The organism is Rhodanobacter fulvus Jip2, assembly GCF_000264315.1.
GTDB lineage: Bacteria > Pseudomonadota > Gammaproteobacteria > Xanthomonadales > Rhodanobacteraceae > Rhodanobacter > Rhodanobacter fulvus.
On the sequence record NZ_AJXU01000005.1, the window covers coordinates 1 to 46,686 of the forward strand.

46 protein-coding genes, 1 pseudogene and 1 riboswitch are annotated in these 46,686 nt (G+C 65.5%); of the genes and pseudogenes, 17 read left to right on the forward strand and 30 right to left on the reverse strand.

Annotation, left to right across the window (positions count from 1 at the left end):
* Positions 1-47 precede the first annotated feature (47 nt).
* The gene (locus UU9_RS00810; protein WP_237710191.1) at positions 48-980 is read left to right on the forward strand and encodes a glycosyltransferase family 4 protein; all 933 of its coding nucleotides are present in this window, start codon (positions 48-50) and stop codon (positions 978-980) included.
* Here UU9_RS00810 and galE read toward each other — a convergent pair.
* The 7 genes from galE to UU9_RS00845 all read right to left on the reverse strand — a co-directional run bounded on the left by galE (position 974) and on the right by UU9_RS00845 (position 6,597).
* Positions 974-1,951 carry a UDP-glucose 4-epimerase GalE gene (galE, locus tag UU9_RS00815; RefSeq protein WP_007079803.1) on the reverse strand — a complete coding sequence of 326 codons (978 nt, stop codon included), beginning with the start codon at positions 1,949-1,951 and terminating at the stop codon, positions 974-976. The genes UU9_RS00810 and galE overlap by 7 nt on opposite strands.
* Complete coding sequence (locus UU9_RS00820) at positions 1,948-3,180, reverse strand: glycosyltransferase (RefSeq protein ID WP_040669884.1); 1,233 nt, start codon at positions 3,178-3,180, stop codon at positions 1,948-1,950. Before UU9_RS00820 ends, galE begins: the two co-directional genes overlap by 4 nt.
* A complete protein-coding gene (locus UU9_RS00825; RefSeq protein ID WP_007079805.1) occupies positions 3,173-4,027 on the reverse strand; it encodes a glycosyltransferase family 2 protein in 855 nt (284 codons plus the stop codon). The genes UU9_RS00820 and UU9_RS00825 overlap by 8 nt, the downstream gene beginning before the upstream one ends.
* A 191-nt stretch (positions 4,028-4,218) precedes the next feature.
* Positions 4,219-4,605 (reverse strand): type II toxin-antitoxin system VapC family toxin, encoded by a 387-nt coding sequence (locus tag UU9_RS00830; RefSeq protein ID WP_007079806.1) that lies wholly within the window; start codon positions 4,603-4,605, stop codon positions 4,219-4,221.
* Positions 4,602-4,829 (reverse strand): type II toxin-antitoxin system Phd/YefM family antitoxin, encoded by a 228-nt coding sequence (locus UU9_RS00835; protein WP_007079807.1) that lies wholly within the window; start codon positions 4,827-4,829, stop codon positions 4,602-4,604. The genes UU9_RS00830 and UU9_RS00835 overlap by 4 nt, the downstream gene beginning before the upstream one ends.
* 233 nt (positions 4,830-5,062) lie before the next feature.
* Positions 5,063-5,632, reverse strand: coding sequence for a response regulator (locus UU9_RS00840; RefSeq protein ID WP_007079808.1), 570 nt, complete (start codon positions 5,630-5,632; stop codon positions 5,063-5,065).
* Positions 5,633-5,703: 71 nt separating this feature from the next.
* Positions 5,704-6,597: an AEC family transporter gene (locus UU9_RS00845; protein ID WP_040669892.1), complete on the reverse strand. Its 894-nt coding sequence runs from the start codon at positions 6,595-6,597 to the stop codon at positions 5,704-5,706.
* A gap of 128 nt (positions 6,598-6,725) precedes the next feature.
* On the opposite strand from UU9_RS00845, the gene UU9_RS00850 reads away from it, so the two are divergent.
* The 4 genes from UU9_RS00850 to UU9_RS00865 all read left to right on the forward strand — a co-directional run bounded on the left by UU9_RS00850 (position 6,726) and on the right by UU9_RS00865 (position 11,609).
* Positions 6,726-7,856, forward strand: a complete 1,131-nt coding sequence (locus tag UU9_RS00850; RefSeq protein WP_007079810.1) for a phosphotransferase enzyme family protein — start codon at positions 6,726-6,728, stop codon at positions 7,854-7,856.
* Between the two features lie 130 nt (positions 7,857-7,986).
* Positions 7,987-8,083: riboswitch (TPP riboswitch) on the forward strand.
* A gap of 63 nt (positions 8,084-8,146) precedes the next feature.
* Entirely contained in the window at positions 8,147-10,315 is a 2,169-nt protein-coding gene (locus UU9_RS00855; RefSeq protein ID WP_040669886.1) for a TonB-dependent siderophore receptor, read from the forward strand.
* Complete coding sequence (pnuC, locus tag UU9_RS00860; protein WP_007079812.1) at positions 10,315-10,884, forward strand: nicotinamide riboside transporter PnuC; 570 nt, start codon at positions 10,315-10,317, stop codon at positions 10,882-10,884. The genes UU9_RS00855 and pnuC overlap by 1 nt, the downstream gene beginning before the upstream one ends.
* Positions 10,885-10,967: 83 nt before the next feature.
* Entirely contained in the window at positions 10,968-11,609 is a 642-nt protein-coding gene (locus UU9_RS00865) for a DUF4124 domain-containing protein (protein WP_007079813.1), read from the forward strand.
* A 134-nt stretch (positions 11,610-11,743) separates the two neighbouring features.
* Here UU9_RS00865 and UU9_RS00870 read toward each other — a convergent pair whose 3' ends face one another.
* The 11 genes from UU9_RS00870 to UU9_RS00920 form a co-directional block, all read right to left on the reverse strand.
* Complete coding sequence (locus tag UU9_RS00870) at positions 11,744-12,661, reverse strand: MurR/RpiR family transcriptional regulator (protein ID WP_156804143.1); 918 nt, start codon at positions 12,659-12,661, stop codon at positions 11,744-11,746.
* 10 nt (positions 12,662-12,671) lie between these two features.
* Complete coding sequence (locus UU9_RS00875; RefSeq protein WP_007079815.1) at positions 12,672-13,982, reverse strand: peptide MFS transporter; 1,311 nt, start codon at positions 13,980-13,982, stop codon at positions 12,672-12,674.
* A gap of 108 nt (positions 13,983-14,090) precedes the next feature.
* Positions 14,091-15,110 carry a dipeptide epimerase gene (locus UU9_RS00880; RefSeq protein WP_007079816.1) on the reverse strand — a complete coding sequence of 340 codons (1,020 nt, stop codon included), beginning with the start codon at positions 15,108-15,110 and terminating at the stop codon, positions 14,091-14,093.
* A 55-nt stretch (positions 15,111-15,165) separates the two neighbouring features.
* The gene (locus UU9_RS00885; RefSeq protein ID WP_007079817.1) at positions 15,166-17,184 is read right to left on the reverse strand and encodes a serine hydrolase domain-containing protein; all 2,019 of its coding nucleotides are present in this window, start codon (positions 17,182-17,184) and stop codon (positions 15,166-15,168) included.
* 37 nt (positions 17,185-17,221) lie between these two features.
* Complete coding sequence (locus UU9_RS00890; RefSeq protein WP_007079818.1) at positions 17,222-19,540, reverse strand: TonB-dependent receptor; 2,319 nt, start codon at positions 19,538-19,540, stop codon at positions 17,222-17,224.
* Positions 19,541-19,815: 275 nt separating this feature from the next.
* Positions 19,816-20,553, reverse strand: coding sequence for a glutathione S-transferase family protein (locus UU9_RS00895; RefSeq protein WP_007079819.1), 738 nt, complete (start codon positions 20,551-20,553; stop codon positions 19,816-19,818).
* 122 nt (positions 20,554-20,675) lie between these two features.
* Positions 20,676-20,960: a type II toxin-antitoxin system RelE family toxin gene (locus UU9_RS00900; RefSeq protein WP_007079820.1), complete on the reverse strand. Its 285-nt coding sequence runs from the start codon at positions 20,958-20,960 to the stop codon at positions 20,676-20,678.
* A complete protein-coding gene (locus UU9_RS00905) occupies positions 20,950-21,195 on the reverse strand; it encodes a type II toxin-antitoxin system prevent-host-death family antitoxin (RefSeq protein WP_007079821.1) in 246 nt (81 codons plus the stop codon). Before UU9_RS00905 ends, UU9_RS00900 begins: the two co-directional genes overlap by 11 nt.
* 445 nt (positions 21,196-21,640) lie before the next feature.
* Positions 21,641-23,512 (reverse strand): molecular chaperone HtpG, encoded by a 1,872-nt coding sequence (htpG, locus tag UU9_RS00910; protein WP_007079822.1) that lies wholly within the window; start codon positions 23,510-23,512, stop codon positions 21,641-21,643.
* A gap of 163 nt (positions 23,513-23,675) precedes the next feature.
* On the reverse strand, positions 23,676-24,569 hold the full coding sequence (htpX, locus tag UU9_RS00915) for a protease HtpX (protein WP_007079823.1): 894 nt from the start codon (positions 24,567-24,569) through the stop codon (positions 23,676-23,678).
* Positions 24,570-24,724: 155 nt separating this feature from the next.
* The gene (locus UU9_RS00920) at positions 24,725-24,943 is read right to left on the reverse strand and encodes a hypothetical protein (protein WP_040669901.1); all 219 of its coding nucleotides are present in this window, start codon (positions 24,941-24,943) and stop codon (positions 24,725-24,727) included.
* A 130-nt stretch (positions 24,944-25,073) separates the two neighbouring features.
* Here UU9_RS00920 and gluQRS point away from each other — a divergent pair, with 130 nt between their 5' ends.
* Entirely contained in the window at positions 25,074-25,949 is an 876-nt protein-coding gene (gluQRS, locus tag UU9_RS00925; protein ID WP_007079825.1) for a tRNA glutamyl-Q(34) synthetase GluQRS, read from the forward strand.
* Positions 25,950-26,044: 95 nt separating this feature from the next.
* Complete coding sequence (gene phbB / locus UU9_RS00930; protein ID WP_007079826.1) at positions 26,045-26,785, forward strand: acetoacetyl-CoA reductase; 741 nt, start codon at positions 26,045-26,047, stop codon at positions 26,783-26,785.
* A 403-nt stretch (positions 26,786-27,188) separates the two neighbouring features.
* Here phbB and UU9_RS00935 read toward each other — a convergent pair whose 3' ends face one another.
* Complete coding sequence (locus tag UU9_RS00935; RefSeq protein ID WP_007079827.1) at positions 27,189-27,989, reverse strand: tRNA threonylcarbamoyladenosine dehydratase; 801 nt, start codon at positions 27,987-27,989, stop codon at positions 27,189-27,191.
* A 150-nt stretch (positions 27,990-28,139) separates the two neighbouring features.
* On the opposite strand from UU9_RS00935, the gene UU9_RS00940 reads away from it, so the two are divergent.
* Positions 28,140-28,529, forward strand: coding sequence for a cytochrome c (locus UU9_RS00940; protein ID WP_007079828.1), 390 nt, complete (start codon positions 28,140-28,142; stop codon positions 28,527-28,529).
* Positions 28,530-28,645: 116 nt separating this feature from the next.
* Here UU9_RS00940 and UU9_RS00945 read toward each other — a convergent pair whose 3' ends face one another.
* From UU9_RS00945 to UU9_RS00955, 3 genes are all read right to left on the reverse strand, one after another.
* A complete protein-coding gene (locus UU9_RS00945; RefSeq protein WP_007079829.1) occupies positions 28,646-29,716 on the reverse strand; it encodes an NADH:flavin oxidoreductase/NADH oxidase in 1,071 nt (356 codons plus the stop codon).
* Between the two features lie 55 nt (positions 29,717-29,771).
* Positions 29,772-30,680 carry an alpha/beta hydrolase family protein gene (locus tag UU9_RS00950; RefSeq protein WP_040669888.1) on the reverse strand — a complete coding sequence of 303 codons (909 nt, stop codon included), beginning with the start codon at positions 30,678-30,680 and terminating at the stop codon, positions 29,772-29,774.
* Positions 30,681-30,809: 129 nt separating this feature from the next.
* Positions 30,810-31,019, reverse strand: coding sequence for a cold-shock protein (locus tag UU9_RS00955; RefSeq protein WP_007079831.1), 210 nt, complete (start codon positions 31,017-31,019; stop codon positions 30,810-30,812).
* 471 nt (positions 31,020-31,490) lie between these two features.
* Between UU9_RS00955 and UU9_RS00960 the strand changes: the two genes are divergently transcribed.
* Positions 31,491-31,988 carry a hypothetical protein gene (locus UU9_RS00960; RefSeq protein ID WP_040669890.1) on the forward strand — a complete coding sequence of 166 codons (498 nt, stop codon included), beginning with the start codon at positions 31,491-31,493 and terminating at the stop codon, positions 31,986-31,988.
* Between the two features lie 27 nt (positions 31,989-32,015).
* Here UU9_RS00960 and UU9_RS00965 read toward each other — a convergent pair whose 3' ends face one another.
* Complete coding sequence (locus tag UU9_RS00965) at positions 32,016-33,257, reverse strand: winged helix-turn-helix domain-containing protein (RefSeq protein ID WP_007079833.1); 1,242 nt, start codon at positions 33,255-33,257, stop codon at positions 32,016-32,018.
* Positions 33,258-33,443: 186 nt separating this feature from the next.
* Between UU9_RS00965 and UU9_RS00970 the strand changes: the two genes are divergently transcribed.
* Both UU9_RS00970 and UU9_RS00975 read left to right on the forward strand, forming a co-directional pair.
* Positions 33,444-33,923 (forward strand): hypothetical protein, encoded by a 480-nt coding sequence (locus UU9_RS00970; protein ID WP_007079834.1) that lies wholly within the window; start codon positions 33,444-33,446, stop codon positions 33,921-33,923.
* A gap of 148 nt (positions 33,924-34,071) precedes the next feature.
* On the forward strand, positions 34,072-35,166 hold the full coding sequence (locus UU9_RS00975; RefSeq protein WP_007079835.1) for a phospholipase A: 1,095 nt from the start codon (positions 34,072-34,074) through the stop codon (positions 35,164-35,166).
* Between the two features lie 109 nt (positions 35,167-35,275).
* On the opposite strand, the gene UU9_RS00980 is transcribed toward UU9_RS00975, so the two are convergent.
* On the reverse strand, positions 35,276-35,758 hold the full coding sequence (locus UU9_RS00980) for an FKBP-type peptidyl-prolyl cis-trans isomerase (protein ID WP_007079836.1): 483 nt from the start codon (positions 35,756-35,758) through the stop codon (positions 35,276-35,278).
* A gap of 149 nt (positions 35,759-35,907) precedes the next feature.
* Here UU9_RS00980 and dacB point away from each other — a divergent pair, with 149 nt between their 5' ends.
* Entirely contained in the window at positions 35,908-37,386 is a 1,479-nt protein-coding gene (gene dacB, locus UU9_RS00985; RefSeq protein WP_162098762.1) for a D-alanyl-D-alanine carboxypeptidase/D-alanyl-D-alanine endopeptidase, read from the forward strand.
* A 3-nt stretch (positions 37,387-37,389) separates the two neighbouring features.
* Here dacB and UU9_RS00990 read toward each other — a convergent pair whose 3' ends face one another.
* Positions 37,390-37,875, reverse strand: a complete 486-nt coding sequence (locus UU9_RS00990; protein ID WP_007079838.1) for a glutathione peroxidase — start codon at positions 37,873-37,875, stop codon at positions 37,390-37,392.
* Between the two features lie 387 nt (positions 37,876-38,262).
* On the opposite strand from UU9_RS00990, the gene UU9_RS00995 reads away from it, so the two are divergent.
* The 3 genes from UU9_RS00995 to UU9_RS01005 all read left to right on the forward strand — a co-directional run bounded on the left by UU9_RS00995 (position 38,263) and on the right by UU9_RS01005 (position 40,895).
* Positions 38,263-39,273 carry a methionine ABC transporter ATP-binding protein gene (locus tag UU9_RS00995; protein ID WP_007079839.1) on the forward strand — a complete coding sequence of 337 codons (1,011 nt, stop codon included), beginning with the start codon at positions 38,263-38,265 and terminating at the stop codon, positions 39,271-39,273.
* Positions 39,270-39,947 carry a methionine ABC transporter permease gene (locus UU9_RS01000; protein ID WP_007079840.1) on the forward strand — a complete coding sequence of 226 codons (678 nt, stop codon included), beginning with the start codon at positions 39,270-39,272 and terminating at the stop codon, positions 39,945-39,947. The genes UU9_RS00995 and UU9_RS01000 overlap by 4 nt, the downstream gene beginning before the upstream one ends.
* Positions 39,948-40,097: 150 nt before the next feature.
* Positions 40,098-40,895 carry a MetQ/NlpA family ABC transporter substrate-binding protein gene (locus UU9_RS01005; protein ID WP_007079841.1) on the forward strand — a complete coding sequence of 266 codons (798 nt, stop codon included), beginning with the start codon at positions 40,098-40,100 and terminating at the stop codon, positions 40,893-40,895.
* 147 nt (positions 40,896-41,042) lie between these two features.
* On the opposite strand, the gene pncB is transcribed toward UU9_RS01005, so the two are convergent.
* Positions 41,043-42,227: a nicotinate phosphoribosyltransferase gene (pncB, locus tag UU9_RS01010; RefSeq protein ID WP_007079842.1), complete on the reverse strand. Its 1,185-nt coding sequence runs from the start codon at positions 42,225-42,227 to the stop codon at positions 41,043-41,045.
* A gap of 391 nt (positions 42,228-42,618) precedes the next feature.
* Between pncB and UU9_RS01015 the strand changes: the two genes are divergently transcribed.
* On the forward strand, positions 42,619-43,389 hold the full coding sequence (locus UU9_RS01015; protein WP_007079843.1) for a c-type cytochrome: 771 nt from the start codon (positions 42,619-42,621) through the stop codon (positions 43,387-43,389).
* A gap of 20 nt (positions 43,390-43,409) precedes the next feature.
* Here the strand turns inward: UU9_RS01015 and UU9_RS01020 are convergent, their stop codons facing one another.
* From UU9_RS01020 to UU9_RS01035, 4 genes and pseudogenes are all read right to left on the reverse strand, one after another.
* Positions 43,410-43,838, reverse strand: a complete 429-nt coding sequence (locus tag UU9_RS01020; protein ID WP_007079844.1) for a hypothetical protein — start codon at positions 43,836-43,838, stop codon at positions 43,410-43,412.
* Between the two features lie 116 nt (positions 43,839-43,954).
* Positions 43,955-44,236, reverse strand: a complete 282-nt coding sequence (locus UU9_RS18300; protein WP_007079845.1) for a hypothetical protein — start codon at positions 44,234-44,236, stop codon at positions 43,955-43,957.
* 228 nt (positions 44,237-44,464) lie between these two features.
* Positions 44,465-44,857 (reverse strand): annotated as a pseudogene (locus UU9_RS18305) (histone H1-like repetitive region-containing protein); the annotation flags it as partial.
* 93 nt (positions 44,858-44,950) lie between these two features.
* The gene (locus tag UU9_RS01035; RefSeq protein ID WP_007079847.1) at positions 44,951-45,556 is read right to left on the reverse strand and encodes a rhomboid family intramembrane serine protease; all 606 of its coding nucleotides are present in this window, start codon (positions 45,554-45,556) and stop codon (positions 44,951-44,953) included.
* A gap of 156 nt (positions 45,557-45,712) precedes the next feature.
* On the opposite strand from UU9_RS01035, the gene UU9_RS01040 reads away from it, so the two are divergent.
* Entirely contained in the window at positions 45,713-46,651 is a 939-nt protein-coding gene (locus UU9_RS01040) for a PhzF family phenazine biosynthesis protein (protein ID WP_007079848.1), read from the forward strand.
* Positions 46,652-46,686 lie beyond the last annotated feature (35 nt).

The window sequence follows — 46,686 nt, forward strand, 5'->3', positions numbered from 1 at the left end:
CAAAATCGGGGGGACGTCGGGAGTCGCGCTCGTTGGGGCGGTTGTACTTGCCCGCGCTGGCCGGCTACCCGCGCCACCTGCTGAAACGCCTGCGCAACTATGCGCCCGACTTGCTGATCGGAGCATCCGACATTCCACATGTCGCCCTTGCACGATGGCTGTCGCTGCGCCTGAACGTGCCCTACGCCGTGGATCTTTACGACAATTTCGAAGGCTTTGGGCAGGCGCGCATACCCGGCATGGTGCCAGCGCTACGGCGTGCCGTACGTGGCGCGGCGTTGGTGACCACCACCAGCGAACCGCTGCGCGAACTGGTCGTTGAAGGCTACGGCGCGCAAGGCGAGATCATCGCCATGCCAAGTACGGTGGATCGATCCGTGTTCCGCCCGAAGGATCGATTGGCCTCCCGGCAGTCGCTGGGGTTGCCGGCAGATGCACGCTTGATCGGCACTGCCGGTGGTCTCTACCGCGACAAAGGCATCGGCACGCTTTACGAAGCGTGGAAGATCGTGGCGCAGCAGCGTCACGACGTGCACCTGGTGCTGGCCGGACCGGTGGATCCGGGGTTTCCGCCGCCAGCCGGCGATCGCATTCACCAACTTGGCATGCTGCCTCACGCCCGCACAGCAGAGTTGTTCAGCGCACTTGATGTGGGTGCCATCTGTATCCGCGACACGACATTTGGGCGCTATTGTTTTCCGCAGAAAGCGTACGAAATGCTGGCCTGCCGGCTGCCCGTTGCCGCCGCGGACGTTGGGGCCATGTCACATCTTCTGGCGGACATGCGTCCGTACCTGTACCGCGCGGACGATGCCTCTGACCTCGCTCGTGCGCTGCTGCTTCAACTCGACCGGCCGGTGGTTGCCGACGTACCCATAGACGATTGGACCCAGCTGATCGGCGCGCTCGAACCACACCTGCTTGCGCTCGGCGCGCGCGCCAGCGAGCTGACGCCCACGCTGAAGACCACGAATCAATAGCGCGGCGCGCGATGCCAGCGCCATGCCGTTTCAATGATGGCGGGCATGGCATCGAACGATGGCCGCCACCCCAACACGTCGGCGGCGCGCGAACTGTCGGCCACCAGCGTCGGCGGATCACCTGCCCGGCGCGGCTCAACAGCAAAGGGAATCGACTTGCCGGTAACCTGGCACGCGGCATCGATGACTTCCATCACGGAGTAGCCATGGCCGCTGCCGAGATTGAAGTGATGCGCGCCAGGGTGGGCATCGAGATAGCGCATGGCCAACAGATGCGCCGACGCCAGGTCGGCGACGTGCACGTAATCGCGCACGCAGGTGCCGTCTCGCGTTCCATAGTCATTGCCGAATATCCGCAAACCATTGCCCTCGCCCAGGGCGTTGCGGAGCACGTTGGGGATCAGATGGGTTTCCGGTGTGTGCGATTCGCCGATCTCGCCATCCGGGTCCGCGCCGGCGGCATTGAAGTAGCGCAGGGCAACGGAACGCAGCCCGTAGGCCTGCGCGGCATCCGCCAGCATGCGCTCGACCATCAGCTTGCTGGCGCCATAGGGATTGATCGGCGAGGTCGGATGCGATTCATCGAGGTAATCGGCCACCGGCAATCCATAGACGGCCGCGGTGGACGAAAAGACCAGGCGATCGACGCTCGCGTGGCGCATGGCTTCCAGCAGGTTCAACGTACCTGTGACGTTGTTTTCGTAATACGCATACGGATGGCGCACCGACTCGCCCACTTGCGACAAGGCGCAGAAGTGCATGACGGCATCGAACTGGTGCGTCGCGAACAACGTTGCGAGCGCTGCCTTGTCCAGCAGGTCGCCTTCGACCAGATCCCCCCACCGAACCGCCGCGCGGTGACCGGTGGAAAGGTTGTCGAATACCGTCACCTTGCAGTTCGCGCGCGCCAGGGCCTTTGCCATGTGCGCACCGATGTAGCCGGCACCACCGCAAACCAGCACGTGCGTCATGCGTGCGTCCCCTTCGATGGCATGCCGGAGGCGCAAGCGGCAAGCAGATCGACATAGCCATCTGCAATGACGCCCCAATCCACGCGACTGGCGGCGGCATCGCGGATGCGCTTCGCGTGCTCGATCGCCTGCTCTGGATCGTCCAGCGTTGCCAGGATGGCTGCCGCCAGGGCCTCCGCATTCCTTGCATCGACACAGACGTCGGTTGCCGCATCACCGAGGAGGTCATGAACACCGGCCACTTCGCCCACGACAACCGGACAACCGCAACCAATCGCCTCCATCAGCACCACCGGCAAGCCCTCTTGGTTGCCGGTGTCATCGCGAATGAAGGGGGCGACAAAAACGCTGGCACGACGATAAAGCTGCGGCAGCGCTGTCTGCGGCATGGCGCCGAGAAAATTCACACTGCTTTCGATGCCAAGCCGTAGGGCCTGGGCCCGCAACGACGGCTCTTCCGGCCCGAAACCCGCGATGTTCAGTCGAACAGATGGCCGGCGGGCGAGCACCCGAGGCATCGCATCGAGCAAATACGGCAGTCCCTTCTTGGGCACCAACCTGCCCACGAAAAGCAGTTCGTCGGTGGCGCGTTCCTCCCTTGCTCCGGGAACGAAGCGCCTGCACAGGTCGACACCCATGGGCAGCACCGCCAGTTCCGGCGATGTGAGACCGATGGCCATCGCCTCATCCCGCATGGCACTACTGACGACAGTCATGGCGGAGGACGAAGCGGCCACGCGTCGCTTCAGCGCATTGAGGACGCGCCCGCGCAAACCGAACAAGTCCCCGCCATGTGACGTCACCAGATAAGGAATGGCGAAGCGGCGCCTCAGGCGAAGCGCAACCAACCCTTGCGGGATCAGCCAATGCGCGTGAATGACGTCAATCCGCCGTTGTTTGAGCAGCCGCCTCGCCGCCGCGTATTGACCCAGTACGAACCCTGGTATCAGCAGCCATTTCCACGCATGACGCTGAAGGTTCGTGGCGATGCCGCCGTTGTTGACCAGGGTCTGCAGGCGACGGGGCGCATAGCGATAACGGATGACCTCGACCCCATCGAGCATGCCGTTGGGATCCGCACCCGGCGCGTCGGGCACCAGCGCGATGACATCCATCTTCGCGGTCAAACGACGCGACAGCTCGTGTACGAAACCCGGCTCCACATCATCGGCCCAGCGCGGATAGGTGGATGCCAACACCAGCACGACAGGCCTCACCGATTCACTCATCACGCCGATACGTCAACGCCGTGATCTGCTCGGAAATCAGCCCGATCAGGAACACGATCACCGCCGCACTCCACATCAGCGTGCTCATGTTGGTCAGCCGGTCATAAAGAAAAAAGGTGCGTGCGTAGTTGGCCAGGCCCAGCAGGAAAAACACGCCGCTGGCCGGCACGAACAACTTCAGCGGCGAGTACAGCGTGGCGATCTTGAAGATGATCAGCAGGAAGCGCACGCCGTCGTGCAGCGGGCGGATGTGGCTTTTGCCCACGCGTTGGGCGGCGGTGATCGGTACGTAGGCGACCGGGTAGGCGCTGCGGAAAAACGCCATGGTGCTGGTGGTGGGGTAGCTGAAGCCGTTGGGCAGCAGGTGGATGAACTCGCTGAATTTGTCGGCGCGCACGGCGCGGAAGCCGGAGGTGAGGTCGGCCACGTGATGGCCGGTCATGCGGCTAGCGAGCCAGTTGTACAAGGTGTTGGCCAGGCCGCGGCCGACGCCGGCCTGGCTGCCCCAGTTGCGCGCGCCGACCACCATGTCGTAGCCCTGCTGCAGTTTTCCCAGCAGGCGCGCCACATCGGCGGGATCGTGCTGGCCGTCGCCATCCATGAACACCAGGATGTCGCCGCTGGCCATGCGCGCGCCGCGCTTGATGGCTGCGCCGTTGCCCATGGAATACGGGGAGGAAAGGCATTGCACGCCGGCGTTGGCACACACATCGCGCGTGGTGTCGGTGCTGCCGTCGTCGACCACGATGATTTCGGCGTCGGGGTGCATGGCGCGCAAACGTGGCAACAACTCGGCCAGCGCAGGCGCCTCGTTTTTGGCGGGCAGGACGATGCTCAGGCGGTTCAAACAGATGCTCCCCCGGGTGAACGCAAATCATAGCGTGAAGATCAGGAGGTTGTTTGCGGTGGTCGGCACGCTTTGTTGCAGGAGCGACTTCAGTCGCGATGCTCTTCTGAATATCGAAAGACGAAACCAAGAGCATCGCGGCTGAAGCCGCTCCCACAGGGGCGCGCGCATGCTTGCACCCACCGCATGCGCTACCAAATCACCTCGATATCGAACTGCTCCATCGCAGGATCACAGCTGACCAGCGGCAGCTTTTCCCAATCGGATTGCGCGGCCAGCATGCGATCGAAAGGGTCTCGATGATCTGCCGGCCACATGCCGGCCTTGAGTGCGTGTTCGGTCGTGATGGAAAGCTGCATGGCGCCCAGGCCGTGCAAAGCGGCCGGGTAATCGGCAACCACCCGCTTCGCGCCGGGCAGCTTGCCGAGACGAGACTTGGTAGCGATCTCCCAGGCGGACGCAGCGCTGACCATGATCTCGGTGCTGTCATCCTCCAGCAAACCAAGCGCACGCGAGGAAAGCTGTCCCGGTTCCATCAACGCCCACAGAAAAGCATGCGTATCGAGCAGTATTCTCATTTGCCTTCCCAGGCAGCCAGTTCGCCATCCGGCAATGCGTCGAAAAAACTGCTGTCCACATGTCCCTTGATGAAACCCAACTTCCGCTTCGGCGTCTCCAGCGGCATCAACCGCGCGTACGGCTTACCTGCTTTGGAAAGCACAATCTCCTCTCCCGCGTGCGCCTTGTCCAAGAGCCGCGAGAGGTGGGTCTTGGCTTCATGCACATTGATAATTTCCGACATGGTGGCCTCCTTAGCTAAGTCCTGTGGCTAAGTCTACCATCTGTGGCGACCAGTCACGCCGGAAACAGATCAGTAGTTCCGTCGCAGCGACTTCGGTCGCGACGCGTGAAGGTGGGGAGGTTGCTGGAGGCTTTGTGGGAGCGACTTCAGTCGCGATGCCTTTGAGTCTTGAAATGCGAAATCAAGAGCATCGCGACTGAAGTCGCTCCCACAGGGAATGCGCAGATTACGGCCTAGCGGAACAAGTCATGCGGATCGGGCATGGCGATATCGGGAATCGCGTCGTGCTCGAGTTCCGTATCCGTGTGAGCGGGTGTCTCGTCGTGGCTGCGTTCGCGGATCACCAGCCGACCGGTCTTGGTGAGGTGCTGGATGCGGGCGAAAACCTCGCTGCGTCCGAACGGCTTTTTCATGAAGTCGTCGGCACCGAAGCGCTGCACGTAGAACTGCTCGGTGGCCTGCAGGTTGCCGCTGATCATCACGATGGGAATGGTCTGCGTGGCCGGGTCGCGGCGCAGCGCGCGCAGTACCGCAAAGCCGTTCATGCCGGGCAGCACGATGTCCAGGAAGATCAGGTCGGGTTGTTCGACCTGGGCCATTTCGAGGGCGGTCTCGCCGTCGGGAGCCTTGAACACCACGTGGCCTTCCTGGCTGAGCATCTTGCCCAGCACGGCGCGGATGGTGGATGAATCGTCCACGACCAACACGCGCGCGCCACGGGGCAAGTCGGCACGGGGCACCGCGCGGCGATCGGCAGGGGCACCTCTTCCCAGCAATCGCTTGATCCGCTCAAAACCCGCCATAGCAAACCTGCCTCCTTTTGGATAGTGCGTTCAGTCTCGGTGCATAAGTGCCCGTACGCAAGGCAAATGAATCACGTCGCCAACCAGAGGTTGGCCAATGGCACGGTCAACAAGGAAATCAGGATGCCCACACCGAGTACGGTATTGGCCAGTTCGGGGTCAAGCCCGTATTCGTCGGCGAGGATAGCCGCCGACACCATCGGCGCCATCGCCGCTTGCAACACGCCCACGGCCAGCACCAGTCCGCCGATACCCGTGGCGACGCCCAATGCCAGGCAAAGCAGCGGCGCCAGCAAGAGTTTCCAGCCCAGTCCCATGCTGGCCGCGAGCCATTGCCCCTGCGAGCCCCGCAGCTTGAACTGCATACCCACGGAAAAAAGCGCCAACGGTGTCATGGTGGCGCCGATCGGCGAAAACACACTATCGAGCAGCACCGGCCAGCCGCCGCACTGGCCGGCGATCGCACCCAGCACCAGCGCAATGAACGGGGGAAACAGCACCACCCGCCGCGCGATCAGCCGCGGGCTGGCAACGGCGCCGGCATAGATGGAAGTCACCACGATGCCGGCCGACGCCAGGATCATGAAGGTGCCCAGCTGGTCCGCGACGATCGCCAGCGACAGGCCTTCCTTGCCACGCAGCGCCTGCAGCAGCGGATAACCCATGAAGCCGGTGTTGCCCAAGCCACAGACCAGGATCAGCGCGCCGATGCGCTGCCGCGACCAGCCCAGCCTGGCACCCAGCACGCCGAACAGCAGCCACGCGCCGCCGAAGGTCAGCCACATCGACGCCACCAGGAACCACAGCTGTGGATTGAAGGTGACGCGCGGAATCAGCTCCAGCACCAGCGCCGGCAGCGCCACGTTGAGCACCCACCAGTTGAGCGACGCGACCATCCCGGCGGGCGGCCGCGCATAACGCGCCACCAACGTGCCCAGCACCAGGCACACGAACAACATCAACATCGCACTCATCAGCGGCGGCACATGGACGAAACAGCCGTCCATTAGACGCGATGCGGACGCGGCACGAAAGCGCGCCGTGGCGGCTTTCGGCCATAATCCTGCGCTTTCGTCCTGTCAAAACCGGATTGATGAACGACTCCACCCATCGCGCCCACGGCCTGGCCGGCGACAACACGCCGCCGGATTGGCCGGCGCTGACAACCGCCGAGGTTGAAACGCTGCTGGCCGGTTATCCGCAGGTCGGCCGGTTCGGCGCCATTCGCTGGCACAGCCCGCGTCCCCTGTCGGCCGCCTGTCTGGTGGAAACCGCGCGCGGCAATGTGTTCGTGAAGCGGCATCACCGCCGCGTGCGCTCGGTCGCCACACTGAGCGAGGAGCATCGCTTCATCGCGCACCTGCGCCACGCCGGCCTGCCGATTCCCGCGGTGTTGCGCGATGCACAGGCGCGTACGGCCGTGGCCATCGGCGACTGGGTTTACGAGGTGCATGAACAGGCGCAAGGCACCGACCTCTATCGCGAGGCGATCTCGTGGGAACCGCTGCCCGTCAGCGACCACGCGCTGGTGGCCGGGCGCACGCTGGCGACGCTGCACAACGCCGCCGAAGGCTATGCCGCGCCCCAGCGCGATACGCACATCCTGGTCGCACGCAGCGAGCTGATCCTTGCTGCCGACCCCATCGCTGCGCTGCAGGCGCAACTGCCATCACGGCCCGGTCTGGCCGGCTATCTTGCCGGGCGCAATTGGACGTCCGAACTCGGCGAGCTTCTGGCGCCATGGCATGCCACCGCGCAGCCGTTGCTGGCACGCCAGCCACAGCTGTGGACGCACGGCGACTGGCACGTTTCCAACCTGTGCTGGAGCGACAGCAGCGCGGGCGCGCACATCACCGACGTGCTGGATTTCGGCCTCGCGGCGGCCAACTTCGCGCTGTTCGATATCGCCACCGCCATCGAGCGCAATGCGATCGCGTGGCTGGCCCTGGACGACCATGCGGCGCATGCGGACATCGCCTGCGCGCTGGTCACCGGCTATCGACAGGTGCGGCCGCTGGATCGCGCGGACGTCCGTTTGTTGGCCGATCTGCTGCCGCTGGTGCATGTGGATTTCGCGCTCTCGGAGGTGGAGTACTTCCACGCCATCACGCAATCGCGCGCCAATGCCGACGTGGCCTACGACACGTTCTTGCGTGGACATGCCGCCTGGTTCGGCACTCGCGCGGGTCAATCACTGCTGCAAGCGATCCGCAGCTGCATGTAGGAGCGCACCCTGTGGGAGCGGCTTCAGCCGCGATGCTTTTGGCTCCGATCAAACAAGAGCATCGCGACTGAAGTCGCCCCCCCACAGCGCGCATGCAGCCGCCCCGCACCATTCCGTGCTTAAATACGCATTCTTGAAGCGGGGGTGCCTGGCGTTTGCCGGGCTGAGAGAGTCCCTTGGAACCTGATCCGGTTTGCACCGGCGTAGGGAGCTTGATACGGATCGATGCATCTTTCATGGATGGGTCGATCCGCCGTCGCTTCGTGTGTCCACCGAATCCGACGACGACGATGACTCTTTCCCGCACTCCCCTCCTGCTCGCCCTGCTGGCTTCCCTTGGCGTGGCGCACGCCGCCGACATCCAGAACGCGCAACCGCGCACCACCGATCTCTCGACCATCGACGTTAAGGCCGCGGCTGAACGCGACGCCGCGCCGGGCACCGGTCTGGACAGTTATGGCAACGCATCGCTGCACGACACGCCCGCCTCGGTCACCGTGGTCAGTCGCCAGCAGATCGACGACCGGCAGATCCGCACGCTGAGCGAACTGGCCCGCGAGGATGCTTCGCTGGGCGACAACTACGCGCCGGTCGGCTACTACCAGGACATCGCCATCCGCGGTTATCCGCTGGACCTGGCCACCGGTTTGCGCCTCAACAATCTCACCATCGCCGGCGAGCAGCCGGTGGCGCTGGAAGACAAGCAACAGGTGCAGATCCTGAAAGGCCTGGCCGGACTGGAAGCGGGCGTGATGGAGCCGGGCGGCGTGGTGAACTACGTCAGCAAGCGGCCGGACAATGTCCGCAACGTCACGCTGGGTGTTGACTCGCACGGCTCGCGTTACGGCGCGCTGGACGTGGGCGGCTGGCTGACGCCGGCCTTTGGAGTGCGCCTCAACGCGGCCTACGAAGACACCCATTCCTACGTGCAGCATGCCGATGGCCGGCGCAATTTCTACGCGGCGGCCATCGACTGGAACATCTCGCCCAAGGCCACGCTGCAGCTGGATGGCAACTACCAGACCAGCGCGCAGCGTTCCGTGTCCGGCTATCAATTGCTGGGCGGCAGCACCATCCCCGCCCACGCCAGCACCACGCGCATGCTGGGTTTCCAGCCGTGGCAGAAGCCGGTGGACATCCACGCCGCCAACAGCAGCGCGCGCTTCGCCTATGCGTTCAATGAGGACTGGCGCCTACGCCTTTCCGCCGGCCACAGCCGCAGCGTGATCGATGACAACGTGGCGTTTGCCTACGGTTGTTTCTACGCGGCCGATTGCGCCAGCGGCGCCACGCCGGGCAATTATTTCGCGTCGAACGGCGACTACGACATCTATGACTATCGCAGCCCCGACGACACCCGCGTGGACAACGAGGCGCGCGCGGTGCTGGAAGGCCGCTTCGACACCGGCGCGCTGAGCCACCAGATCAGCGTGGGCGCCAGCGCGTTCCAGCGCAGCATCGACCGCCGCCAGGACGTCTATGACTACGTGGGCACCGCGAACATCGCCGATGTGGACCCGCCGGTGTTCGCGCCCTCGCCCAACCAACCCGGCGCCTCGGCGCGACGGTTGACCAGTTGGCAACACTCGCTGTTCGCGCTGGACCGCATCCACCTGGGCGAGCACTGGCAGGTGATTGCCGGCGAGCGCTTCGTGCGCCTGCATGATCGCGCCTATGACAGCGACGGCGTGCCCGAGCGCAACACCCGCCTCAGCAAGGCGCTGCCGCAGGCGGCCGTGCTGTGGCAGCCGAGCGATCCGCTGACCGCGTACCTCAGCTACAGCGAAGGCCTTTCGCTGGGACAGGAGGCGCCGTACTGGACCAGCAACGACGGCAGCACGCTGGCGCCGCGGCTGTCGCGGCAGGTCGAGGCCGGGGTGAAATATCAGGTGAGCGAGGCGCTGAATCTCACCAGCGCGATCTACCGCATCCGCCAGCCGTATCAATTCGCCCGGCCGGATGACACCGAGGCTGGCTTTACCTTCGTGCAGCAGGGTGAAGAGGTGCACACCGGGCTGGAACTGGGCGCCAACGGCAAACTGGGAACCAACCTCAACCTCACCGCCAGCGCCAGCTTCATCCGCGCCCGTGCCGAAAACACCGGCGCCGCCGCCTATGAAGGCCATCAGGTGGTGAACGTGCCGCGCCTGCGCACGGCCATCCACGCCGATTACCGTTTGCCGTTCGCGCCCGCGCTGAGCGTGCTGGGCGGCTGGCGTTACGCGTCGTCCAACGTCGCTACACCGGACGGCCGTGAGCGCGTGCCCGCCTATCACGTATTCGACCTTGGCCTGCGTTACACCACGCAATGGCGCAGCCACTCGCTGGTCGCGCGGCTGGCCGTGGACAACGTTTTCAACCGGTTCTACTGGCGCGACACCGGCAGTTCCGGCGGTGACAGTTACCTGTTCCCCGGTGCGCTACGGTTGACGCGGCTGTCGGTGACGGTCGGCTTCTGATGAGCGGGATTGAGCTCATCGGCGCACTGGTAAGCGCCCTCGCCGTGTGGCTCACGGCGCGGCGGCGCCCCTGGTGCTGGCCGATCGGTCTGGTGTCGGTGCTGATCTATGCGTGGATCTTCGTCGACGCGAAGCTGTACTCCGACGCCCTGCTGCAGGGCGCATTCGCGGTGATGATCGTCTACGGCTGGGTGCGCTGGATGCAGCACCTGGACGATCAGGGCCGGGTGCAACTGGCGCCGCTGCCGTTCCGGCATGCGCTGCAACACGTCGGCGTCGGCGCGCTGGGCGCGCTGGCGCTGGGTTTCGCCATGCACCGCTGGACGGACGCCGCGCTGCCCTGGCTCGACGCGGCGCTGACCGCTTTCAGCCTGGTCGCCCAATGGTGGCAAGGCCGCCGACACATCGCCGCGTGGTGGCTGTGGATCACGGTCGATGTGTTGTACGTGGGCGAGTACGTATACAAATCGCTGCTGATCACGGCGGTGCTGTATGCGGCCTTCATTGTGCTGGCGGTGATCGGTCTGCGTGCGTGGCGTCGTTCGGCGGGCGAGGCGGTGCCGGCCTAGCTCACGGCGCCATCGCGACCGGATTGCATCGGTTCAGGCTGGCAACTTTTTCCTGACGCGTTTCGGTGCAGAATGCCGGAGCTATGAACACCTCGACCCTTGCCCGGTTTTCGCCCTGTCTGGCCCTGCTGTTGTGGGTGGCGGCGTCATCGCCGGCGCTGGCGCAGAACATCTACAAATGCAGCCATGGCGGGCAGGTCGAATACACCGACAAGCCCTGCCCCGGCAGCGGCGAGCTGGTGCATCGCGCGGACGACACCGAAATCATCGACCGCTACCTGCGACTGGGCCAGCTCGACGCGGCGAAAAGCTATGCCGACGCACGCCAGTTGCAGGCGCTCTACCAGCAGCGTCTGGAAGCGCATGTGCAATCGGAAAACGAGCGGGCCCAGCGCCAGGCCGACGAGGCTGCCGCCACTGCGCAACAGCGCGAACAACAGGCGCAGCAGCAAGCACTGATCGACGCGGAAGCCAACCGCCAGCACCTGTTGATCGAGAACGAAACGCTGCGCCAGCAGAACGCCCAGTACCAGGATGAACTGACCCAGCCGCCCGGCATCTATGCCTCTCCGTATTGGGGCACCTCACCGCGCTGGCCGCGCCGCCATGACGAGCATCGTGATCGCGACCACGATCGGGACCACGACGGGCGCCGTCCCATGGGGCCAAGGCCGCCGGCATTCCATCCCTGCGAAACCCTGGCCGGCGGGCGGCTGCGCTGCTGAGCGTTACCTCGGCTTTCCTGTGGGAGCGGCTTCAGCCGCGATGCTTTTAACGGGAATCGGGAATCGGGAATCGGGAATCGCAAAAGCATCGCGGCTGAAGCCGCTCCCACAGGTATTTCCCCACCATGGAAGTCCTACGACGGATCGGGCTTCTTCCTCCGCCGTGTGGCGGGCTTGGTCGGGACAGGCGGCTTGGTGTCGGCGCGTGTCGCCAGCGACGGGCCCACATAGCCGACGAACTTCTGCCGCAGTTGGGTGATGTCGCCGATGCGGCCCAGCACGTCACCCATCTCGCGCGTCATCGCGCTGATCAACAGGCTGAACAATGCGGTGAACGTGCCCAGGCTGTGCCACGCGCGTTCAGCGCGCAGCGGCACCATCAGCACGTTCGGGGTCAGCTGGCGCGCCCAGTAGCACTGCGTGTCGGTGATGATCACCAGCGGAATGCCGCGGGCCGCCACCTCGTCGGCCAGCAGCCGGAAGTGGCGCGAATAGCGCCGCACATCGATCAGCACCACGCAGCTTTGCGGCGTGGAATCCAGCAGCAGCTCGGTGTACGCGCCATCCGCGCCGGAGTCGAAGGTGACCCGCGGCCGCACGTGTTCCAGCAGGCTGGCGAAACCCAGGCCCAGAAAGCGCCCATGCTGGAAGCTGGCGATCGACACCTTGTCTGCCTCGATCAGCATCCTGACGATGGCTCGCCACTCCTCGGTGCGCGCCAACGCGTGCACGTCGGTGAGGCCGCGGATTTCCGCCTGCAGATTCTCGCTGACGAAATCCGCATCGCTCGATGGCGGCGGCACCTTGTACAGCTTCAGCCAGGGCGCATCGCCGCGCAGCTCCTCCTTCAGCTCGCCCAGCCCCGCATAGCCGAGATTGCGCAGGAAGCGTCCCACGGTCATGGCGCTCACGCCCACCCGCTTGCCCAGCGATGCGGCCGTCTCGAACGGAATGCCGCTGAGGTTGTTGAGCAGGTGGCTGGCGATCTTCTGCTCGGACGCAGTGAAGCTGTCCCAGCGGCTTTTCAGTTTCTTTTGCAGGTCTTTGGTCATCGCTTTTCGCTCATCGCGCCAGCACCACGGCCGCGGATGCATGGATTTCCACGTCGCCGATGCGGCGGCCCAGCATATACAGAAGTGATGCCGACAGCCCTGCCACCGCGGCGATCAGGGTAAAGAACCACGGGTGGCTGAGCTGGCTCCACAAAGTGCCCAGCGCGCCGGCCAGCAGGTTGCCGAAAAAGCCGGCGAAGAACCACGTGGCGATACTGGTGGCGCGAAAACCTTCCGGCGCCATGCGACCGAACAGCCCCAGCCCCACCGGCAGGATGTACAGCTCGCCCGTGGTCAGCAGCACGAAAAATGCGACCAGCCACAGCCAGCTGGCCCGCGTGCCATGCGCCTCGCACCAGGCCTCCACCGCGGCCAGCATCAGGAACGAGCAGCCCACCACGAAAGCGCCGAATGCCATCTTGGCCAGCCAGGGCGTTTCCACGCCGCGTCGTGCCAGGCGTGCCCAGCGCGCCACCAACAGCGGCGTAAAGGCGAACACCACCAGCGAGTTGATCGCCTGGAACCAGGTCATCGGAATGACCCAGTTGCCCAACTGGCGGTCGACGCCCTGATCGGCCCACAGCGCGATGGTGTTGCCGGTCTGCTCGTAGGCGCCGCGAAACACCACCACGATGGCGGCGATGCCGATCAGCAGCATGAAGCGATCGATCACCGCGCGATCCACCGGCGGCCGGGTGGCCACGCGCTCGCGGCGCGGGGGTTCGGGCGGCAGGTAGCGGCGACCGGCAAGATAGATCGCCACCGACAGCAGCATGCCCAGGCCGGCGGCGGCAAAGCCCCAATGCCAGCCATACCATTCGCCCAGCGAGCCGCACACCAGCGGCGCCATGAAGCCGCCCAGGTTGATGCCCACGTAATAGATGTTGTACGCGGTCTTGCTGCGCGGATCGCCGTCGCGATAGAGGCCTTCGATCTGGCTGGCCAGGCTGGGCAGGAACAGGCCGTTGCCCAGGGCGATGGTGGCCAGCGCCGGGTAGAACAGCGGCTCGGACGCCATCATGAAGTGACCCAGCGCCATGGTGATTCCGCCGATCACCACCGCGTTGCGTCGGCCCAGCCAGCGGTCGGCGATCATGCCGCCGAACACCGGGGTGAAATACACGAACGCCGCATACGCGCCGTACACCAGCGAGGCGTATTCCTGGTCCATGTCCAGATGCTTGGTCATGTAATAGACCAGCAACGCCCGCATGCCGAAGAAGGAGAACATCTCCCACATTTCGGTGAGAAACAGCACGCTCAGGCCGCGCGGATGGCCGAACCAGTTGCGCTCGGTGGATGGCGTCAGGTTATGGGGCACGGATCACTCCATTCACTCGTGGATTGTAGGAGCGCACCCTGTGCGCGAATGCTCTTCCGATTCCCGATTCCCGATTCCCGCAAGAGCATTCGCGCACAGGGTGCGCTCCTACAGTGTGAGCGGTCCGCCCCAGACTGCTTCGGGACACCACACGCTGCCGTCCTCGTACGTCACCGATGGGGTGTAATCGTCGATCAGGCTGATCGGGCCGTCCAGGTCCACCACGTCGCACAACTGGCCCACCACGAACGCCGGGGCCATCGCCAGCGACGAGCCGCCCATGTTGCCCACCATCAGGTCGAAGCCCAGCTTGCGCGCCCTGGCGGCAATCACCAGCGCCTCGGTGAGGCCGCCGCATTTGTCCAGCTTGATGTTGATGACGTCGACACGGCCCACCATTTTTTCCAGGTCGCTGCGATCCTGCACGCTTTCGTCGGCGGCAATGCGGATCGGTCGATCGAGGCCATCCAGCCACGCCTCGTTGCCGACCGGGAACGGCTGTTCGACCACGTCCACCCGCGCCTCGGCCAACGTGGGCAGCAGGCGCGCGAAGGACTCGCGGGTGAAACCCTGGTTCGCGTCGACCATCAGCCACACGTCCGGCCGCGCCTCGCGCACGGCGAGCACGCGCTCGGCGCTGCGGCCGTCGTCGGTGAGTTTCAGCTTGATCGCGCGGGCGGCGACATAGGCCTTGGCACCTGCGGCCATCGCTGCCGGCTCTTCCGCGCCCAGCGTGTAGGTGGTGCGCAGCGGTCTGGGTGCATCCAGCCCGGCCAGTTGCCACACGGGCTTGCCGCTGCGTTTGGCTTCGAGATCCCACAGGGCGCAATCGAGCGCGTTGCGCGCGCCGCCGGCGGGCAGCAGTTGCTGCAGCATCTGGCGATCGATGCCCGCCTCGATCTGCGCACGCATCGCCTCGATCTGCACCTGCATGGTGGCCGGCGTGTCGTGGCGGTAATAGACGCCCTGCGCTTCGCCGCGGCCGGTGCGGCCCTGCTCGTCAGTGAGCTCCACGATCAGCGCATCGAACGCGGTGAAGGTGTAGCCGGTGATGTGGAATGGCGCCTTGATCGCCCAGCTCTTTTGCGTGGCCTGCAGGCGCAACCGCCCGCACTCATGAACGTTCATGCGTGTATTCCCGGATAAAGCGCGGCGGCGAGGCTTCGCCGCCACGCGGGTGAAGTCAGTAGCGGACGTTGAAGCTGATCAACCCGAACACCACGATGAACCAGCTCAGGTAGATCGCCGCCAGCGCCAGCAGGGTTTCGCCGGCCAGCACCCAGCGGCCGCGGCGCGGCGCCATCCAGCTGCGCACCGCATGCACCACCACCGCCAGCGCGCCGAGCAGGGCCAGCACGCCCAGCACGTAGAGCAGGTACAGCCACGGCGTCATCGTGCCCTGCAGCAGCATGTCCTCACTGATGGTCGAGCTCACCAGCAGAGCGATCCAGCCGGCGATGTCGATGAACAGCGCCAGCAGGCCCAGCCGCGACAGCAAGCGCCAGCGGCGCTGCGCCGCGTTCAGCGCGATCGGGCGACCGTAGTGACGGCGTACCCAGCCACCGATGCCCCAGCTCAACAACGCCACGATCACCAGTAGGAACGACAGCCCGCCCCACAGGCTCACCGAGCTCATCGAGCGTGCAGCGGAGACGCGCTGGAACACGAACACGGGTGCCTCGACATCGGTGGCCCAGTACGCGATGTCGCCCTTGTCGTCGGTGACAAATTTCAGGTGCGCATCGCCATTGACCTCGCGCCAGGTCAGCGGCCCCACTTCGCGCCAGTGCAGCGGCTTGCCCGCGTAGTCGTTCCAGATCGAGACGACGATGGTGCCGTCGGGCTGCGGCACGACGCTGGTCTGGCCCAGCAGGTACAGGGGACGCAGCGCGCTGTCGTTGCGGCGGCTGGATTCGTACCAGCCGGCAACGCGCGCGGCATCCGTTTTCGCGCTGGCCACGGTGGCTTCCGCGGGTGCGTCATGGGGGAAGTAGCGGTCGAGGAAGGACTGGAATATCGCCTTGCGGATCACATGCGCGCCGCCCTCGCTGCCGGCGCTGTTGAATGACATGAAGATGCCCACGTTCGCATCCAGCATCAGGTGCAGATCGCTGTGGAACACGATGGTGTCGCCGCCGTGGCCGATGATGCGCTGGCCGTGGCTGTCCTCCTGGTAGAAGCCCAGGTCGAACCCCGGCAGGCCCGGCGCCGCGGTGTGCTGCGGGCTGTGCATCAACTCGGCCGTGGCCTGTTGCAGGATGCGCGTGTCACCGAAGCGACCGCCCTGCAACTGGGTGATCATGAACTTCGCCATGTCGGTGGCCGAGCTGCTCATCGCGCCGGCCGGGGCCGGATCCACCGGCTCGAACGCGCGCGGCTTGCCGTCGGACACGCTCTCGTAACCCTTTGCCATCAGCGGCGCCAGATCCGGCGGCAACGGCTGCGCAAAGCTGGAGTGCTGCATGCCCAGCGGATCGAAAATGTGGTGCTTGATGTAATCGGCGAACGGCTCGCCCGACACCCGCTGCACGATATAGCCGGCCAGGCCGCAGCCGTAGTTGGAATACGCCACGATCTGGCCCGGCGGATAGATCCGCGCGGGGATGTGGGTCTTCAGGTAGTTCTCCAGGTCCACCTCGTCGGTGGTCGCCGGCAGCAGGCCGCGGGCGGTGTCCTCGAAACCGGCGGTGTGGGTCATGATCTGGCGCAGCGTGATCGGCTTGCCGTCGCGCGCGGGGATCTTGAAGTCGAGGTACGTGTTGACGTCTGTATCCAGATCCAGCTTGCCCTGCTCCACCTGCTGCATCACCGCGGTCCAGGTGAACAGCTTGGAGGTTGACCCGGGGCGGAACAGCGTGGTTTCCGGTGATGGTGCCTTGCGCGTTTTCAGGTCGGCATAACCGTAACCGCGGGCGAACAGCAGCTTGCCGTCCTTCACCACGCTGATCACGCCACCGGCCACATCGCCGCGCTTGAGTGCGTAAGGCACCAGGCCGTCGAAGAAGGTGGTGAGGTCCGCTTCGGTCAATGCGTGGGTGGCATCACTTTCGGACGCGGTGGCGGCCGTGACCTTGGCCGGTGTTGGCAACACGGTCGAGCCGGCGGGCGCCGGAACTGCCGGCGATGGCGGCACCTGCGCGGTGGCCAGGCCGGTGCAGAGGCTGAGGGCCAACGCCACGGCGAGCTTCGCATAACGATTCATGGACACACTCCAGAAAGATGGCGATGAAGGGACATGCTCAGAAGCTGACGCTGGCCGACAGGCCGACGGTGCGCGGTGTCACGTAGACCACGCCGAACGGACTGCCGAGAGGATCGGTGGTTTCCGACGCCATCGAACTGATGCCGCGATCGTCGGTGAGGTTCTTGACGTAGGCCTTGAGGGTCCAGTTGGCGATGTTCACGCCCGCGCGCAGGTCGACGCCGTTGTAGCCGGGCGCGTCGAAGCGCGGGCCGGGCACAGCCTGGAAATCGGTCTTGCGTTCGCCCACATGGCTGTAGCTGCCGCCGACGAAACCCGACCACGCACCGGCGAGCGGAAAGTCGTAATCGATGCCGACATGGGCGTTCCATTTCGGCACCCACGGCAGAGCGTCGCCCTTGTAGCCGTACAGGCCCGGCGGCGTGTCGGCGGTCAGCTCCGCATCGGTCCAGGTAGCGTTGGCCGACAGCACCAGCCCGGGCGCTGCGGCGTATTGCCAACTGGCCTCCACGCCCTGGCTGCGGGCCTTGCCGCCGTTGCCCAGGAAGCTGAAACCGCCGGCGAAGGAGGTCAGCTGGATCTTGTCCCAGTCGATGTAGAAGGCGGCCACGTCGAACGTCATGCGCTTGTCGAGCATGGTCGACTTCAAGCCCAGCTCGTAGCTCACCAGCTTGTCCGGACCAAACGTCTCCGGTGCGCCAAGACCGGGTGGCACGCCCACGTTGGGGCCGCCCGGCCGATAGCCCGAGGCGATGCGCACGTAGGCCATCAGGTCGTCGCTGAACTTGAAGCTGGGGTTCAACAGGAAGGTGGTGGGGCTGTCCGAGCCCTTGATGGTGAAGTCGCTGTCGCCCACCAGGATGCCGGTGCCGCTCTGGTTGAACGTGGTCCTGTCATGCGTATAGCGGGCGCCCAGCAACAGGCTGAATTGCGACGTGGCGTGCCAGGTGATGTCGCCATAGCCGGCCCACTCGGTGAACGTCGCCGGCCCTACCGCGATGTGCCCCAGCGTGAAAGGCAGCGCGATCGGTTCGCCCGTGGTGGCGTCGAAACTCAGCACGTCCTGCTGGTTGGTGGTGTGCTCGCGGGTATAGAACACGCCGGCGCGCCACTCCAGCACCTGATCCGCGCGCGACTGCAGCCGCAACTCCTGGGTGAACTTGCCCAGGGTGACCGGACCGTTGATCGAATAGCCGCCGTTGTCCAGCCCGAGCGCGGGGTTGACGATCGGGCCATAGGCGACGGTCGCATCGGGGTTGGCCTGCCGATCCAGCGTGCTGTAGCTGCTCACCGAAACGAACTGGCTCCAGCCGAAATCCGCGTTGATGCTGGCGTCGTACAGGCGATAGCGCACGCCGAAATTGCCGGTGCCGGGCGCGCGGCTTTGCTTCAGGTCGCCGTAGAGCGGCTTCAGCGTCAGCGGATCCACGTCGACGCCGCCGTTGGCCAGCGCCTTGCCGTGGAGGTTCTGCGCCAGCGCCGACAGGCGCAGCGAGAAAGCCTCAGACGGCGTCCACATCAGTTGCGCACGGCCGCCGCGCACCTCGGCGTCGTTGACGTCCTTCTCGCCGGTGGCCACGTTGTCGATGTAACCCGGATCGTGGCGCGCGTACGCATTCACGCGCAGCGCCAGCGCATCCTTGATCAGCGGCACGTTGAACATGGCGTGCGAATCCATGCCGCCTTCGCCGCCCGACACGCTGCTGGCGCCCACCGAGAGGCGGCCGGCGACTGCCGTGCTGTCCGGCTTCACCGTGACGAATTTCAGCAGACCGCCCAACGTGTTCGAGCCGTAGAGCGTGCCCTGGGGGCCGCGCAGCACTTCGATGCGCTCCAGATCATCCGGGTCGATATCCGGCGTCAACACGCTGCCCGCGGAATAGACGGTGCTGGAGCCGTAGGGCGTGTCGTCGATGTACGTGCCCACGGTGGCGTTCGGCGTGTTGGCGCCCGAGGTGACGCCGCGCAGCGTGAGCTGGGTCTGGCCCGGTCCCTGCGATACGATGTTGAGGCCCGGCACCCGGCTGGCGTAATCGGAAAAACTCCGCGCGCTCTGGCGCTGGAGATCGCTGCCGGACACCGCCGACACCGCCATCGGTACATCCTGCAAGCGCTCGCTGCGCTTGTTGGCGGTGACCATCACCGTGCCCAGATTGGTCGTCGATGCGTCGCCTGAAGACGTGGGAGCCTGTTCGGCGGCCGGCGCCGTTTCGGGGTCTCCCTGCGCCGCGCCGGCGCCGGCCACGCCCGCTTCATTCCCCGCCAGCGGCTGTCCCCACGCTGCCACCGGCATCAAGAGCGCCAACGCCACGGCCATGCTGATACGCCGGCTGCGATACGGATGATGCAATTCCATGACGTACTCCCCGTGATGGTCGTTGAAGGACATCCACGGTGCAGTGTTATCTTCTTATCATTTGAAAGTCAATGATAGTTTTCTATCATTGCCATGCGCGAGGGATGTCGGCCGCCCGGTAGCGCCGCGAGTCATTCCCCGCGCGCCATGCCACCGTCCAGCCGTAAAGCCGTCCACTCGGAGATACCGCATGCGCGCGTCCACAGGGGCGGCGAAGGGCCACTTGAAGGTGATGACGCCGCCGCAGCCGTGCAATTGTCGGCTGGCGGCGAACGCTATCGGGCTCCGCGCCCGGGCCAGACGTGCGCCGGGTAATAGCGCTGCATCATCCGCGCGACGTATTCCCCCAGATTCGGATGGGCCGCAGCCGCCCGCTGCAGTGGCGTATCGAAGAAGGGCGTGAGTATGCCGGCCAGCACGCCCAGTGCGGTAGCGTCCACACCGCTGGCCGAGGCGCCCATGAAATACGGCTGCTCTCCCAGCAAGGCTGCCAGGGCATCGACCGAATGCACGCCGAGCGCCGCAATCCCTTCCGGGCTGTGCCGGCCGATACCTTGGGCGTGCAGTTCGGCGCGCTTTCCCGCCTGCATTTGCTCCCGTCTTTGCGCGCGCTGCGGCTCGGGCACGCTGTCGGCGAACCGGGCCGGCCCCTTGGCGAAATTCTCCGGATCGATCCAGCGGAACCAGACCATCGCGAAATAAAGGTGATCCTCGAGCAGGCGTTCGATCGCCCACGCCTGCGCCCGCTGGCGCGCATCCAGGCCCGCATCCAGATCGACCCCGTATTTGCGCTCGAGATGGGTGCGGATGAAGGTGGAATCGCTCACCACCTCACCGTGATCGTCGATAAAGGGCAACTTACCCAAAGGCGCCTGTGGCGGAATCATCGGCACCCGCTCGTACGCCAGCCCGGCCATTTTCAGCTGCACCTCGGTCTTGATCACGAAGGGGCTGGTGTCCGGCAACTCAAAGGCGGCACGGGTGACATGCAGGGTGATGCTGGAGTCGGACATGGCGATGCTCGGCAACGGAAGTTGCGTGGAGCGTGGCGCGACCCTGCTGACAACGGCATGTCAGCAAGCTCCCGGTCGCAGGATGCGTGGTGAACGTTTCCCTTTGCCAGTGAGCCGCTCAATCAGACGCGCTTGTCCGCCAACCGATAGACCAGCCCTTTGTCGCGCTTGCCCACCGCTATAACGGTGACGACAACCACCTGGTCGTTGACCTGATAAACGAGCCGGTAACCGGCGGTGCGCAACTTGATCTTGTAGCAGTCCGGTAGACCATGCAGGCGCGCCGCTGGCACATGCGGATTCTGCAGGCGCTCCCCGAGCTTGTTTTTCAGCTGGTCGCGAATGCCGGGAGAAATCTTGCGCCATTCCTTCAGCGCGGACGCCACGAACTCCAGGTCATAGCTCATCAAGCTTGACCTTGATGCGGCGTTCCGTGGCACGCAAGCGCACCAATTCGGCCAGTTCCAGATCCTCCAACCGATCCAGCAGACGCTTGTAGGTTTCCGCGGGCACCAGGTAGGCACTGGGCTTGTTATGCACCAGCACAGCCACCGATTCGCCATCGGCGGCTTCGATCACCGCGCTCGGATTGCGTTTCAGTTCGGTGATGCTGATGCTGGCGTCGGCAAGGATAGATTCCACATTCGTCTCCAAATATGGAGACAAATATGGCATGACCAATAGCTGGATTCAAGTCCTGCAATGCCGGCCGCCACCCGCAGGCATCCCTAGATCCGCGCGAGCGGATACAACCCTCGGGCGTGGGTCCTGGTAAGCAGTTGGGGGACGCCCGACGTTTCATGCCACAGCGCGGCGCATTCTTTGCAACGCATCAGAAAGCTGGGAACGTCCGGATTCGTCGCGATGCGCTCGAAGCGGTCGTAGGGCGCGTGGTAACCGGATTGGCAATCGGTACAGAGCATGGCTGCGCAAATTGAAGCTCGTCGGTCGACATCCGGCGGCAGGGAGAAAAGGGGCGAAGCAGTTCAGCCGAGCGCATCACCAGCGCGATTTACAACTTTGGCGCGGGGTCGAATCGAAGGAGCCCGCCAATGGCGGGCTCCTTGTCGAAGCGAATGATTTCGCCTTACCCCAGCAACACCCGGTTCATCCGCTGCACGAAGGCCGCCGGATCAGGTAGCTGGGCGCCGGCGGAAATTTCCGCCTGCTCCAGCAGCAGGGTGGCCAGGTCTTTCGCCTTGGCCTCATCGCTTTCCGTCTCGACCCGCTTGACCAGCGCGTGCGCCGGATTGATCTCCAGCGTCGGCTTGGATTCCGGCATGTCCTGTCCGGCTTCGCGCAACAGGCGGGCCAGGTGCGGGGCCATTTCGTAATCGCTCAAGGCCAGGCACGACGGTGAATCGGTGAGGCGGGCGGAAACCTTGACCTCGCCCACGCGATCGCCCAGCAGCTCCTTGAGCTTTTTCAGCAGCGGCTCGGCTTCCCTGGTGGCCTCTTCCTGCTTTTTCTTGTCGGCCTCGTCCAGCGGCACGTCGCCCTTGGCCGCGCTCTTCAGCTTCTTGCCTTCGTATTCGCTGAGGCTGCCGATCATCCACTCGTCGATGCGGTCGGACATCAGCAGCACTTCGATGCCCTTGGCCTTGAACGCTTCCAGCTGCGGGCTGCCGAACGCGGCGGCGTAACTGTCGGCGGTGATGTACCAGATCGCGTCCTGGCCGATCGCCATGCGGCCGATGTAGTCGTCCAGCGAGACGTTCTGCGCCGTGCCTTCGCCCTTGGTGCTGGCGAAGCGCAGCAGCTTGGCGATGCGCTCGCGGTTGTTGGCGTCTTCGCTGATGCCTTCCTTGAGCGTGTTGCCGAAGGCCTTGTAGAAGGTGGCGAATTTTTCGGGCTCGTCGCGGGCCAGCTTTTCGATCAGGTCGAGCACGCGCTTGACGCAGGCAGCCTTGATCCGCTCCAGCTGGCGGTTGTGCTGCAGGATTTCGCGGCTGACGTTGAGCGGCAGGTCGTCGGCGTCGACCACGCCGCGCACGAAGCGCAGGTAGTTCGGCAGCAACTCCTCGGCCGCGTCCATGATGAAGACGCGCTTGATGTACAGCTTCAACCCCTTGCGCTCGTCGCGGCCGCCCATCATCAGGTCGAACGGCGGCTGCGACGGCAGGTACAGCAAGGTGGTGAAGCTCTGGCTGCCCTCGACGCGGTTGTGCGTCCAGGCCAGTGCGTCGTTGAAGTCGTGGCCGAGGGATTTGTAGAAGCTCTGGTAATCCTCGTCGCTGATCTCCGATTTCGGCTTGGTCCACAGCGCCGAGGCGGCGTTGATGGTTTCGAATTCGTCGGTGGGTTTGTCGTCCTTCTCGGTCGGCATGCGGATCGGGAAGGCAACGTGGTCGGAGTAGCGGGTGATCAGCGAGCGCAACTGCCAGCGCTTGAGGAACTCGTCCTCGTCGGCTTTCAGATGCAGGATCACCGCCGTGCCGCGCTCGGGCAGCTCCACCTGATCCAGCGAGTATTCGCCCTTGCCGTCGCTTTCCCACTTCACGCCCTCGCCCGCCGGCGCGTCGGCGCGGCGGCTCAGCACGGTGACCTTGTCGGCCACCACGAAGGCAGAGTAGAAGCCCACGCCGAACTGGCCGATCAGCCGCGCATCGGCCTTCTGCTCGCCCGACATCGCCTCCAGGAAACGGCGCGTGCCGGAGCTGGCGATGGTGCCGATGTTGGCCACGATCTCGTCGCGGTTCATGCCGATGCCGTTGTCGCGCACGGTGACGGTGCGCGCGTCCGGATCCCAGCTGACGTCGATGTGCAGCTCGCTGTCGCCGGCCGACAGGGCCGGGTTGGCGATCGACTCGAAGCGCAGCTTGTCGCAGGCGTCGGAGGCGTTGGAGATCAGCTCGCGCAGGAAGATTTCCTTGTGCGAGTACAGCGAATGCGTGACCAGGTGCAGCACCTGGGCGACTTCGGCTTCGAATTTGCGGGTTTCGGTGGCGGGTGCGTTCATGCGTGGATGTTCCAGAGTTGCGTTGACGAAATGACTCCTCCCCCTGCTCGCAGGGGGAGGCTGGGAGGGGGTTGGCTCCTGATTTTAGGCCTTGGCCGACAAGATCAAGAGCGGACCCCACCCCGGCCCTCCCCTGCAAGCAGGGGAGGGGGAGGATTTGCGGTCAGCGGCTGTTCTGCAGCGCGGCGATGCGTTCGTCCAGTGGCGGGTGGCTCATGAACAATCGCCTGAGGCCATCGGCCAGCGGGCCGGAGATGCCGAACGCGGCGATGGTGTTGGGCAAGGTACTTTCGCCATGGTTGGCTTTCAAGCGCTGCAGCGCGGAGATCATCGCGCCGCGGCCGGCGAACCGTGCACCGGCCGAGTCGGCGCGGAACTCGCGCCAGCGCGAGAACGCGGCCACGATGATCGAGGCGAACAGGCCGAACACCACCTGCAGCACCATCACCACCACGAAGTAGCCGATGCCGCCGCCACCGCGATTCTCGTCGCGACCGCCGCTCATCCAGCCGTCGATGGCGCGTCCCACGATGCGCGCAGCGAGGATCACCAGCGTGTTCAACACGCCCTGGATCAGGGTCAGCGTGACCATGTCGCCGTTGGCCACGTGGCCGATCTCGTGGCCGAGCACGGCGCCGGCCTGCTCGCGGTCCATCTGCTGCAGCAGGCCGGAGCTCACCGCCACCAGCGAGCTGTTCTTCGTCATGCCGGTGGCGAACGCGTTCATCTCCGGGGCGTCGTAGATGGCGACTTCGGGCATGCCGATGCCGGCGCTCTGCGCGTGCCGGCGCACGGTGTCGACCAGCCAGCGCTCGGTCTCGTTCTGCGGCTGGGTGATCACGCGGGCGCCGGTGCTGCGCTTGGCGATCCACTTCGACAGGGCCAGCGAAATGAAGGCGCCGCCCATGCCGAACACGGCGGCGTAGAGCAGCAAGCCGGTCATGCCGCCGTATCCGTTGGCGGCGGCCATCTGGTCGATGCCGAACAGGCGGCACACGATGGCCAGCAGCAAAAGGACGGCGATGTTGGTACCGAGGAACAGGAGGATGCGGCGCATGGCACTCTTGGGCAGTGGGGGAAGATGCGGGCTCCCGCGAAACGGAGGCGCTTTGCCCGGCGCAACGCCGGCGCGGCCGCCCCGTTCCAGGACCACCCAAGTTTCGGGGCGGCGGGCGGGCTTTCAAGGGCTCGCCGCCATGCGATCGGCCGGGTTCAGCGCCAGGCCGGCTCGCTTTTCTGCTCGAAATGCTCGTAGGCGGTGATCAGGCCGCCCAGCACCTCGGCCGAGGTCTCGAACAGCGCCTGGGCCTTGGGGTCGGAAACCTTGGTCACGTCCTCGCGGACATGCTCCATCGCCTCGCGCAGCATGCCTTTTATCTTGTCGGTGTGGTGGCGCGGATCGCTGTCCGCGTACGCCGTTTGCTCGGTCATCATCGTTCTCCGTCGGGTGGCGCGGCCGTGCCTTTTCGGCGCGATCAGCCAGGACGAATGCTCCGCCCGCTCGCGTTGCATGCGGGTGAACGCGGGCGCGTCGCCACGGTACGCAACCGTATAATGCGGCATGGATTATCACGGCCGTTTCGCCCCCTCGCCCACCGGTCGGCTGCACTTCGGCTCGCTGGTGGCGGCGGTGGCCAGCTGGCTGTACGCACGGCATGCAGGCGGCCGATGGCTAGTTCGCATGGAGGACCTCGATCCGCCGCGCGAGGTGGCCGGTGCGGCCAGCAGCATCCTCGCCGCGCTGTCGGCCTTCGGACTGATCGCCGACGAGCCCGTGCTGTTCCAGAGCCACCGCCGCGCTGCCTATGACGCCGCGCTCGAGCAATTGCGCGCCGCCGGCCACCTGTTCGCGTGCACATGCAGCCGCACCGATCTGGCCGCCACGGGCGGCTTCCATGACGACGGCCGCTGCGTCGGCGCCGACGAGCCCGGCCGCGCGCCGGCATGGCGACTGCGCGCGCCGGATATCGACATCCAGTTCCACGACGCGCTGCAGGGACCGCAGCGGCAGAACCTGCGCCAGCAGGTGGGCGACTTCGTGATCCGCCGCGCCGACGGCATCTATTCGTACCAGCTCGCCTGCGTGGTCGACGATGCGTTCCAGCAGGTGACCGAAGTCGTGCGCGGGCACGACCTGCTCGATTCCACGCCCCGGCAGATCTGGCTGCAGCGTTGCCTGGGTTTGCCCACGCCGGCGTATCGACATCTGCCACTGGTGCTGGACACCGACGGTCGCAAGTTGTCCAAATCCACGCAGGCGCTACCCGTGGATGCAACCGACCCGCTGCCCGCGCTGCGCAGCGCGGCAACCTTCCTGGCCTTGCCCGTGGCAGGGTCGGCGAACACGGTTCAGGAGCTGCTGGCGAACATGCTGGATCGCTTCGACCCCGATCGCCTGCCCCGCCGCAACCGCGGCTGGACGGCCAAATCGTCATAGAAAATGGTTGCGAATGGCTCTGCCATCGCGGAGAGTGGAGTTATCGACGCGGCAGTCCTGCATCGTCGATCGCGTATACCTACAGGAGAAAGGAAATGACGCAGCGCACGGCATTGGTTACAGGTGGCACCGGCGGCATCGGCAGCGCGATCGTGCGCTACCTCGCCGGGCAGGGTCATCGCGTGGTGACCAACTACCGTGACGCGGCGAAAGCCGAAACCTGGCGCCAGGCGATGGCCGCCGACGGCATCGAGGTGACCATGGTGCCCGGCGACGTCAGCGATCCGCAGGCTTCCGAAGCGATGATCCGCGCCATCGAGGAAAAGTGCGGCCCGGTGGAAATCCTGGTCAACAACGCCGGCATCACCCGCGATTCCACCTTCCACAAAATGAACTACCAGCAGTGGATGGACGTGGTGAACACCAACTTGAACGCCTGCTTCAACGTCACCCGCCCGGTGATCGAAGGCATGCGCGCGCGCAAGTGGGGCCGCATCGTGCAGATCAGCTCCATCAACGGCCAGAAAGGCCAGTACGGTCAGGCCAATTACGCCGCCGCCAAAGCCGGCATGCACGGCTTCACCATCTCGCTGGCGCAGGAAAACGCGAAGTTCGGCATCACCGTCAACACTGTGTCGCCCGGCTATGTGGGCACCGACATGGTGATGGCCGTGCCGGAAGAGGTGCGTGCCAAGATCGTGGCGCAGATCCCCGTCGGCCGCCTCGGCAAGCCCGAGGAAATCGCCCACGCCGTGGCCTTCCTCACCGGCGAGGAAACCAGCTGGATCACCGGCGCCAACCTCGCCATCAACGGCGGCCATTACATGGGTTGGTGATGCCGCGCTTTGAAACTGCCAGTGGCAGTTTCAGCGGCATCACCAGGTGAGGCATGGATGCCGAACGGGCAGCGCCGCATGGACGCCTGCTTGCCTCAGCTCCCAAAAGAAGCCGCGCCTCAGCGCCGAAAGAATCCGTAATCCCCTCTCCCCTGCGGGGAGAGGGTAGGGAGAGGGGGACACGCTGCGGAGAAGCAGCAACGAAGCCCTCCGAGGCATTGAGAACTCCATCCATCAGCTATCCCGCGAGCACCCGCCCCTCTCCTCGGTCCTCTCCCCGCAGGGGAGAGGAGGATTACGGTGCCTTCGGGCTTTCCTCGAAATCGCGAGGCTGCTGCCCGCTCTCCGTTCACGCTGAGCGTAGCCATCCGCAGGATGGCGAAGTCGAAGCGCTGCCCAAACCTCAGCCTCCATCTCCCTTCCTTTCCAGCAGCTTCTCCAACACCTTCCCCACCGCCGCAAACGCAAACGTGCCGGTGACGTGCGTGGCGGCTCCCAACCCGCCACCGCAGGCCAGGTTCATCGCGTCGCCCCCGGGCGGACGCGTGCCACACACGCTGCCATCCGGTTGCGGGTACTGCACGTTCTGCAGCGAATAGACGGCCGAAACGCCGAAGTAGCGATCGGGATTGCGCGGGAAATTGAAATCCGTGCGCAGCTTCTTGCGAATCAGGCTGAACATCGCGTCGTGTTCGGTGCGCGACAGGTCGCGCACGCGGATCTGGGTGGCGTCGGTGCGGCCGCCGGCGGAGCCCACGCTGACGATGGGCAGCTTGCGGCGGCGGCACCAGGCGATGGTTTCAAGCTTTACGCGAAACGCATCGCAGGCATCCAACACCACGTCGTAGCCGCGGTCGAGCAACTCGTCCAGCGTGGAGGGGGTGAGAAAGCGCTCGATCGCCTCCAGCCTTATCGTGGGATTGATGGCGTGCGCGCGCGCCGCGATCACGCCGACCTTGGGCTTGCCGAATTCACCGTCCAGCGCGTGCAGCTGACGGTTGGTGTTGGATACGCAGACTTCGTCCGCGTCGATCAGCGTGAGCCGGCCCACGCCGCTGCGCGCCAGCGCCTCCGCCGCCCACGACCCCACGCCGCCCACGCCGATCACGCACACGTGTGCTCCGGAAAAGCGCTCGACACTGCCGCTGCCGTACAGCCGCTCGATGCCGGCGAAACGCTCGGCGGGAAAGGACGGCGCGCTCATGCGCGGGCGCCGGGGTGATGGAGTTCGCAGGTGTGGTTCACGGTGACAACCGGTGATGATGCAGCGCGTATTTTATCGCGTCGACGTGGCCGGCGACGCACGCGGCGGGTTACTCTGGGGATTGTTGTCCATCATTCGAGGAATCTGTCGATGCGTGTTGCCCTGATGATCTTGCTGGGATTGGTGATTGGCGTGATCGGCACTGTCAACGTGATGAACACGCTGGCCGCCCGCAATCCGATGCCCAAGGCGGTGATGGACACGATGGGCTACCACATCGGCGAACTGAAGCAGGCGCTGAAGGCGAAACAATGCAACACGCCAGCGACGCAGCATCACCTGGCACGGTTGCAGTCCACCGCCAGCGACATCGTGCCGGTGTTCGGCATCGACGAGAAAACCTTCACCGACGACGCCACCCAGTTGCAGACCCGGCTGCAGCAGGCCGTACAGGCCGCTCCCGCCACATGCGAAGCCTTGGCCGCGGCCATCCAGCCAGTGGGCGAAACCTGCAAGAGCTGCCACCAGCAATACCGCTGAGTTGCAGCGGCGGTTGCCGTGGGGACGGCTTCTGTGGGAGCGACTTCAGTCGCGATGCTTTTCGTTGGGGCTCCAGAGCAGAAGCATCGCGACTGAAGTCGCTCCCACAACCCCCATCACCAGGCCCGCTGGTACTGCAACGGCACGTCGACCTGCACGCCAAGCTCCTGCGCGGCGCGCAAGGGGAAGTAAGGATCGCGCAGGCTTTCGCGCGCCATCAGCACCACGTCCGCCTCGCCGCTGGCGACGATCTGCGCGGCCTGTTCGGCAGTGGTGATCAGGCCCACCGCGCCGGTGGCCACGCCCGCCTCGGCGCGGATGCGCGCCGCAAACGGCACTTGATAGCCGGGCTGCACCGGAACCTTCACATGCGGCAGCAGGCCGCCGGTGGAAACGTCGATCAGATCCACGCCCAACGCTTTCACCTGTTGCGCCAGTTCCACACTCTGCTCGATATCCCAGCCGCGGGGGCCATCGGCCAGCGCCCAATCGGTGGCGGAAAGCCGCAGCCATAATGGCAACCTGTCCGGCCAGACTTCGCGCACGGCGGTAATGACTTCACGCACGATGCGGCTGCGGTTGTCGAAGCTGCCGCCGTAGTCATCGGTGCGGTGATTGCTCAGCGGCGACAGGAACTGGTGCAGCAGATAACCATGCGCCGCATGCAGCTCGATCAGTTCGAAACCCGCCGCCAGCGCACGCTGGGCGGCGGCGCGGAAATCGTCGATCAGCGTACGGATGCCAGCCCTGTCCAACGCCTGCGGCGCCGGCCATCCAGCATCGAACGGCAAGGCGGAAGGCGCCACGGTCAGCCAGTCGCCCTGCCCCATCGGCAACGGACCACCGCCTTCCCACGGCCGCCCGGTGCTGGCCTTGCGTCCGGCGTGCGCCAGTTGCACGCCGGCGACGGCACCGTGCGCCTTGATGAATTGTGCGATCGGCCGCCACGCTTCCTGTTGCGCGTCGTTCCACAGGCCGGTGTCGCCCGGGGAAATGCGCCCCTGCGCCGACACCGCCGTGGCTTCGGCGATCACCGCCGCCGCGCCGCCCACCGCACGACTGCCCAGATGCACAAGATGCCAGTTATCCGGCAGGCCATCGATGGCCGAGTACTGGCACATCGGCGAGATCACCAGCCGGTTACGCAAGCTGAGGCTGCGCTGGGTCAACGGGTCGAACAGGTTCATCGGATGCGCCGGGTTCGGGGACAAGGAGCAGAGATGCCGCCGCCGGACGCCATCATCAAGGGGCGTGCGCGCCGGCCGTGGTGGACGCCGCGTCCTGGGCGTCTATCCATGAGGCGATGCGCCGGGCGATCGCCGCCGGCGTTTTCATCCAGTGGAAATGATCGGCGGTGGTGCCGTCCAGATCCTGCGGTGTGATCACGTCGGTATCCGCGTGGGCTTGCGGCATCTTGCCAAGCAGGAAATCCAGCGAGGGTTGCGGGCCCAGCCAGTCGTCACGCAGGCGCAGCGCCAGCACGGGAAGGTGCAGCGAGGACAGGCGCTGTTCGAAATCCGGCGCCATGCCACGGGCCGCGTAACGACCGCTGCGACCGCTGCGCGCCCAGTCGGCAATGACACCGCGCGCCTCGTTGCCGCCGAAACCGATCCGCCGCCCGGGCAGGTATCCCACCGCTGCCGCCAGCCACGGCGCCACCACATAGGCCAGACCGACCAGCCAACCACGCCGGAACCGTGGCCAATACGGCGCGCCACTGGCCACCAGCACCAGCCCCGCGCACGCGGCAGGATGCAGCGCGGCATACAACGTCGCCAGCTGTCCACCGAGGCTGTGCCCACCCAGCCAACATGCGGCCTGCGGCCAGCGCCGGCCCACCTCGGCCAGCGCCGCCGGCAGGTCGTCCGCCAGCAGTTCGCGGTAACCCCAATCACAGTGGCGGCCGGCGCGTCGGTCGCTGGAACCGATGCCGCGCCATTCATGCAGCACCACCGCCACGCCGCGCCGGGCCAGCGCCTGGGCCAACGGCAGGTATTGCCGCGCCGACACGCCCATTGCCGGCATCCAGTACAGCAACTGGCGCACCGGGCCCGGCCGATGTACGCACAGCAGATCGAAACGCGCGCCATCGAACGCCGATACCGACACGGTCAGTGGCGCAAGGGGGGAATCGGAAAGGGGGGAAGTCACCCGTTACACGCTAGCGGAGTTCAACCGCCGCGGCAAAGCACTGGCGGGAAAGCGACCCGCTCCGGCGCCTTGCGCGCCCATAAAAAAGGGGCCGGTTTGCGCCGGCCCCTCTCAATCGGGTGTCGTGGGTCAGACCGCCGTGACGTCTTCGGCCTGCAGACCTTTCTGGCCGGTGACCACCTTGAAACTCACCTTCTGGCCTTCCTGCAGGCTCTTGAAACCCGAGCCGGTGATGGCGCGGAAATGCACAAACACGTCCGGGCCTGCCTCACGGCTGATAAAACCAAAACCCTTGGCATCGTTAAACCACTTGACTGTACCTACTTCACGATCCGACATAGCTCACTCCGATCCAATCCTGACGCTGAGACAAACCGGCCCCAACAGGCCGACGCTTACTGAGCATGCAGGGTCGGGTGAAACGATGCGGATTATGCAATCCATACCGGCACGCACGTAGCCAAGCAAACGCAGTCGCGCAAGCATAACGGATTTTTCGGACGCAAGTAGCCGCCCAAAACAGGGCCTGGCAATGGCATCCGAGACGTCCTGAATCACCGCCAGCCACCGGCAATCCGGGCACCGTGACCATACGCACCGCCAGCCTCCCCTCCCCTTAAACGGCGCCCCTTCACGAGCATTGCACCAAGCCGCGAAACCGAAAGCCGGCCATGGCGCAAACCCCCGGCCTGATTCCCGTGACGGGCCGGTGATTCAGGTTTTTTTTACTTGCGGCTGTCTACTGTGCGTCAGTACCGCACCGGCAGGGGTTATCACCCACCGCCTTCGATCATTCAAGGAGAAACCCCGATGACCATTTCAGCACGCCCGTTTGCAGCTTGTTCGGGATTGACCACCGCCCTGCTCGTCGGCCTGCTGTTGACCGGTTGCGCCACCCACGAGACAACCCGGAGCACCCGCACGACCACTACCGTCCGCGACGCGGCCCCCGCTGCCCGCCACGACACCCCGCGGGCGGCCACGGCTTCCACTTCCAGCGCCGACAAAGGCACCCGCCACAGCACGGGCGCGTCGGCCACCAACCTGCCTGACCGCACCGGCATTCCCGCATGCGACGACTACCTGGCCAGCTATGTCGGCTGCCATCGCGCCGCCGACATCTTTGCGCCCGGCCAGCTGCAGGATCGTTACGAGGCGATGCGCACCAGCCTGTTGCGCGACTCCCAGAACCCGGACATCCGCCCGCAACTGGCCGCCCGCTGCAATTCGCTGGCTACCCAGCTGCGCACCGCCCTGCACGGCAAGTCCTGCGAAGTCAGCCCCGCCCCGGCCAGCACCACTCCCTGAAATCCCTGAGCGGACGCCTGACGGCAATCAGCCCGCACGCCAGCAAGCCCGCAACCGGGAAGCCAGGGCGGCGGGCTCGCAGTGCGCCAGGCGTACTTGCGGCGTGCCATGCCAGCGCGCGGTGTCGCGGATGGTGTCGGCCAGCGCCTGAACCAGTCGCGGCGCCACCGCGATGCCCGGTTGCAGGAACAAGGCCTTGATCTCGAACACGCCATCGGCCCGATGCGCCTTGGCATCGAGCCGGCCGATCAACTGGCCGCGATGCAGGATGGGCAGTACGTAATAGCCGTAACGGCGCTTCGCCGCGGGCACGTAGCACTCCAGCGTGTAGTCGAAATCGAACATCGCGCTTGCCCGCGCGCGATCCCATACCAGCGGATCGAACGGTGAAAGCAGCGCGGTATGGGTGGCCCGCAGCCGGCCCTGCCGCGCCTTGTCCAGGGCGTCGGCGTGATCGCGATGGACGTAGCCGGGCGTTTTCCAGCCTTGCACCGCCTGCGCCAGCAGTTCGCCGCGTTTCAGCAGCGGCGCCAGTTCCTGTTCGCCGACCGCCGGTTTCAGACGATGGTAGTCGGCGATCCAGGCGGTGGTGGTGATCCCCAACGCGCGCACGGTGTCGGCGATGAAACGCTGGCGCACAGTCAACGGCTCGGCTGTCGCGGTGGACGGATCCAGTGGCGGATCGAGCCGCGCCAGCACGCGCTCGGCGAGGTCGTACACGCGCTGGAAATTGTCCCGCCGCGCCACCATCAGCTCACCCAGCGCGAAGCAGGCCTCCAGCCAGCGCTTCTCCGGTTTCCACTCCCACCATCCCGGCTTGCCCGCCACGCTGCCCGGTGCGCGGGTGAAATCCGCGGCGCGCACCGGGCCGTTGGCGCGGATCCGGTCCAGCAGCGCATCCATCTCGGCGCGATGCTCGTGCTGCACGCGCAGGGCGTGACGCTGGGCCCAGTGCTGCAGGCGCTGGGCGCGCCAGGCACGATGCCAGCCGATGTCGGAGGCACCGACCAGACTGGCCTCGTGCGCCCAGCATTCGGCCAGCTTGCCGGCGGCCAGCGCCTCGTCCAGCCACTTCGTCGGGTAGTCGCCCAGGCGGGCATGGAGGACCAGGTACGGGCTGCGCGCCACCACGTGGATGGTGTCGATCTGCAGCAGGCGCATGCGTTCGACCGCCGCTACCACATCGTCGCGGCGCGGCCGTCGCCGCAATGGTTGCAGCAACCCCTGCGCCGCCAGTTGCAGCGCCCGCGCCTGCCCCGCCGTCAGCATGCCACCTGCCGGGCGCGGCGACACGGTAGCTTCACGATGGCCTTATCAGCATAGGGAGCCGGCATGTACGGAATCTCCGGGAGCATCCGCCGTGAAAGCGTCGCCATGAAACCTGGCGCGCATGCCGTGGGTGGATGACATGTGTCCACAACGTTTGAGCACTCATTCTGGCATGGAGTATCGATCATGAAATCTCGCAAGCCATGGCTGTCCTTCGTCGCCGCCGGGTCGTTGCTGTTCACCGGTTCGCTGCTGGCGCAGAACCCGCCGCCACCGCCGGCACCACCTCCGCCACCCCCGGCCAGCATGCCGCCGGTACCGCCACCCGCACCGGTGCCGCCATCATCGGAGATGCCGTCACCCGCCGAGGCCGTTCCCGCTGCACCGACCGCGCCAACCGCGCCAGCGGCACCGGCTGCACCCACAGCCGACCAGGCGTCCTACCAGACATCGCAAGGCGAACTGACCGTGCGCAGCACGCCGGCACCGGCGCCGCAAATCGGCCCGGCACCCGACTTTGCGCAGTTGTCGGCCGGCGGCAAGGGCATCACCGAGGCACAGGCGGTCGCCTACCCGCCGCTGGCCAATGATTTCCTGCACGCCGACAGCAACCGCAACGGCAGCATCAGCAAGGCGGAATACCAACGATGGGCCAGGCAACCCTGACGCGCTCCGTGCGTTCGCCGTTGCCATCGCGCCACCCGCAGGCCGGCCACCAGTCAACGTGGCCGGCCTCTTTCATTCACGATCCTTTACGCTTGCGGGCCCGGCAGCGAACGACGCCGCTGTCGTCCCATCCCTTTCGGAGTTATTGATGAAGCCTCATTCCGCCGCGTGGCCGCTGGCCCTGGCCGTCGGCCTGGTCGCCGCACCGGGACATGCGCAGAATCCGGACCCCACCGATATCCGCGCCTGCACCGGCATCGAAACCGACTCGCAGCGGCTGGCCTGCTACGACCACGCCACCGGCCGGGTCAACCTGCCGACCGCGCAGAAACGGGTGGACAGCGAGACCTCGACGCCCAACATTTTCAGCCACGACATCGCCCCCTCGCCCGGCGCCGCCGTAGCCACCAACCCCGAAGTGGCGCGGCCGCTGTCGCTGCTGGACAGCCGCTGGGAGCTGTCGCCCGAGAGCAAGCTGGGCACGTTCAACGTGCGCGGCTACAAGCCGGTCTACGTGCTGCCGATATTCATCACCAACCACCAGAACAACATGCCGCAAAGCCCCAACCCGGAAAACACCGTCACGCAGAACCAGCAGCTGGACAGCATGGAAGCGAAGTTCCAGCTGAGCCTGAAGACCAAGGTCTGGCAGGACGTGTTCGGCGATGCGGGCGACCTGTGGGTGGGCTATACGCAATCCTCCCGCTGGCAGGTCTACAACAGCGAACTCTCGCGGCCGTTCCGCGAAACCGATTACGAGCCCGAGGCGATGCTGGTGTTCGACACCCATTACAACGTGCTGGGCTGGAGCGGGCGGATCCTGGGTATCGGCGTGAATCATCAATCCAACGGCCGCGGCAACCCGCTGTCGCGCAGCTGGAACCGGGTAATTGCCGACGTGGGTTTCGAGCGCGATGGCTGGACGGTGATGCTGCGCCCGTGGTGGCGCATCCCCGAGTCGCGCAGCGACGACAACAATCCCGACATCAGCGACTACATGGGCCGCGGCGAGATGCAGATCGTGCACGAAGCGAACGGCCAGGAATTCGGGCTGATGCTGCGCCACTCCCTGCGCGGCGGCGACCGAAGCCACGGCGCCGCGCGTTTCAGCTGGACGTTTCCGCTGGCCGGCAACCTGCGCGGCTACGCCGAGGTCTTCCACGGCTATGGCGAAAGCCTGATCGACTACAACCACAAGGCGACCTACGTGGGCTTGGGCATTTCGCTGCTGGACTGGTACTGAGGAAAACCCCTCTTCCGCCCTTCGGGCACCTTCCCCCGCAAGCGGGGGAAGGAACACGGCGTGCGACGTCTGCTCTGGCTTCACACTTCCAGGAGACGAAAGCCAGGGGTCAGTGGTGATGACCACCCTCGCCGTGCACATGGCCGTGCTCCAGCTCTTCGCCGGTGGCCTCGCGCACGTTGGTGACTTCGATGTCGAAGTGCAGGGTCTTGCCCGCCAGCGGATGGTTGCCGTCGATGAACACCTTGCCGTCCTCGACCTTGGTCACCGTGACGTTGATCTCGCCCTGCGGGCCGCGGCCCTGGAACTGCATGCCCGGCTGGATATCGTCCACGCCCTGAAACGCCTCGCGCGGCACTTCCTGCAGCAGCTCGGCGTGATGCACGCCATAGCCTTCCTCGGGCGCCACATCGGCGGTGAACTTGTCGCCGACGCCACGGCCCGCCATCTGCTTTTCCAGGCCCGGCACGATCTGGCCACCGCCATGAAGATAGGTCAGCGGCTCGCGTCCCTTCGAACTGTCGATGACCTGACCCTCGTCGTCGGTCAGCGTGTAATGGAAGGCGGCAACGGCGTTTTCGGCAATCTGCATGAGACTCTCGCGTGTAGGTTCAAATCCGCCAGCCAGATGCCGGCACGAAGCTCCAAGGTTAACAGAAGCCATGTCGGCGTCCGACCTGGTGGCTGATTGGCGATACTGTGTGAATGAAGCCATTTTCGCGATTCACGCATAACAAATTCGTGTCCATTCTGTTGATGGCCGTTTCGCTGGCCGCCACGGCGACGCCACCGGTCACGACAGCGCTCGCGGCGCGGATCGACGCACACATCGGCGAGCCACGCTTTGCCGCCGCCGACTGGGGCATTGCCGTGGTATCGCTGGACGATGGCCGCACGCTCTACACCCACCGCGCCGATCACCTGCTGCAGCCGGCATCTACCGCCAAACTTTTCACCGCCGCGCTGGCGTTGTCGACGCTGGGCCCGGATTACCGCATGCCCACCCGCTTGCTGGCTGGCGGCGCCATCGTGAATGGACGTCTGGACGGCCCGCTGATTCTCTACGGCATGGGCGACCCGACCCTGGGCACGGCGGATACCAGTGCGGACTGGGCCGATCAACTGGCCAGCCAGCTGGCGGCCCGTGGCGTGCGCCGGATACACGGCAACGTGATCGCCGACGACAGCTATTTCCGCGGGCCTTTGACCGGCTCCGGCTGGGAGGCTGGCGACCTGCAGAGCGCCTTCGCGGCACCCGCTTCGGCGCTCAGCGTGAACGAGAATTCGGTCAGGGTGACGGTGACTCCCGCCGCCCGCGCCGGCCAGCTGGCAGACGTCACGCTGGACCCGGCCGATGTGGGCCTGCAGGTCGAAAACGCCCTGCTGACCATCCCTGCGCGAACGCCGGATGACATCAGCCTCTATCGCGCTCCCGGGGCCACGACCCTGCAGGCATTCGGCAGCGTGGCGATGGGCGCGTCGCCGCGGCACTACAGCTTGTCGCTGCCCGATCCCGCGGCTTCGGCGGGTGCGCAATTGCTGCAGGCATTGCGGCATCGGCACATCCAGGTCGACGGCAAGCTGCTGGTTCGGCACTGGCCGCAGGGCGATGGCAGCTTGCCGGCAGACGCGAGCGTCGTCGCCGAAGTGTTTTCACCGCCGCTGGGCGAGATCCTGCACCGCGGCCTGAAGCGCTCGCAGAATCTGTATCTGCAAAACCTGCTGTTGGCCGTCGGCGCCAGCCCGTTGGCCGACGCGCCCGCGTCTTCGGGTTTCGTCAGCAGCGAGCAGCGTGCGATCGGAGCGCTGCATCGATTGCTGGACAAGATCGGCGTGCCGCGCTCGGCCAGCGTGCTGGTGGAAGGCAGCGGCCTGGCGCGGCGCGATCTCGCTACGCCGAATGCGCTGGTGCGGCTGCTGGTCTACCTGGCTGCACAGCCCCAGGCGGCGCTGCTGCGCGAATCGCTGCCGATCGCCGGTGTCGACGGTTCGCTCGCCTGGCGCATGCGCGGCACCGCGGCGCAAGGCAATGTGCATGCGAAGACCGGTTCGATGGCTTACGTGCAATGCCTGGCCGGCTACGTCACCAGCGCTGGCGGCGAGCGGCTGGCGTTCGCCATCATGCTCAACAACTACGTGCCAGCACCCGATGCGCCGCGCCCCAGCGCGGAGGTCGACGCCATCGCGGTGATGCTGGCCAACCTCACGAGTGGTGGCTGAGGATCAGCCGCCCAGTCGTTGCAGCGTGTCCTTGCCGATTTTTTCGGGCGTATCCGTCGAGGCGTAGCGCTTCACTACCTGCCCTTCGGCATCGACCAGGAACTTGGTGAAGTTCCACTTGATCGACTCGCTGCCCAGCACACCCTTGCCCTCGCTCTTCAGCCACTGGTACAGCGGGTCGGCGTGTTCGCCGTTCACCTCGATCTTGGCGAACATCGGAAAGGTGACGTCGTAATTCGTGCTGCAGAAGGCCTTGATTTCCGCCTCGCCGCCCGGTTCCTGGTGGCCGAACTGGTCACAGGGGAAACCCAGCACCACCAGTCCCTTGTCGCGCTGGTCCTGCCACAAGGTTTCCAGCCCCGTGTACTGCGGCGTGAAACCGCACTTGGAGGCCACGTTGACGATCAACAGGGTCTTGCCCCGCCACTCGGCCAGCGAGCGCGGGTTGCCATCGATATCGCGGACGCTGAAATCGTAGACACTGGTCATGCCATGCTCCGTTGGGTGAACCTTGGGCAACGCTGATCAAGTATCGCCGCCGTCATGATGACTGGAAGGCCCGCAGCCGGTGGTGCGTGGCGCCGGCAAGACTGGCCGTCTTGTCAAGCCGCGCGGCATCGGCTGCGGGCCTTCCAGTCATCACCTCATCATTTCACATTCAATAGCTTGAGGCCCACCCTCTCTGTCCGCATGCCTTCGGTCCGCCGCCTCGACAGACGGCCAGTCTGCCTTCGTCGACGGCCCTGTGGCCTGCGAACAGAGAGGGTGGGTGACGGTGGTGATACTTGATCAGCGTTGCCCCAGGAGTCTACGCCATCGCCGCTGACGCCCCGCGGCCTACAATGGCGCTCCCTTTCGCACCGCCCGGAATTCCACGTGATCCGCTTCGTCGATGTCCACAAGTCGTACCGCGCCGGCGGTCGCGATATCCCCGCGCTGCAGCCGTTCAGCCTCGACATTGCCGATGGGGAAGTGTTCGGCATCATCGGGCTGTCGGGTGCGGGCAAGTCCACGCTGATCCGGCTGATCAACCTGCTGGAGCGGCCGAGCGGCGGCCAGGTTTTCGTCGACGACGTCGAGATGACAGCACTGGCGGAGCCGGCGTTGCGCGCGCAGCGGCGCCGGATCGGCATGATCTTCCAGCACTTCAACCTGCTGGCGTCGCAAACGGTAGCCGAGAACGTGGCGTTTCCGATCCGGCTGGCGGGCGAGCGTCGCGCCGCCGTGGTGCGCCCGCGCGTCGAGGAGCTGCTGGCGCGGGTGGGGCTGGCCGATCACGCGGACAAATATCCTTCGCAGCTTTCCGGTGGCCAGAAGCAGCGCGTCGGCATTGCCCGCGCGCTGGCCAATCGGCCGTCCATCCTGCTGTGCGACGAGGCCACCAGCGCGCTCGACCCGCAAACCACGGCGTCGGTGCTGGCCCTGCTGGCCGAGATCAATCGCGAACTGAAGCTCACCATCGTGCTGATCACCCACGAAATGGACGTGGTGCGCCGCGTGTGCGACCGCGTGGCGGTGCTCGATGGCGGCGCGATCGTGGAGCGCGGCAGCGTGGCCGACGTGTTCCTGCACCCGCAACACGCCACCACGAAACGGTTCGTCAACGAGGCGCTGCCGGAGGAGGCGGTCGGTGCGCATGTGCCGTACGCGCAGGTGCCCGGGCGCCTGCTGCGGCTGAGTTTTCGCGGCGACGCCACGATGACGCCCGCGCTGGGTCGCGTGGCGCGTGAAACCGGCATCGACTTCAACATCCTGGCTGGCCGCATCGACCGCATCAAGGACCTGCCCTACGGCCAGCTCACCCTGGCGATGCAGGGCGACCGGGTGGACGCCGCGCTGGCCGCGCTGCGCCAGGCCGGCATCGAGATCGAGGAGCTGCCCCGATGAACCTGCTGCAACGCCTGTTTCCCAACATCGACGACTGGGGCGAGATCGGCCGCGCCTGCGTCGACACCTTGCTGATGCTGGGCGGCTCGATGGCGCTTACCGTGGCGATCGGTTTGCCGCTGGGCGTGCTGCTGTACCTCACCGCCCCGAACCAGTTGCGGCCGATGCCCAAGCTCTATGCCGTCACCTCGCTGTTGGTGAACATCCTGCGCTCGGTACCGTTCATCATCCTGATGATCGTGCTGATGCCGGTGACCTACGTGCTGGTAGGCACCAAGCTGGGCATCCGCGGCGCCATCCCGCCGCTGGTGATCGGCGCCGCGCCGTTCTTTGCGCGGCTGGTGGAAACCGCACTGCGCGAAGTGCAGCAGGGCGTGATCGAGGCCAGCCAGGCCATGGGCGCCAGCCTGTGGCAGATCGTGCGCCATGTATTGCTGCCCGAGGCCCGTGGCGGCATCTTCGCCGGCATGACCGTCACCGCCATTGCGCTGGTGGGCTACACGGCGATGGGTGGTGCGATCGGCTCGGGCGGCCTGGGCGACCTGGCTTACCGCTACGGCTACCTCAGCTACAAATCGGATTACATGCTGGTTACCGTGGTGCTGCTGATCGTGCTGGTGCAGCTGCTGCAGATGATCGGCGACCGCATCGTGGCCCGCTTCGGCCGGCATTGAAGCATTGTGGGAGCGACTTCAGTCGCGATGCTTCTTCTATGGGGCTCAAAGCAAGAGCATCGCGACTGAAGTCGCTCCCACAGTGAGCTCTGGCCTTTTACAGATGGCGGTATGGACGGCTATTCTTGTGCGCCGCGCCGGCACTTCACCATGAAAAAACCACTTGCCCTTCTCGCCGCCCTGCTTCTGCTGGCCGGCTGCTCCGCCCCCGGCGACGCCGGCAAGGACGCGCAAACGCTCACCGTGGCGGCCACCGCCATCCCGCATGCGGAAATCCTGAAGCAGGTGAAACCCATCCTGGCCAGGGAGGGCGTGAACCTGCAGATCAAGGTGTTTGCCGACTACGTGCAGCCGAACATGCAGGTGGCCGAGAAGAACATCGACCTGAACTACTTCCAGACCAAGCCCTACCTGGATGCGTTCAACCGCGAACGCGGCACCCACCTGACCATCGTCACCGGCGTGCACATCGAGCCGTTCGCCGCCTACTCGCGCAAATACAAAAGTATCGCGGAGCTGCCCGACGGCGCCAGCGTCACCTTGCCGAACGACCCCAGCAACAACAGCCGCGCGCTGCTGTTGCTGGCGAAGAACGGCCTGATCACGCTGAAAGACCCCAGCAACGAGATGTCCACGCTGAAGGACATCACCGCCAACCCGAAACACCTGAAATTCCGCGAACTGGAAGCGGCCATGCTGCCGCGCACGCTGGACGAGGTGGACCTGGCACTGATCAACACCAACTACGCCCTGGCCGCGGGCCTGAACCCCACGAAAGATGCGCTGCTGATCGAAGACAAGAACTCGCCGTACGTGAACTACCTGGTTGGCCGCCCGGACAACCAGAACGATCCCCGCGTGCAGAAACTGGCCAAGGCGCTGACCAGCCCCGAGATCAAGGCGTTTATCGAGCAGAAGTATCACGGGGCCGTGTTGCCGGCGTTCTGACGAAAACAACTCCCTCCCCTGCAACGCAGGGGAGGGTTGGGGAGGGGTCGCTCTTGACCCTCCCGCCAGCACGAGCACCCCCTCACCTGAAGGACTCCCTCCGGTCGCCGACCTCCCCCTGCGCGCAGGGGGAGGAGCAAGCCGCAGCTACCCTTGGGACGCCGGTATCTCGAACACCTGCCGCAAATACGCCACATAAGCCGGGTCCTCGCACATGTTCTTGCCGGGCGAGTCGCTGAGCTTGGCCACGGGCTGGCCGTTGCAGCGGATCATCTTGATCACGATCTGCAGCGGCTCCGGGCCCAGGTCGTTGGTGAGGTTGGTGCCCACGCCAAAGGCCAGCTGGCAGCGGCCATGGAAATGCGCGTAAAGCTGCATCACCCTGGGGATGTCGAGGCCGTCACTGAACACCAGCACCTTGCTGCGCGGGTCGACGCGGTTCGCCTGGTAATGGGCCAGCACTTTCTCGCCCCAGTCGAACGGGTCGCCCGAATCGTGACGGGTGCCGTCGAACAGCTTGCAGAAGTACATGTCGAAGTCGCGCAGGAAGGCATTGAGGCCGTAGACATCGGAAAGCGCGATGCCCAGGTCGCCGCGGTATTCCTTCGCCCATGCTTCCAGCGCCGCCACCTGCGAGTCGCGCAGCCGCGGCCCCAGCGCCTGATGCGCCTGCAGGTATTCGTGCGCCAGCGTACCCAGCGGGGTGAGATCGAGCTTGCGCGCCAGCCACACGTTGCTGGTGCCCGCCAGTTGGGCGCCCAGATCGCGGCGGAGCGTGGTCACCACCTCTTCCTGCCACACGCGTGAATAACGCCGACGGGTGCCGTAGTCGGCGATGCGGCAATCGGCGTAATCGGGGTTGTCGCGCAGCAGGGCGATTTTTTCCTGCAGCCGCCGACGGCCTTCGCCCAGGTCGAGGCCGGCGCTGGTGCGGCGGAAGTACACCTCGTTGACGATCGCCAGCAACGGCACTTCAAACAGGATGGTATGCAGCCAGGGGCCGCAGATGCGGATCTCGATCTCGCCGTTGCCGGCGGCCGAGGGAGTGATCTCCACGTACTTCTCGTTGAGCTGGAACAGTCCCAGGAAATCGACGAAATCGCTCTTGATGAAGCGCCAGGTGCGCAGGTAGGCCAGTTCGTCGGGATGGAATCGCAACTGGCACAGCGCGGCCAGTTCGGCGCGGATTTCATCGATGCATGACACCAGGTCGATGCCCGGGTTGCGGCACTTGAAACGGTATTCGACCTGCGCCGCGGGATACTGGTGCAGCACCACCTGCATCATCGAGAACTTGTACAGGTCGGTGTCCAGCAGTGAATCGATGATCATCGGATGCCCGGAAAGCGGATTCGCGAATGCGTACGCCCATTATCCACGCTATGCGCGAACAGGTTTTTTGCGGGATTTTGTTTCGGGCAAAAAGAAACCCCATCAGCCAGGGGAGGACTGATGGGGTTTGTCAGGCTGGCCTCCAGGGGAGGAAGGGCCAGCCCCTCGGCGGCGGGATGTCGCTTGCCACCTCTGGTCGCCATCACGGCGATACACAAGGTTAGTGTGGTCACGGTGGCGGTGGTTCAAGAGCTGCCTCGTAACCATTCAGGTTATCGACAGCTGGAAAACGTCCACCTGGCCCCACTACTAAAATCGTCTGGCTATTTTATCGGAGTCCACCGTGAATTTTCTGCGATTTTTTGTCACAGGCCTGCTTTTCCTTCCAGTAATGACCCAGGCCGCCGAGCTGCGGGTGGACACGAACCACGCAAGCACCGTCTATCGTACGGAAACGTTGCTGCAGCGCCCCGACGTTCGCGCCATCACGATCCCCGACGACGTGGCCTTCCACGGCACCATGCATTACCGCGCCGTACCGCTGACCGCCCTGCTGCCGGGCGTCGGTATCGGCGACCACCTGCAATTCACGGCACTGGACGGGTTCGTGGCGGAAATCCCCGCGGCCCTGCTGCTGCAACATGGCGGCAGCGAAGCGTGGCTGGCAATCGACGACCCGGCCCATCCCTGGCCCGCACTGAGCGAAAGTCATGGCGGTGCCGGGCCGTTCTATGTCGTCTGGACCCGGCCCCATGCCGGCCACATCAACCCGGAACAATGGCCTTACCAGGTGGCGGCGATCCGCGTGCTGCCACCTGTCGCCAGCAGGTTCCCCGCCATCCAGCCGGCCGCGTCGCTACCGGCGGACAGCCCGATCCGGCGTGGTTTCGCCGTGTTCCAACGCACCTGTTTCGCCTGCCACACGCTCAACGGCGAAGGCGCCGCCACGCTGGGGCCGGATCTCAACCTGCCCCACAGCCCCACCGAATACCTGCGCGCCGACCTGCTGCGGGGCTTTATCCGCAACCCGCAATCGCTGCGGCGATGGCCGCAGGCGCGGATGCCGGCGTTCAGCGAAAAGACGCTCTCGGATGCCGACCTGGACGCGGTGCTGGATTACCTGAAACACATGGCGGCACGCAGGCGATCAGCGGAGAAATGACGCGCGGACGAACCGACAGGTTACCGGCGGTCATCGCGGTCACGATGGCGCCCATGCCCGTCCTGGCCGCGCCGGTCGGACCCACCGTGACTCCGACCGTGGTTGCCGCGGTCGCGGTGATCGTTGTCACGGTAGGCGGGACGGCGGTCTCCGCCGTAGGCATGACCGCGATGCCATCCACCGCGGTCATCGTGGCGATATCGCGCGCCGCCGTACCATGTATGGGTGACGCCGATGCTCACGCCGGGCGCGTATCCATAGTCGTAGCAACAGCCGTAATACCCCGGCGCCCCGTAATAGCTGTCGTCGTACACCGGGGCACTGCGGCCGTAGTAAACGTCGCCCTGCGATCCGCTGTTGCGCACGTAGCTGTAGCCGGGATCGTAATAGCAGCCAGACAACGACACCGCCGCAACAACCATGCCCAGTAGGGAGATCTTGCGTTTCATGAGCGGCCTCCGCAGGGTGATGCACCACGCTAGGCCGCGCTGCTTGAACCCGTACTGAGCCGCGGGATATACGACGCTGCCGCACTCCCGCTTGCCTGGCGTCCCGTTGCGAACCTTCAGCTTTTGCGCTTGCCCAGATCATTGCGCGGCACCGGCAGCGCATGGCTGTCGGCCATATCGCCGTTGCTGGCCATGTCGCCGGATACGGGCGGATGCATGCCTGCGTTGCCGCCATGCGATTGCGGGTCGGCGTCCGGCCAGCTGGGGCCTTGGCGCACGCGCTCATGCTTTACCTCCAGCAAGGCCTGGATGTGCGCCACCGCCTCCTCGGGAGTGATGTGCTTTACCGGTACCTCGACCGTGCGCTTCGGCTTGGCCTGCGGCGCAGCTTTCTTCACCGCGGGGCGCTGATCGGCGATTTTCCGGGTGGTCGATTTGCGCGGCGCGGTTTTCGCCGGCGCGACTGCCTTGGTGGTGGACTTGCGAACGGCAGCCTTTTTCGGCGCCGCCTTCCTGGCGGCGGGACGCTTTGCAGCGGCCCGCTTCGCTGCAGCCTTTCGGGTTTCAGCTTGCCGAGTCGCGCTGAGTTGCGCACCCGTCTTTTTCACCGCTGCCTTCCTGGCGACCGATTTCTTCGCAACGGCCTTCTTCGCAATGGCCTTCTTCGCAACGATTTTCCTGGCGACGACTTTCTTCACCGCCGCCTTCTTCGCCACGGCCTTCTTCGCAACCGCCTTCTTCGCAACCGCCTTCTTCGCCACCGCCTTTCGAGCGGCCGGCTTCTTCGCGGCTGCTTTCTTCGAGGCGGCCTTCCTGACCGGGCTCTTCTTTGCCACCGATTTCTTTACGGTGGATTTTTTTGCCGCCGAACGCGGCGTGGTCGTGCCACCTGCGGCCGACTTGCGCGGCGCGGGCTTGCGGCCAACGCTGCCTGCAGTCGCCTTCGCTGTCGCCTTCTTTTTGGTAGGTGTCGTCTTTGCCGCGGACTTCTTCGCAGCCGACTTGCGTGTCATAGCCATGCGTGGGTTCTCCTGCGGATGATCGATAGGACCGCAGCCAGTATGCACGCCCGCGTCGTGACAGGCATCTGAAGCCGCCGCTGCCGTTCACCCTCAGAACGAGGGATGGACCAATTGGTTGAGGAAATACGGCAGCACGCGACCATCCATCAGCAAGGTGAATATCACGCCGTACGCCGCACCCCACAGGTGCGCACTGTGATTGACGTTGCCTTGCCCGCGGCGGTCCATGTAGATGGAATACGCGGTGTACAGCACGGCGTAGACGATCGCCGGCATCGGCACCACCAGCACCAGGATGCGCTGCCACGGCGCCAACAGGATGAAGGCGAACAATACCGCCGACACCGCGCCGGAGGCGCCAAGGCTGCGGTAATTCGGGTCGTTGCGGTGCTTCAGGTAGGTCGGCAGAATCGAGAACACCAAGCCGCCGATATAGAACAGCACAAAACCGAAACTGCCCAGCCGCTGGGCGAAAAAGCCCTCCATCACCCGCCCGAAGAAGAACAGCGTGAACATGTTGAACAGCAGGTGGCCGAAATCCGCGTGCACCAGGCCGTAGGTCACCAGGCGGTAGTACTCGCGCTGACGGGCGATGGCCGGCGGCCACAGGATCAGGTCATTCATCAGGCGCGGGTTCCTGAACGCGAGGTACGAAACCACGCAGGTGATGGCGATGATGATCAGGGTGATCGGCATGAACGGTTCCGTGGCGGTGAAAAGGGCTTCGGCATCTTGGCGAGAGCCGCGCCGCTTGTCGACTGCAGATCGTGCTGAAGGTGAGCGGCACACCTCGCTGTCGCACGGCGCCGCAGGTGGTTATGATGCGCGATGGCTCTCCCGGCAATCGATTCGATGACTGTTTTGCGTTACCTGCATATGGACGTCTTTGCGGCCACACCCGGTGGCGGTAACCACCTGGGCGTGGTGATCGGCGCGGGCGACTGGAGCACCGGGGAGATGCAGCGCTTCGCGCGCTGGACGGCGCTGGTCGAAACCACCTTCCTGCTGCCGCCGACCGAGCCTGACGCCAGCTACCGCGTGCGCATTTTCATGCCGCACAAGGAAATCCCCTTCGCCGGCCATCCCAGCATCGGCAGCGCCCATGCCGTGCTGGCTTGCGGGCTCGCGCAACCGCGCGATGGACTGCTGTGGCAGGAATGCGGCGCCGGCGTACTGCCGATCCGGGTGGAAGGCCATGGCGCCGAGCGTGAACTGCTGTTGCAGTCGCCACCCTCGCGGATCGTGGCAACCGGCCGCGAGGCGCATCCGCTGCTGGCGGCAGCGCTTGGCGGCGTCGAACCCGGCGCACTGCCGCCCGCCTTGATCGACGGCGGCCGCCGCTGGTGGCTGGCCGAACTGGCCGACGAGGCGAGCCTGCGCGCGTGGCAACCCGACCACGCGGCGATCGGTGCCCTGGCGCAGGCCAGCGACAGCATGGGGTTGTGCGTTTTCGCACGCAGTGTCCAGGCCGATTACCAGCTGGTGGTGCGTGCCTTCCCCGCCGGCGTGGGCGTGGTGGAAGATCCCGCCTCCGGCGCGGCCAACGGCCTTATCGCCGCCTACATCGCCCACGCCGAGCCAAACGGCCCGCTATCGCACGGTTACCGCGTCAGCCAGGGGCGGGAAGTGGGCCACGATGCGCGCCTGGTGGCGCGGATCGACGGTGAAACCACCTGGATCGGCGGGCATACCCACACGGTGGTGGACGGCGATTTGAACTGGATCATCCGCGATGTGGCGGAAATGCATATCGTGGAGGGGGCCGCGGAGCGGCTTGCCAGGTTGGGCTGAGGAAGATCAAAAGCGCCCCCCATCCGCCCTGTCGG

What these genes read in the sequence shown, in the direction of transcription:
- galE (WP_007079803.1), bottom strand. Translation starts at nt 1,951, where the DNA reads ATGACGCACGTGCTGGTTTGCGGTGGTGCCGGCTACATCGGTGCGCAC.
- UU9_RS00820 (WP_040669884.1), bottom strand. Translation starts at nt 3,180, where the DNA reads ATGAGTGAATCGGTGAGGCCTGTCGTGCTGGTGTTGGCATCCACCTAT.
- UU9_RS00830 (WP_007079806.1), bottom strand. Translation starts at nt 4,605, where the DNA reads ATGAGAATACTGCTCGATACGCATGCTTTTCTGTGGGCGTTGATGGAA.
- UU9_RS00835 (WP_007079807.1), bottom strand. Translation starts at nt 4,829, where the DNA reads ATGTCGGAAATTATCAATGTGCATGAAGCCAAGACCCACCTCTCGCGG.
- UU9_RS00840 (WP_007079808.1), bottom strand. Translation starts at nt 5,632, where the DNA reads ATGGCGGGTTTTGAGCGGATCAAGCGATTGCTGGGAAGAGGTGCCCCT.
- UU9_RS00845 (WP_040669892.1), bottom strand. Translation starts at nt 6,597, where the DNA reads ATGTTGATGTTGTTCGTGTGCCTGGTGCTGGGCACGTTGGTGGCGCGT.
- UU9_RS00850 (WP_007079810.1), top strand. Translation starts at nt 6,726, where the DNA reads ATGAACGACTCCACCCATCGCGCCCACGGCCTGGCCGGCGACAACACG.
- UU9_RS00855 (WP_040669886.1), top strand. Translation starts at nt 8,147, where the DNA reads ATGACTCTTTCCCGCACTCCCCTCCTGCTCGCCCTGCTGGCTTCCCTT.
- pnuC (WP_007079812.1), top strand. Translation starts at nt 10,315, where the DNA reads ATGAGCGGGATTGAGCTCATCGGCGCACTGGTAAGCGCCCTCGCCGTG.
- UU9_RS00865 (WP_007079813.1), top strand. Translation starts at nt 10,968, where the DNA reads ATGAACACCTCGACCCTTGCCCGGTTTTCGCCCTGTCTGGCCCTGCTG.
- UU9_RS00870 (WP_156804143.1), bottom strand. Translation starts at nt 12,661, where the DNA reads ATGACCAAAGACCTGCAAAAGAAACTGAAAAGCCGCTGGGACAGCTTC.
- UU9_RS00880 (WP_007079816.1), bottom strand. Translation starts at nt 15,110, where the DNA reads ATGAACGTTCATGAGTGCGGGCGGTTGCGCCTGCAGGCCACGCAAAAG.
- UU9_RS00885 (WP_007079817.1), bottom strand. Translation starts at nt 17,184, where the DNA reads ATGAATCGTTATGCGAAGCTCGCCGTGGCGTTGGCCCTCAGCCTCTGC.
- UU9_RS00890 (WP_007079818.1), bottom strand. Translation starts at nt 19,540, where the DNA reads ATGGAATTGCATCATCCGTATCGCAGCCGGCGTATCAGCATGGCCGTG.
- UU9_RS00895 (WP_007079819.1), bottom strand. Translation starts at nt 20,553, where the DNA reads ATGTCCGACTCCAGCATCACCCTGCATGTCACCCGTGCCGCCTTTGAG.
- UU9_RS00900 (WP_007079820.1), bottom strand. Translation starts at nt 20,960, where the DNA reads ATGAGCTATGACCTGGAGTTCGTGGCGTCCGCGCTGAAGGAATGGCGC.
- htpG (WP_007079822.1), bottom strand. Translation starts at nt 23,512, where the DNA reads ATGAACGCACCCGCCACCGAAACCCGCAAATTCGAAGCCGAAGTCGCC.
- htpX (WP_007079823.1), bottom strand. Translation starts at nt 24,569, where the DNA reads ATGCGCCGCATCCTCCTGTTCCTCGGTACCAACATCGCCGTCCTTTTG.
- UU9_RS00920 (WP_040669901.1), bottom strand. Translation starts at nt 24,943, where the DNA reads ATGACCGAGCAAACGGCGTACGCGGACAGCGATCCGCGCCACCACACC.
- gluQRS (WP_007079825.1), top strand. Translation starts at nt 25,074, where the DNA reads ATGGATTATCACGGCCGTTTCGCCCCCTCGCCCACCGGTCGGCTGCAC.
- phbB (WP_007079826.1), top strand. Translation starts at nt 26,045, where the DNA reads ATGACGCAGCGCACGGCATTGGTTACAGGTGGCACCGGCGGCATCGGC.
- UU9_RS00935 (WP_007079827.1), bottom strand. Translation starts at nt 27,989, where the DNA reads ATGAGCGCGCCGTCCTTTCCCGCCGAGCGTTTCGCCGGCATCGAGCGG.
- UU9_RS00940 (WP_007079828.1), top strand. Translation starts at nt 28,140, where the DNA reads ATGCGTGTTGCCCTGATGATCTTGCTGGGATTGGTGATTGGCGTGATC.
- UU9_RS00945 (WP_007079829.1), bottom strand. Translation starts at nt 29,716, where the DNA reads ATGAACCTGTTCGACCCGTTGACCCAGCGCAGCCTCAGCTTGCGTAAC.
- UU9_RS00955 (WP_007079831.1), bottom strand. Translation starts at nt 31,019, where the DNA reads ATGTCGGATCGTGAAGTAGGTACAGTCAAGTGGTTTAACGATGCCAAG.
- UU9_RS00960 (WP_040669890.1), top strand. Translation starts at nt 31,491, where the DNA reads ATGACCATTTCAGCACGCCCGTTTGCAGCTTGTTCGGGATTGACCACC.
- UU9_RS00965 (WP_007079833.1), bottom strand. Translation starts at nt 33,257, where the DNA reads ATGCTGACGGCGGGGCAGGCGCGGGCGCTGCAACTGGCGGCGCAGGGG.
- UU9_RS00970 (WP_007079834.1), top strand. Translation starts at nt 33,444, where the DNA reads ATGAAATCTCGCAAGCCATGGCTGTCCTTCGTCGCCGCCGGGTCGTTG.
- UU9_RS00975 (WP_007079835.1), top strand. Translation starts at nt 34,072, where the DNA reads ATGAAGCCTCATTCCGCCGCGTGGCCGCTGGCCCTGGCCGTCGGCCTG.
- UU9_RS00980 (WP_007079836.1), bottom strand. Translation starts at nt 35,758, where the DNA reads ATGCAGATTGCCGAAAACGCCGTTGCCGCCTTCCATTACACGCTGACC.
- UU9_RS00990 (WP_007079838.1), bottom strand. Translation starts at nt 37,875, where the DNA reads ATGACCAGTGTCTACGATTTCAGCGTCCGCGATATCGATGGCAACCCG.
- UU9_RS01000 (WP_007079840.1), top strand. Translation starts at nt 39,270, where the DNA reads ATGAACCTGCTGCAACGCCTGTTTCCCAACATCGACGACTGGGGCGAG.
- UU9_RS01005 (WP_007079841.1), top strand. Translation starts at nt 40,098, where the DNA reads ATGAAAAAACCACTTGCCCTTCTCGCCGCCCTGCTTCTGCTGGCCGGC.
- pncB (WP_007079842.1), bottom strand. Translation starts at nt 42,227, where the DNA reads ATGATCATCGATTCACTGCTGGACACCGACCTGTACAAGTTCTCGATG.
- UU9_RS01015 (WP_007079843.1), top strand. Translation starts at nt 42,619, where the DNA reads ATGACCCAGGCCGCCGAGCTGCGGGTGGACACGAACCACGCAAGCACC.
- UU9_RS01020 (WP_007079844.1), bottom strand. Translation starts at nt 43,838, where the DNA reads ATGAAACGCAAGATCTCCCTACTGGGCATGGTTGTTGCGGCGGTGTCG.
- UU9_RS01035 (WP_007079847.1), bottom strand. Translation starts at nt 45,556, where the DNA reads ATGCCGATCACCCTGATCATCATCGCCATCACCTGCGTGGTTTCGTAC.
- UU9_RS01040 (WP_007079848.1), top strand. Translation starts at nt 45,713, where the DNA reads ATGACTGTTTTGCGTTACCTGCATATGGACGTCTTTGCGGCCACACCC.